The organism is Nocardia sp. NPDC059154 (assembly GCF_042755705.1).
Taxonomy (GTDB): Bacteria; Actinomycetota; Actinomycetes; order Mycobacteriales; family Mycobacteriaceae; genus Nocardia.
The window spans coordinates 1-57,671 of record NZ_JBHZCS010000048.1; the positions used below are offsets into that span (position 1 = coordinate 1).

At 64.3% G+C, this 57,671-nt stretch carries 49 protein-coding genes and 2 pseudogenes (1 of these 51 running past the window's edge); 19 read left to right on the forward strand and 32 right to left on the reverse strand.

What is annotated here, in order from left to right; translation table 11 throughout:
- The first annotated feature begins 219 nt into the window (after positions 1–219).
- The 4 genes from ACFXN1_RS33545 to ACFXN1_RS33560 all read left to right on the forward strand — a co-directional run bounded on the left by ACFXN1_RS33545 (position 220) and on the right by ACFXN1_RS33560 (position 4,830).
- Positions 220–2,031: a nitric oxide reductase activation protein NorD gene (locus tag ACFXN1_RS33545; RefSeq protein WP_379441413.1), complete on the forward strand. Its 1,812-nt coding sequence runs from the start codon at positions 220–222 to the stop codon at positions 2,029–2,031.
- 22 nt (positions 2,032–2,053) lie between these two features.
- Entirely contained in the window at positions 2,054–2,869 is an 816-nt protein-coding gene (locus ACFXN1_RS33550) for a CbbQ/NirQ/NorQ/GpvN family protein (RefSeq protein WP_379441414.1), read from the forward strand.
- Positions 2,870–2,959: 90 nt separating this feature from the next.
- On the forward strand, positions 2,960–4,120 hold the full coding sequence (locus ACFXN1_RS33555) for an acyl-CoA dehydrogenase family protein (protein ID WP_379441416.1): 1,161 nt from the start codon (positions 2,960–2,962) through the stop codon (positions 4,118–4,120).
- Between the two features lie 128 nt (positions 4,121–4,248).
- Complete coding sequence (locus ACFXN1_RS33560) at positions 4,249–4,830, forward strand: TetR family transcriptional regulator (protein WP_379441417.1); 582 nt, start codon at positions 4,249–4,251, stop codon at positions 4,828–4,830.
- On the opposite strand, the gene ACFXN1_RS33565 is transcribed toward ACFXN1_RS33560, so the two are convergent.
- Entirely contained in the window at positions 4,831–5,010 is a 180-nt protein-coding gene (locus ACFXN1_RS33565; RefSeq protein ID WP_379441418.1) for a hypothetical protein, read from the reverse strand.
- A 431-nt stretch (positions 5,011–5,441) separates the two neighbouring features.
- Between ACFXN1_RS33565 and ACFXN1_RS33570 the strand changes: the two genes are divergently transcribed.
- From ACFXN1_RS33570 to ACFXN1_RS33580, 3 genes are all read left to right on the forward strand, one after another.
- Positions 5,442–6,791: a protoporphyrinogen/coproporphyrinogen oxidase gene (locus tag ACFXN1_RS33570; RefSeq protein WP_379441419.1), complete on the forward strand. Its 1,350-nt coding sequence runs from the start codon at positions 5,442–5,444 to the stop codon at positions 6,789–6,791.
- 364 nt (positions 6,792–7,155) lie between these two features.
- Positions 7,156–7,524, forward strand: coding sequence for a hypothetical protein (locus tag ACFXN1_RS33575; RefSeq protein ID WP_379441420.1), 369 nt, complete (start codon positions 7,156–7,158; stop codon positions 7,522–7,524).
- Positions 7,521–8,864 (forward strand): protoporphyrinogen/coproporphyrinogen oxidase, encoded by a 1,344-nt coding sequence (locus ACFXN1_RS33580; RefSeq protein ID WP_379441421.1) that lies wholly within the window; start codon positions 7,521–7,523, stop codon positions 8,862–8,864. Before ACFXN1_RS33575 ends, ACFXN1_RS33580 begins: the two co-directional genes overlap by 4 nt.
- 237 nt (positions 8,865–9,101) lie before the next feature.
- On the opposite strand, the gene ACFXN1_RS33585 is transcribed toward ACFXN1_RS33580, so the two are convergent.
- On the reverse strand, positions 9,102–10,250 hold the full coding sequence (locus ACFXN1_RS33585) for a spirocyclase AveC family protein (RefSeq protein WP_379441422.1): 1,149 nt from the start codon (positions 10,248–10,250) through the stop codon (positions 9,102–9,104).
- A 201-nt stretch (positions 10,251–10,451) separates the two neighbouring features.
- Here ACFXN1_RS33585 and ACFXN1_RS33590 point away from each other — a divergent pair, with 201 nt between their 5' ends.
- Positions 10,452–11,126, forward strand: coding sequence for a TetR/AcrR family transcriptional regulator (locus tag ACFXN1_RS33590; protein ID WP_379441423.1), 675 nt, complete (start codon positions 10,452–10,454; stop codon positions 11,124–11,126).
- 94 nt (positions 11,127–11,220) lie between these two features.
- Here ACFXN1_RS33590 and ACFXN1_RS33595 read toward each other — a convergent pair whose 3' ends face one another.
- The 12 genes from ACFXN1_RS33595 to ACFXN1_RS33650 all read right to left on the reverse strand — a co-directional run bounded on the left by ACFXN1_RS33595 (position 11,221) and on the right by ACFXN1_RS33650 (position 23,592).
- Positions 11,221–11,403, reverse strand: a complete 183-nt coding sequence (locus ACFXN1_RS33595) for a hypothetical protein (protein WP_379441424.1) — start codon at positions 11,401–11,403, stop codon at positions 11,221–11,223.
- A 178-nt stretch (positions 11,404–11,581) separates the two neighbouring features.
- The gene (locus tag ACFXN1_RS33600) at positions 11,582–12,235 is read right to left on the reverse strand and encodes a hypothetical protein (protein WP_379441425.1); all 654 of its coding nucleotides are present in this window, start codon (positions 12,233–12,235) and stop codon (positions 11,582–11,584) included.
- Positions 12,236–12,296: 61 nt separating this feature from the next.
- Positions 12,297–13,259 carry an MlaD family protein gene (locus ACFXN1_RS33605; RefSeq protein ID WP_379441426.1) on the reverse strand — a complete coding sequence of 321 codons (963 nt, stop codon included), beginning with the start codon at positions 13,257–13,259 and terminating at the stop codon, positions 12,297–12,299.
- Positions 13,256–14,260, reverse strand: coding sequence for an MlaD family protein (locus ACFXN1_RS33610; RefSeq protein WP_379441427.1), 1,005 nt, complete (start codon positions 14,258–14,260; stop codon positions 13,256–13,258). The genes ACFXN1_RS33605 and ACFXN1_RS33610 overlap by 4 nt, the downstream gene beginning before the upstream one ends.
- A complete protein-coding gene (locus ACFXN1_RS33615; protein WP_379441428.1) occupies positions 14,261–15,355 on the reverse strand; it encodes an MlaD family protein in 1,095 nt (364 codons plus the stop codon).
- A 1-nt stretch (position 15,356) separates the two neighbouring features.
- Entirely contained in the window at positions 15,357–16,259 is a 903-nt protein-coding gene (locus ACFXN1_RS33620) for an MlaD family protein (RefSeq protein ID WP_379441429.1), read from the reverse strand.
- Between the two features lie 104 nt (positions 16,260–16,363).
- A complete protein-coding gene (locus ACFXN1_RS33625) occupies positions 16,364–17,317 on the reverse strand; it encodes an MlaD family protein (RefSeq protein ID WP_379441460.1) in 954 nt (317 codons plus the stop codon).
- Between the two features lie 59 nt (positions 17,318–17,376).
- Complete coding sequence (locus ACFXN1_RS33630; protein WP_379441431.1) at positions 17,377–18,468, reverse strand: Mce family protein; 1,092 nt, start codon at positions 18,466–18,468, stop codon at positions 17,377–17,379.
- Positions 18,469–18,472: 4 nt separating this feature from the next.
- Positions 18,473–19,300, reverse strand: coding sequence for an MlaE family ABC transporter permease (locus ACFXN1_RS33635; protein ID WP_379441461.1), 828 nt, complete (start codon positions 19,298–19,300; stop codon positions 18,473–18,475).
- Between the two features lie 50 nt (positions 19,301–19,350).
- Entirely contained in the window at positions 19,351–20,247 is an 897-nt protein-coding gene (locus ACFXN1_RS33640; RefSeq protein WP_379441432.1) for an MlaE family ABC transporter permease, read from the reverse strand.
- Between the two features lie 973 nt (positions 20,248–21,220).
- The gene (locus ACFXN1_RS33645) at positions 21,221–21,649 is read right to left on the reverse strand and encodes a nuclear transport factor 2 family protein (protein WP_379441433.1); all 429 of its coding nucleotides are present in this window, start codon (positions 21,647–21,649) and stop codon (positions 21,221–21,223) included.
- Positions 21,646–23,592 (reverse strand): flavin-containing monooxygenase, encoded by a 1,947-nt coding sequence (locus ACFXN1_RS33650; protein WP_379441435.1) that lies wholly within the window; start codon positions 23,590–23,592, stop codon positions 21,646–21,648. Before ACFXN1_RS33650 ends, ACFXN1_RS33645 begins: the two co-directional genes overlap by 4 nt.
- Positions 23,593–23,991: 399 nt before the next feature.
- Between ACFXN1_RS33650 and ACFXN1_RS33655 the strand changes: the two genes are divergently transcribed.
- The 4 genes from ACFXN1_RS33655 to ACFXN1_RS33670 all read left to right on the forward strand — a co-directional run bounded on the left by ACFXN1_RS33655 (position 23,992) and on the right by ACFXN1_RS33670 (position 27,479).
- Complete coding sequence (locus tag ACFXN1_RS33655) at positions 23,992–25,110, forward strand: acyl-CoA dehydrogenase family protein (protein ID WP_379441436.1); 1,119 nt, start codon at positions 23,992–23,994, stop codon at positions 25,108–25,110.
- A complete protein-coding gene (locus ACFXN1_RS33660; RefSeq protein WP_379441437.1) occupies positions 25,107–25,769 on the forward strand; it encodes a TetR/AcrR family transcriptional regulator in 663 nt (220 codons plus the stop codon). Before ACFXN1_RS33655 ends, ACFXN1_RS33660 begins: the two co-directional genes overlap by 4 nt.
- A 439-nt stretch (positions 25,770–26,208) precedes the next feature.
- Positions 26,209–27,222, forward strand: a complete 1,014-nt coding sequence (locus ACFXN1_RS33665) for a lytic transglycosylase (protein ID WP_379441438.1) — start codon at positions 26,209–26,211, stop codon at positions 27,220–27,222.
- A gap of 35 nt (positions 27,223–27,257) precedes the next feature.
- The gene (locus ACFXN1_RS33670) at positions 27,258–27,479 is read left to right on the forward strand and encodes a hypothetical protein (RefSeq protein WP_379441440.1); all 222 of its coding nucleotides are present in this window, start codon (positions 27,258–27,260) and stop codon (positions 27,477–27,479) included.
- Between the two features lie 514 nt (positions 27,480–27,993).
- Here ACFXN1_RS33670 and ACFXN1_RS33675 read toward each other — a convergent pair.
- The gene (locus tag ACFXN1_RS33675; protein WP_379441441.1) at positions 27,994–28,998 is read right to left on the reverse strand and encodes an ABC transporter ATP-binding protein; all 1,005 of its coding nucleotides are present in this window, start codon (positions 28,996–28,998) and stop codon (positions 27,994–27,996) included.
- A gap of 203 nt (positions 28,999–29,201) precedes the next feature.
- Here ACFXN1_RS33675 and ACFXN1_RS33680 point away from each other — a divergent pair, with 203 nt between their 5' ends.
- Both ACFXN1_RS33680 and ACFXN1_RS33685 read left to right on the forward strand, forming a co-directional pair.
- Positions 29,202–30,524 carry a TetR/AcrR family transcriptional regulator gene (locus ACFXN1_RS33680; protein WP_379441443.1) on the forward strand — a complete coding sequence of 441 codons (1,323 nt, stop codon included), beginning with the start codon at positions 29,202–29,204 and terminating at the stop codon, positions 30,522–30,524.
- Positions 30,525–30,772: 248 nt separating this feature from the next.
- Positions 30,773–34,207 (forward strand): protein kinase, encoded by a 3,435-nt coding sequence (locus ACFXN1_RS33685; protein ID WP_379441444.1) that lies wholly within the window; start codon positions 30,773–30,775, stop codon positions 34,205–34,207.
- Between the two features lie 151 nt (positions 34,208–34,358).
- Here the strand turns inward: ACFXN1_RS33685 and ACFXN1_RS33690 are convergent, their stop codons facing one another.
- Positions 34,359–35,024, reverse strand: a complete 666-nt coding sequence (locus tag ACFXN1_RS33690; protein WP_379441445.1) for a TetR family transcriptional regulator — start codon at positions 35,022–35,024, stop codon at positions 34,359–34,361.
- A 311-nt stretch (positions 35,025–35,335) separates the two neighbouring features.
- On the opposite strand from ACFXN1_RS33690, the gene ACFXN1_RS33695 reads away from it, so the two are divergent.
- Positions 35,336–36,085 carry a hypothetical protein gene (locus ACFXN1_RS33695; RefSeq protein WP_379441446.1) on the forward strand — a complete coding sequence of 250 codons (750 nt, stop codon included), beginning with the start codon at positions 35,336–35,338 and terminating at the stop codon, positions 36,083–36,085.
- A 197-nt stretch (positions 36,086–36,282) separates the two neighbouring features.
- On the opposite strand, the gene ACFXN1_RS33700 is transcribed toward ACFXN1_RS33695, so the two are convergent.
- From ACFXN1_RS33700 to ACFXN1_RS33715, 4 genes are all read right to left on the reverse strand, one after another.
- On the reverse strand, positions 36,283–37,044 hold the full coding sequence (locus ACFXN1_RS33700; protein ID WP_379441447.1) for a crotonase/enoyl-CoA hydratase family protein: 762 nt from the start codon (positions 37,042–37,044) through the stop codon (positions 36,283–36,285).
- Positions 37,045–37,270: 226 nt separating this feature from the next.
- On the reverse strand, positions 37,271–37,672 hold the full coding sequence (locus tag ACFXN1_RS33705; RefSeq protein WP_379441449.1) for a nuclear transport factor 2 family protein: 402 nt from the start codon (positions 37,670–37,672) through the stop codon (positions 37,271–37,273).
- On the reverse strand, positions 37,672–38,868 hold the full coding sequence (locus ACFXN1_RS33710) for an acyl-CoA dehydrogenase family protein (protein WP_379463753.1): 1,197 nt from the start codon (positions 38,866–38,868) through the stop codon (positions 37,672–37,674). Before ACFXN1_RS33710 ends, ACFXN1_RS33705 begins: the two co-directional genes overlap by 1 nt.
- 136 nt (positions 38,869–39,004) lie before the next feature.
- Positions 39,005–40,498, reverse strand: coding sequence for a carotenoid oxygenase family protein (locus tag ACFXN1_RS33715; RefSeq protein ID WP_379441451.1), 1,494 nt, complete (start codon positions 40,496–40,498; stop codon positions 39,005–39,007).
- 343 nt (positions 40,499–40,841) lie between these two features.
- On the opposite strand from ACFXN1_RS33715, the pseudogene ACFXN1_RS33720 reads away from it, so the two are divergent.
- Positions 40,842–41,313, forward strand: a pseudogene (locus ACFXN1_RS33720) (IS256 family transposase); the annotation flags it as partial.
- 1 nt (position 41,314) lies between these two features.
- On the opposite strand, the gene ACFXN1_RS33725 reads toward ACFXN1_RS33720, so the two are convergent.
- Positions 41,315–41,890 carry a TetR/AcrR family transcriptional regulator gene (locus tag ACFXN1_RS33725; RefSeq protein WP_379441453.1) on the reverse strand — a complete coding sequence of 192 codons (576 nt, stop codon included), beginning with the start codon at positions 41,888–41,890 and terminating at the stop codon, positions 41,315–41,317.
- A gap of 139 nt (positions 41,891–42,029) precedes the next feature.
- Positions 42,030–42,860, reverse strand: a complete 831-nt coding sequence (locus tag ACFXN1_RS33730) for a tyrosine-protein phosphatase (protein WP_379441463.1) — start codon at positions 42,858–42,860, stop codon at positions 42,030–42,032.
- Between the two features lie 322 nt (positions 42,861–43,182).
- Here ACFXN1_RS33730 and ACFXN1_RS33735 point away from each other — a divergent pair, with 322 nt between their 5' ends.
- Positions 43,183–43,824, forward strand: a complete 642-nt coding sequence (locus tag ACFXN1_RS33735; protein ID WP_379441454.1) for a TetR/AcrR family transcriptional regulator — start codon at positions 43,183–43,185, stop codon at positions 43,822–43,824.
- A 108-nt stretch (positions 43,825–43,932) separates the two neighbouring features.
- On the opposite strand, the gene ACFXN1_RS33740 is transcribed toward ACFXN1_RS33735, so the two are convergent.
- Positions 43,933–45,060 (reverse strand): spirocyclase AveC family protein, encoded by a 1,128-nt coding sequence (locus tag ACFXN1_RS33740; protein ID WP_379441456.1) that lies wholly within the window; start codon positions 45,058–45,060, stop codon positions 43,933–43,935.
- A gap of 124 nt (positions 45,061–45,184) precedes the next feature.
- On the opposite strand from ACFXN1_RS33740, the gene ACFXN1_RS33745 reads away from it, so the two are divergent.
- On the forward strand, positions 45,185–46,762 hold the full coding sequence (locus ACFXN1_RS33745) for a phytoene desaturase family protein (protein WP_379441457.1): 1,578 nt from the start codon (positions 45,185–45,187) through the stop codon (positions 46,760–46,762).
- Positions 46,763–47,030: 268 nt separating this feature from the next.
- On the opposite strand, the pseudogene ACFXN1_RS33750 reads toward ACFXN1_RS33745, so the two are convergent.
- The 6 genes and pseudogenes from ACFXN1_RS33750 to ACFXN1_RS33775 form a co-directional block, all read right to left on the reverse strand.
- Positions 47,031–47,441, reverse strand: a pseudogene (locus ACFXN1_RS33750) (transposase); the annotation flags it as partial.
- Between the two features lie 295 nt (positions 47,442–47,736).
- The gene (locus ACFXN1_RS33755) at positions 47,737–48,909 is read right to left on the reverse strand and encodes an acyl-CoA dehydrogenase family protein (protein WP_379441458.1); all 1,173 of its coding nucleotides are present in this window, start codon (positions 48,907–48,909) and stop codon (positions 47,737–47,739) included.
- A gap of 235 nt (positions 48,910–49,144) precedes the next feature.
- A complete protein-coding gene (locus tag ACFXN1_RS33760) occupies positions 49,145–50,755 on the reverse strand; it encodes an AMP-binding protein (protein WP_379441465.1) in 1,611 nt (536 codons plus the stop codon).
- Between the two features lie 13 nt (positions 50,756–50,768).
- Entirely contained in the window at positions 50,769–52,343 is a 1,575-nt protein-coding gene (locus ACFXN1_RS33765; RefSeq protein ID WP_379444982.1) for a phytoene desaturase family protein, read from the reverse strand.
- Between the two features lie 221 nt (positions 52,344–52,564).
- A complete protein-coding gene (locus ACFXN1_RS33770; RefSeq protein ID WP_379444984.1) occupies positions 52,565–53,755 on the reverse strand; it encodes an acyl-CoA dehydrogenase family protein in 1,191 nt (396 codons plus the stop codon).
- A gap of 254 nt (positions 53,756–54,009) precedes the next feature.
- Positions 54,010–54,174, reverse strand: a complete 165-nt coding sequence (locus ACFXN1_RS33775; protein WP_379444985.1) for a hypothetical protein — start codon at positions 54,172–54,174, stop codon at positions 54,010–54,012.
- 321 nt (positions 54,175–54,495) lie between these two features.
- Here ACFXN1_RS33775 and ACFXN1_RS33780 point away from each other — a divergent pair, with 321 nt between their 5' ends.
- Entirely contained in the window at positions 54,496–55,128 is a 633-nt protein-coding gene (locus tag ACFXN1_RS33780; RefSeq protein WP_379444986.1) for a TetR/AcrR family transcriptional regulator, read from the forward strand.
- A gap of 142 nt (positions 55,129–55,270) precedes the next feature.
- Here the strand turns inward: ACFXN1_RS33780 and ACFXN1_RS33785 are convergent, their stop codons facing one another.
- The 3 genes in view from ACFXN1_RS33785 to ACFXN1_RS33795 are tightly spaced (at most 59 nt apart) and all read right to left on the reverse strand, a layout consistent with a single transcriptional unit that may run on beyond the window.
- Positions 55,271–56,035 carry a hypothetical protein gene (locus ACFXN1_RS33785; RefSeq protein WP_379444988.1) on the reverse strand — a complete coding sequence of 255 codons (765 nt, stop codon included), beginning with the start codon at positions 56,033–56,035 and terminating at the stop codon, positions 55,271–55,273.
- A 59-nt stretch (positions 56,036–56,094) separates the two neighbouring features.
- Complete coding sequence (locus tag ACFXN1_RS33790; RefSeq protein ID WP_379444989.1) at positions 56,095–57,261, reverse strand: spirocyclase AveC family protein; 1,167 nt, start codon at positions 57,259–57,261, stop codon at positions 56,095–56,097.
- A 55-nt stretch (positions 57,262–57,316) separates the two neighbouring features.
- A protein-coding gene (locus ACFXN1_RS33795; protein WP_379444990.1) for a protoporphyrinogen/coproporphyrinogen oxidase crosses the window boundary here: on the reverse strand, positions 57,317–57,671 show its final stretch. It continues 974 nt past the right edge of the window; 355 of the gene's 1,329 nt are visible here — the last part of the coding sequence; its start codon lies beyond the right edge, outside the window; it ends in the stop codon at positions 57,317–57,319.

The following is a 57,671-nucleotide window of genomic DNA, read 5'->3' on the forward strand; positions in this document are numbered from 1 at the left end:
GGCCTGGCCCGGGGCGGCGTCGCATTCAGGACACAGTGCCTCAGCGGCCTTGGCTCGTCGCTGCGGTCTTGACGGCAGTCAACCCTGAACCCCAGAATGTAAAGACTGCCTCTACTTGCTGGGCAGGAGGCGGATGCGATCTGTAGCCGATGATTCGGCGCCGCCGCGGCTTCCGACAGTCGTCATCAAGGGAGACAACCCTTTTCAATGTGGAGCAAGATGAGTGTGCCCGAGGGCGTGTCCAGCACACCGGCACCCGAGGATGCCGGTAGCCGGTCCGCGGATGCGGACGCCGTGGCGAGCTTCGGATTTCTCGCCTCGGCGATCGCGTCTCGTTCACTCACGGTCATTGCGAGTGGGACCGCGACATACACGGACGGACGGACGATCTTCGTCGATCAGGCCGCGGGGGTGGCCGACGTGCGCGACGCCGTGGCCATGCAGGCCGCGCTCTTGGCGGGTGATTCGCTGCGTAAGAGCACAGTCGCCCGGCTGGCGCGCCACCGCAAGGCTGTTGCGGCACGCTACCTCGCGCTCGAATCGGCGCGACTCGCCGTCGAACTGGAACATCTGCTGCCCACCCGGACCGTCGAGCGGATCCGGTCGGGGTGGACCGCGAAGGTGCCCATCAGCGCTGCCGAATCCCTTCGCCGCGCGCTGAGCGGTGAGCGGATCCCCGAGCCGCCCGCATGGCTCGGCGTCGTGAAGACGCTTCGCCTGCTGCGCGCCGATGAGGCCCTGTCGGGAGTCGAACCCACCGAGGACGACCTCTCAGGTCGCACTCTGATCGATGAACAACCCGAGCTCTCCGAAGACGACGCCGAAGATTCCGAAGAAAGTAAGATCTTGAAGTTGTTCTCGGCGCCGGGGGTGAACAATCCCCTCGGGGGGCTCGTCCAGCGCCTGCTGGGTATGGGGCGCCGGGCCGCGGAGGAAAAGAACCAGGGGGGCGGCGAGCTTGCCGTTGCCGGACAACGAATCTCGCCGGTCAGCGGACGCGCCAAGCGAACTCTGATCGAGCGTGTGCTGGCGGTCGTGTTCGAATCGACTCCGGCCGCGGGCCGCCGGTATCCGGAGTGGAACAGCGCCACGAGTTCCTACCGCGAGGATTGGTGCCTCGTGGTCGAACATCACCTCGCCGACGCAGATCTGCCCGAGTCGGCCCCGCTGGGCAGCGGCCCGTCGCTGAGGCGGCCGATTGCCCGCGTGGGTGTCGAATCCCAACGGCACCGCCGGCAGCCGGATGGCGACTCGCTGGACCTGTCGGCTCTCGTCGAGTACGAAACGAGCCGACGACTCGGGGACCACCCCGAGCCGCGGATCTACGAAAACACGCGGCCGACCGGACGCGACCTCTCCGTGCTCGTATTACTGGACGCGTCGGGATCGACCGCGCAAGGGTCGGGCGACGACACCGTCTTCGAACACGAGCGACAATTGGCGGGTGACCTGACGGCGAGTCTGGAATCGCTCGGTGACCGAGTAGCGACCTACGGGTTCTACTCGTACGGAAAGGATTCCGTCAGATTTCTCGGGGTCAAGACCTTCGCCCAGCGATTCGATGCGTCGGCCCGGCGACGACTGCGAGCCGTACAGCCGTTCGGATTCACCCGGCTGGGCGCGGCGATCCGCCACGGCACCACGCTGCTGCGCGAGCAGGCACTGTCGCGGAATATGATCTTGATCGTCATCGGCGACAGCCTTCCCTACGACGACGGTTATGAAGGAAAGTACGCCCGCGACGATACTCGCCAGGCGATCGACGAGGCGATGCGCCACGGGGTCGGCGTGATAGGACTCGGCATCCGGTCGTCCACCGATCCCGCGGTGCTCGAAGAGATCTGGTCCCATGCGCCGTTCCGGGTCGTCGGCGCGGCCCCGGACGCGCGGCGGCATCTGCGTGCAATGTTGCTCGATGCACTCGCCATGACCAGGACCAACGGTCGGCGGCGGGCGTCGTCGAGCACCCAGCACCAGACGCATTTGCGCGCACTCCACGCGGCCAGACGAAACTCCAACGCTTACACGTGAATTCCCGAATCAAGGCGGACCTATGACCGATATTGCGATGGCAGACATCGGATCCCATGCGCGAACTCCCGGTTCCTACGTTCCAGTCGGCGAGGAAGTCGAAATATTCACCGCCGCATGGCAATCCGGGCTCCCGGTAATGCTCAAGGGGCCGACCGGCTGCGGCAAGACCAAGCTGGTCGAGCACATGGCCGAGCGCTTCGGCGTGCCATTGTTCACCGTGTGCTGCCACGAGGACATGACGGCCTCGGACTTGCTGGGCCGCTATGTGCTGCAGGACTCGAGTACCGAGTGGGTGGACGGTCCCTTGACGCAGGCGGTCCGCTTCGGCGGGATCTGCTACCTGGACGAGGTCGTCGAGGCACGGCAGGACGCCATCGTCGCCGTGCACTCGCTGGCCGATCATCGCCGTGAACTCAACATCGAACGCCTCGGCGGACTGAAGCTGCGCGCGGCGGCGGGATTCCAGCTGGTCGTCTCCTACAACCCGGGATATCAGAGCGTTCTCAAAGACCTCAAGATGTCGACCCGCCAGCGCATGGTCGCCATCGATCTCGGTTTTCCGCCGGCGGAGATCGAGCGACAGATCCTCCGGCAGGAGTCCGGACTGGACGACGAGGGCATCGACGCCATCATTCGAATCGGTCAGGCCATCCGCCGTCTCGACGACGCCGGGCTACCCGAGGTCGCTTCGACACGTGCGCTGATCGCCATGGCGCGCCTCGTCCGAGCGGGTCTCCCCCCGCGCGCGGCCGCCGTGTCCGCCATCGCCGACCCATTGTCGGACGACGCCGAGACACGAAGGTCACTGACTGTATTGATCGACTCCTATCTCTGACAGTGCGCCCGGCTCGACCCTGATTGACGGACGGGGCCTACCGGCAATATATTTGAGACAATAAGACTCACAAATAGGAGCGATGCGAACGTGGCCGCAACATCAACCAGATTCACCGAGGAACAGCTCGAATTCGCCGCAGCGGTGCGCGAGTTCTGCCGACGCGAATGCGGCAGCCACGAGCAACTGGACGCCTTGACCGAGGGCGGCAGGGAGGCACACAGCCCCGAGCTGTATGCCAAACTCGCCGCCACGGGATACGTCGGGGTATCGCTTCCCGAGGAGTACGGCGGCAGCGGCGGCGGGATCATCGAGCAGGTGCTGCTGTTCGAGGAGCTGTGGTACGGGCTGGCGCCGGTACACGGCGCCGGTACTTCGCACACGGTGGCCGGAATCTACAAGCGGTTCGCTTCCGAGGAGCAGAAGAAAGCCACACTCGAGGCGATCTCCTCCGGCACGGTGATGTCGATCAGCGTGTCCGAACCGCAAGCGGGTTCGGATGCCGCCAACATTTCGTGTAAAGCCACCCGCGTACCCGGCGGCTACCGAATCAGCGGGCAGAAGACCTGGTGCTCGGACGCACAGTTCGCTGCGGGCATCCTCGTGGTCACCCGCACCGACCGCGGCGACACCCCGCACCAGGGCCTGACCATGCTCCAGGTCCCCGCCGACGCCGAAGGCCTCGCCATCCACCCCATCGACACAATGGGTGGACGCGAGGTCAACAACCTGTTCTTCACCGACGTCTTCGTGCCCGACTCCCAGGTGGTCGGCGAGGTCGGTCAGGGCTGGCGCCAGCTCATGGCCGGGCTCAACGGCGAACGCGTGGTCTGCGCGGCGCAGGGACTCGGGATGATGCAGCGCACCTTCGACGATCTGCTGGCATACCTCAAGGAGCGCAACCAATTCGGTCAGCCGATCGGCTCGTTCCAAGCCGTCCGGCACCGGATCGCGGATCTGGCCCTGGAGATCGAGGCGGCCCGCGCTCTCACCTACGACACCGCCGTGCGCCTCGAACGGTCGCTCGGAACACCGCAGGAGCTCATCAGGCTGACATCCATGGCGAAAGTCAAGGTCACCGAGACCGCCAAGCGGGTCGCGCTGGAGGGCGTGCAGCTCATGGGCGGCTACGGCTACGCCGTCGAGTACGGGATGGAGGCGCACCTGCGTCGTGCCATCCCAGCGACCATCTACGCCGGCACCAACGAGATCCAGCGGGAAATCATCGCGGGGACATACGGTCTCCGATAAGGCCAACCACCGCTTCGATGTGCCATTATTATTGAGATAAGTTGGCGCTAAATATCGAAAGGTGCCGGATGCCTCAGCCGGACCCACCGCGGACCGTCGGGCGCCGTGCGCCCGGACGGCCGCGGCGAGTGATCGACCATCCCGCGATCGCCGATGCCGCCGCCGCGCTGTTCGCCGAGGGCGGCTACGACGCGGTGTCGATCGAGGGTGTTGCGGAGAAACTCGCTGTTTCGCGTGCAACTCTGTACCGCACGGTACCGACCAAACACCACTTGCTCGGTATTCTCTTCGAGCGCAGCACCCATGAACTTCATCGAGCGGCGGTGGACCTGATCGAGCAGGCCACGGATCCTGGTGACCGACTCTTCGGGCTCGTCCGCCTGCAGATCGCCACCGCGGTGAAAATGCGGAACTATATGCCCGTCTTCTTCGGCGGGGCCGGGCTGCCGGCGGATGTCTACGCACGCTGGCAGGAGTGGACGCAACGCTACGAGGTGCTGTGGGCCGACACGGTGGCCGGCGCCATCGAAGCGGGTGCCCTCCCGGCATCGGATCCGATGCTCACGACACGACTGCTGCTCGGAATGTGCATCTGGGTGTCCCGCTGGTACCGCCCCGACGCCAAGCTCTCCCCCGACGATATCTCCGCAGCAGCCACCCGGCTGCTCGCCCTGTACGCCTCACCCGACGCTGCGATCCCCGGAATCTGATCACCGCTCGAACGGAGCCACCGGCTCGCCTCGTGCACCATCGGTCTCGTCATGGCGATGGGCATCCTCGGGGACCCACTGTTCCCGGCCGGCGCCGACCACCCCGGCCGGGAACGCCTGGTCCGCGCGATGTGCAGGTACGCCCTCGCCGGGGTCCAGCAACGACCTGCTGACGATCATCGAGCGCACCCCGCCAAGCAGTGAGTGCGGCAGCGACCGATTTCGAAAATCACGACCACAAGTACGCCCCCGTCGGCCTGCCGCACCGAACCATGCGCCGCCGAACTCGTCGACAACCCACCACCGGCCAGGGCCGAGGAGAGTTGTCGGACGCCCACTCAGCAGCATATCTGTCTGAATACAGACAGAAGTCTGTTCAGCAACAGGTATCTCTGTTACGGTCGTCATGTGTTGAGTGAACGATCGTTCGCGCTCCTATCAGCCAGCCGGACGGCATTGTGGTCCGTCCGGCCAAATGTCTACCGCAGCGGCAAATCGACATAGGTCGTGCAACGAGCACGCTGCGGTCCTAGCCGCATTCAATTGCCCGGCTCGAGTACGCAATTTGCGTCCGGACTCGACCGACCCGAGCTTCTACCTGAAAGGCAGCAATGAACGAGCACGGCACCGCTGCGGTGATCGGCGGCGGGATCGCCGGCATGGCCGCCGCATACCAACTGTACAAAGCCGGTTTCAAGGTGACCGTGTTCGAGTCAGGTGACCGTGTCGGCGGGCGGATCTGGACCATCCGCAAGGGCGACTTCCTGATGGACCTGGGGACCGCGGTCTATCTCGGCACCTATCGCGACGCGATCGCCATGATCCACGAGGTTGGGTTGACCAACGAATTCGTTGATACACCCGCTGTGATGGGTCTACCGCGCAACGGCGTGCTGCACCACCTCGATCTGACCAAGCTGCTCCGCGCAGGCCTTACCACGCGGGCGATCTCGCCGCTGGGCAAGCTCAAGGCGACTCGCCTGATCGCAGATGTCGTGCGCTACCGCAAGGGCCTGGGCTACGACACCTACGACGAACTGGCCAAAATCGACAACGAGACCGTGCGCGAGTACGGCCGGCGCGCACTGAATGAAGAGTTGCTGCAGTACCTGGCGCGTCCGCTGGTCAGTGGCACGTGGGTCGCTGACGACAACGAAACCTCGGTGGCGCTGTTGCACTGGACTGTGCGGAACATGTTGGTCTCGCACGTCTACAACCTCACCTCCGGTGTGGCCAAGCTGCCGCAGCATCTGTCGACATTTGTCGACACACGGCTCGAGCACCGGGTTGTCAACGTCACCAACGGAAACACCTCGGTATCTGTGACGTTTGAGAGCCCGGGCGTGCGTCAACAAACCGAGACCTTCGACACCTGCGTCATTGCTACTACCGCCGAACCGGCGCTGGACATGTACCCGCAGATGGACGACAACCACCGCGGCCTTTACGAGACCAATCGCTACCGCCGTCTGGGCAGCATCGTCATCGGCTTCTCGGAACGGCCACGGGATTCAGCGACGTTTTGCTTGATCCCAGTGCAGGACGATCCTGACACAGTCTCGATAGTTGCTGACCACAACAAGGCACCTGGTAGGGCACCTGACGGGAAGGGCCTGATCACCGTGCTGCTCTCCCACGAATACCTCAATCGCACCGACCACCTGCCCGACGAGGACATCCTCGACCGGGCACTCGAGAGCGTGAAGAAGTACTACGGCGGGTTGCCGGGCGAAGTCGAAGAACACGCCGTGGTGCGCTGGGCCGAATCGGTGCCCACGATCGACAAGGGCAGATTCCGCCGAATCGCCGAGTTCCGCCAGCTTGTCGACCCCACCTCTCGCGTCCAGTTTGCCAGCGACATGGACAGAATCCCCGGGCTCAACGGTGCACTCGTGAGCGGTAAAGAAGCGGCCGCCCGCGTGACCGCGCAATTTTCCCGGCGAGCGAAGACGACTGCCTGATGGCGGATCTTTTCCGGTCAGTCGGGACCGGACCGGGTACGAGCGGACCGGGGAATACCGCCGCCGAGCGGGGAACAGCCGCGATGACCGACGGTGACGGACGGAGGGTGCGGCCGATATGTCGAGGAAAGAGGTCGAACCCTGCGTTCGGCTGCACGTGCAGGACGTTGGGGATGGACCGTGTGTGGTCTTGCTCCACGGCTGGGCGCTGGGCCATGAGATCTGATCGCCACTCGCGTAGCTCAGCCCCAGCGCAGCGCTACCGCATAGGAAGGCCATCCAGTGCTGGTACACGCGCAGTGGCGACGAACTTCCTCGGTCGCGATTGTCAATGACCTGAAAACCTGAACAGAGGAATCCTGTTGTGCCTTTTTCTGCTGTGATCGCTCTGGCTGCGACCCGATCGGCGATCGGTGCCAGCGCTTGGCTGATGCCGACGACTGCCGCGAAGCTGTTCGGGATGGACACGTCGTCCGACGACAGCGCGGACCTGTTCCTCCGTCTGGGCGGGACCCGAGACATCGCGCTGGCCGTCGGTCCGCTCGTCTCCGGTGCCGGTGGCCAGCGGATGCTTCGGGTCGCGGCCGCGTGCGACGTCGCCGACCTCGTCGCGGTCGCCGTCGCACGGCGCCAGGGTCGGATCTCGCTGCTCAGCGCAGTGCTGTTCGGCGCTGGTTCGCTGGTCTGTCTGGGCCTGGGGGCCAAAGCGCTGTCGGAGGCCGACGCGTCATGAGCCGCCCGCGGGTCGTAGTGGTCGGTGCCGGGGTCGCGGGACTGTCGGCCGCCTTCCGGCTGCAGCAGCAGGGATGCATGGTCACGGTGCTGGAGGCCGACGACCATGTCGGTGGTAAAACGGCGTCGATCCGCCGGGACGGGTTCGTGCTCAACACCGGCGCCACAGTGCTCGCCGGCTCCTATGCCGCGATGCGGGCCCTCGCGGAGGAGGCCGGTGTCGGCGACCGGCTCGTGGCCCCGCCGGCGGTGATCGGCGTGGTGCGGGACGAAAGGGTGCACGAGTTGCGTGCCGCAGGCCTCGGCGCGATCGTCGACTTCGTGCGGACACCGCTGTTGTCGCCGCGCAGCAAGCTCCGGCTGCTGAGGACGCTGGTCGACCTGCTCCGGTCGCGCTCCAAGGTCGGCTACGATCGGGTCGACCTGAGCTCGCTGCTGGATACCGAGTCGGTCGGCGCCTACTGCGACCGCAAGCTCGACGCGGAGATCCGTGACCACCTGCTCGGGCCGGTGCTGGGCGGAATCTACGTCGTCGACGGCCCGAGCCTGTCGGTGCTGGCATTGTGGTTCACGATCTGGAAGGTGCTGCTCGGCGGGCTGCTCGGGTACCGCGGCGGGTTGGACTTCTTTGCGCGCGCGCTCGCGGACCGCCTCGACGTGCAGACCTCGTCCCGCGTAACGGCCGTCACCCGTGACGGGCGTGGCGCCGTGGTTGCGTGGGAAGGCCCCGACGGCCCACGGACCGAGCGTGTCGACGGCGTCGTGCTCACGGTTCCGGCGCCGCAGGTCGCGGCAATCTTCCCGGAACTCGACCCTTCGGTGGGCCGGTTGTTGGGGGACGCCCTGGAGCCGGCGAATTACGTCTCGATCCGGTTCGCCCTGAGCCGCCGGCCGACCACCCGGTCGGTGCTGACCGTCGCTGGGACGGGGCAGCTCGGGTCGCTCGCCACGATCAGCTACGAGCACCAGCTGTCGCCCGGATCGGCGCCGGAGGGCAAGGGGCTGATCGGGGTGCTGCTGTACCACGAGTGGGTCACGCCGCGTTGGGACTGGACGGACGAGCAGCTCGTCGCGCAGGCCTTGAAGGATCTGGAGCGGATAGAGCCCGGCATCGGCGGGCACGTCGAATTCACCCAGGTGGACCGCTGGAACCCAGCCGCGCTGAGGGCCGTCCCCGGCAGCCACCGAACGATCGCGGAGCTCGACCGCCTGCTCGACCCGGCCGACCCGGTGCAGCTCGCCGGCGACTATCGGGGCATGCAGTCGGTCAACGGCAGCATCGTGACCGGCGAAACGGCCGCACGAAACCTCGGCAGGTCTCTGTTCCGCGGCCGTACATGATCAGCGGGCGGTGCACCCGGAGGCTTCTGGGCGCGAGGCCGATCGACCAGGCGACAACGAGTAGCGCTGCTGGTCGACTGTGAGCGGCGCGCGCCGAGCTCCAAGCGAGGAGAGGACACCAACTACTCACAAACTGGTTGGTTGGGAGCGATAGATACCGCGTCTCGGGTGCTCAGCAAAGATGGGTTGCCATGGATCGGTGCTCGACCGCCACGACAACCCATCTCCGGGATGCGATTACCGCTCGAACGGCACCACCGGCGGAACCGTCGCATTGCTCGGCGGGACATAGTGTCCGTTCGTGTCCACGTGTCCGGTGGTCGGCTTGTTCAACGGAACCGACGGACCCGGGCAGGCGCGGTCCGTGCCCTCACCACAGATACCGCTGGTGAAGTACGAGCGCTTCTGGACATCCTGCGGCCATTCCGTCGAATGCGTTCCCACGAAATAGTTCGTCACGTTGTAGCCGACGAACATCGCGCCCTGGACGACGACGATCATGGCCAGCACACGAAGCACGAACTTCTTGAACTGCCCGCCACGAACCTCATCGATACCACGCTCGGCGATGCTCTGACCGCGGTCGTTGACGAAAAACCTGATGCACGCCACCGCGGTGAACGTCGCGCCGATGGTGAGACCTTCATGCAAGGGGTATTTATGGTAGGTGTCGGCGAAGATTCCCCAATGGCCGCCGGCGTAGTTGAAGGTCCCCATAGGCATCCAGATCAGGCCCTCGAGGATTACGTCGAACACGAACATGAAGGCGAAACAGCTCGCCACCAGGCCGACATTGCTGATCCGCGGGAACCACCGGCGCATCTTCCGCATGAAGGCGCAGCCGAGCAGCATCACGATCGTGAAAATGTAGACGTAGGCGGGCCAACTGAAGAGCACGGGCTCGGTCAGCATGTGCCCCGGCGCGCCGAACGACTGCCACCCCGGGATGCTGTTCACCCACGAACCACGGTTCCACATCCACGTGTTGTAGGTGAACCAGTGCCCACCATAGGACGACAACGGATCCTGGAACCCCACGGTGCAGAACGCGGCGACCAGGATCCCGTCGACACCGACACGACGCTCACGCAGCCACGGCCGGACGATGAACCAGCCGACCAAGCCCAGGGCCATCGGAATGGAGGCGACCTGCCAGCCGATCAAGCACGCTTTCATCCACCCGGGAGGCTGCGATGGCCCCGGCTCGACACGCACGAAGTACGGGCCGGTAATCCAGCGGATGAGGATCCATGCTTCCAAGGCAATCAGCAACGCGCCCAAGCTCGCCCAGATCAGCACGGGTTTGCTCTTGGCTGGTCCGACGGACCGACGCTCCTCCTCACCGGCGGCTGCCGCCCGGACGCCGGCATGTTTGATCGCATTCACGTGATAGCTCCTAACGGACATGTGCTTTGTCCGGCCGCATGGCTTCCGCTGACCGAATCGCGGGCCGGCACCGATGTAGAGATAGTCTCCACATGATACTCATCACACGGCAGACAAAACAAGACGATGAATCTCAATTTTCACGCCGTACCGGAGGATTGACGGCAGCACGACATGCTGAGCGTCTGCTTCACTGGGACCATGCCCGCCAACGCACAACCGCAGCACCCCCGGGGCGAGGCCCGGAACGCCATACTGGACAGCGCCCGAAGGCTCTTCGGGGCGAAGGGGTACCACGGCACCAGCATGCGCGACGTCGCCCAGGACGCCGCGGTCAGCGAGGGACTGCTCTATCGCTACTTCAGCGCCAAGTCGATGCTGTTCGAAGAGGCCGTGCGAGTGCCGTACCGGGGATTCATCGAGGAATTTCTCGACGACTGGGAGCATCTCGGAGAGCCACTACCCAATGAAGAGATGATCACCCGGTTCGTCACCCGCCTGTACGATTTCGTGCTGGCCCACCGCGACCTGATATTCGCCCTCGCCGCAGCGAACCGGTTCGAGGACGTCGACATCGACGAGGCGAGCGCACTCACCGAAGGCATCCGACGGCTGACCGAGTTCACCGCCATCGAGGCGGAGTCCCGCGGATTCGGCCACGTCGACCTCGAAATGGTCGCATCGTGCACTATCGCGCTCGTCATGGCGATGGGCATCCTCGACGATCTGCTGTTTCCCGCCGGTGCCGAGCACCCCGACAAAGACCGCCTGGTCCGCGAGATGTGCAAGTATGTCATCGCGGGCATCCAGCAACCACGCGAGCGTGAACGTTCAGTTCTGGACAGCCGCGCGGGCAAACGGCAGAGTCTGGCATGAGGTCCTGGCGACAGGCCGGCCGGGATCGAGCGGTGTATGCATCCGCCACCCTGGGACCAGCACGCGGGCTGGGTACAGCCGGCTCGACCGATTGTTACTTCGGCGGGCTCTGCGCTTCCAGCGCCGAATCTATGCCATGGATGTCGGTGATCAACCAGTTGTTACGGCTGGCCAAGGCCACCTGCTCCGCATGCGCCTGATCCGCCGCCGCGCGATGCAGGCGATCCAGGTCGGCGTTCTTCGCGTGCAGCTGGCCACCCCAGCACGCCCACAGCAACTACGACGACAGCCGTGCCCGAGGGCCGGCGCTGACGACCGCTGATGGTGCCGAACAGAGGAAAGTGGCACCTTGGGACCGGCGGGTGTGATCGCCATGGAGTCCGGTCCCAAGGTGCTCGGCCTTGCCGCGACGATGCGAGAGGATCGCAGCAAGGAGATTCGGTTGTCCGATCAAATCATTTGGGCGCATTCTTGGGCGCGAGAGCCGAGTCGATACCGCCGATATCGGTGATCATCGAGTTGTTTCGGCTGTCGACGGTCAGCTTGTAGGTAGCGGTGGATTGGATGCCGTCGGGTGCCTGGCTGTTCTTGGTCAGCACGCTGACGAAGCATTCGACCGAGTAGGCGCCGTTGGTTTCCGAGGTGACCTTGGCTGCGACCGGTGTGGCTGTCGAAACCCACTGCAGTGGCGAGATGATCTGTTCCATCGACGACGCGGCCTGGGTGAGTCTGTTCGACAGCTCGGGGCTGGTGCCCTTGGTCAGACGGGCCCGCCAGGCCGCCAGATCGTGGAAGTCCATCTGGGCGGCGGCGGTGGCGTAGTCGAGGGCGACCTGCTCGGCGTGTGCCTCGCTGGCCAGGTGGGCGTGCAGTTGATCGAGGTCGTTCGATTTCGTGTGCAGCTGCCACCCGAGCACGCCCCCGGCGAGGACCACCGCTGCTATCAGTACCGCGGACACGATCGTCTTCAGCCTGATTGCGGAATCGCCGATGTGGCGGCCGCGGCGGGCGGCAGCGCCGAGGACCGCGGATCGGCTGTTGTCGCGGCGCGCTTCGGTGCCGTCAGCGGTATCGGTGTCTTCTTCCAATACTGCGGTCTTTTGAGTCATTTCTTTCCTGCCTTACTACTGACGGGGCCGATCGATATCCCACAGGTGATCCGACGTCGGTTTACTTTCCTGGGAGGTGGAGGTGCACGGCGACGCTGTCGCCGGAATCCGTGGCGGCCAACGCGTTGTCGAGGAGCTGGCCCACATTCACCGTCGCCATTGCCGCGGCGCCGGCTCGAACCCCGGGCAGTAGATCGACGCCCAGGGTGTGCAGGTCGTCCGCGTTCTTGTCCAGGAAGCCCTGCAGACTCTTGAGGAACGGGCTCACGCCGTCTGTAATACCGACGGTCAAAGGCCCTTTGAACTGGGCCCACCGCATCTCGTTGATGAAATCGTGGAGCACGGTGCCGAACGGGCCGAGAGAGGGGGTCGTGTTCGCCAGATCTGCGGGCACCGCCGAACTCTGCAGCAGCAGCGGCTGCAGGGTGTTGAACAGTGTGGTGAGGTTGTCGGACTGGTTGGTGATCATGGTGGCCAGCAATTCGCCGGCGTGGTTCAGGTTTCCGAGGACTCGGGTGTCGTCGGGGAGGGCGAGGTCCATCTCGTGGAAGATGTCCTTGATTTTGTCCGGATCGATCTGCTCGAGCATCCGGGTCAGCCGCTCCGAGAGTTCCTTGAAGGTGGTGGGCACGACCACGTGCGCGGGCGCGATGGTGGCATTCTCACCCAGGTAGGGGCCCGACTCGGAGGCCGGTGACACCGCCACGTACGCCTCACCCAATGCCGAGAGGTTGTCCACCCGGAAGCGGCTGTCGACCGGGATCTGGTAGCCGTTGTCGTACTTCATGGAGATCGATACGTGATCGGCGGAGGAGGAGATGCCGGTGACCTGACCGACCGGTACACCGCGCAGCAGCACTCGGGATCCGACGACCAGACCGTTGGTGTCGGTTACCGCCATGCTGGCTGTGCGGACGTGTTCGGCCACGCCGGTCTGCAGGCCGAGGTGGTCCATGTAGAGGAACGATGCCACGGCCAGGGCCGCCATACCGGCCACGGACAGACGTGTTCGGGTGAAGATCATTTCACGGCTCCCAGCATGCGCAGGACATTCTCGACATCGCCGATCACCTGGTCACCATTGGCCGATTCGACAGAGCGAATATTGACCGAGGGGTGCTGGATGTAGGGCAGCAGCGTGTCGCGTAGGAAGCTGGTGAGCTTGTCGGAGGAGGCGACGTCGTAGATGTCCCTGATGTCACCACCGGTATCGGCGAGTGAATTCAGCATCGGAACCATCCAGATGCCGCCCTCGAAGACGCTGCCGACCGCGGGCAGCAGCACCGACACATGGCCGAGCATCTTGCCTGCAAGTTGCCGCCAGTAGCTGGCGGCGGGCTCGGAAAACATTGTGGACAGGACACTGCCCTTGTCGTCGACCGCGACCGCTGTGGCGTTGAATCCATCGAGGATACGGTCGATTTCACCGGTGTTGCTGGACAGGTCGTGCAGATCGCCGGCCACCACCGACGCCATGTTCCGCACGTCGGGCAAGTCGGGCATCACCCGGTTGATCTTGCTCATCGCGTCTTCGACCTTCTGGATGCTGCCGCCGTTGACGAAGTAGGCCAGCACCGCCATGGTGTCCTCGAGCTGCGGCGGGGAGGTCGTCCGGCTCACCGGGACGGTCCCTCCCGGCTGGAGATAGCCGGTGACGGCGGTATTCGGGTCGTGTTCCAAGGCGAGATAGGTGTCGCCGAGCAGGGTGTCCTGGCGGATGACCGCCCGGATATCGGCGGGCACCTTGGTGCCCGCCTTCAGCCGGACTCCGACCGCGACAGTCTGTTTCGACGCATCGACGTCGTGTACCTCGCCCACCCGCAGGCCGTCCATCATGACGTCGGCACCGGTGGGCAGGTTCATCACGCTGGCGAACTGCACCGTGACGCTGTACGCGTCACCGATGCCACCGCGCACCGACGGCAGATCGTTGGGCCCCAGCGAACACGCGCTCGTCACCCCGACACTGCAGCACAGCGCCAGTGCGCCCACACCCGCCCTCAGCCTGGTCGACAGTTTCATCATCTACTTCCCCTTCGCGAGAACCAGGTCCAGCAGCTGCGTCGCCGGCACGCGAACGTGCCCATCGGCCGACGCGCAGCTGTCGGCGCTCATGCGATTGAGCACGTCACACACCTGCGTTGCGTCGGGCGAATCGAGCTCGACGGTCGGCGGCTGATAGCTCACCGCGAGTCCGCCCGGGCTCTGTGACTGCTGCCGAAGGACGGCGGCGACCGACGGAATGGACTCCAGCAGACTCGCGATGTCCTTCGACCGCGTCGCGGCCAAATGAATGACGTCGGAGACGCCGCCATTCATCAACGGCCAGAGCAGGTCTCCATAGTTGGTCTGGATGTCGTACAGGACCGCGGTCAGCCAGCCGACGCCATGGGCCACCTGGGTGGTTTCGGGCCACAGCTGGGTACCGGCGGCCACGACCGACGGCGCCTGGTCGAGAATCGACTTTATGGTCGACCACTTCTGGAGGGCCTCATCGGACAGTGGCGCCATATTCGTGATGATCGAGCCGATATCGGCGACGAACTGATTCGGGCTGGACATTGCCTCGGAGGCGTGCTGCATCATTTGGTCGGACAATTCTCCGTTGCCGTGCATCGCCGCGTCGAAGCCCGCTATGGCCTGCTGGAAACTGTTTTTACCGTCACGCGGAGACAACGCGTCGATGAAATCAGCGGCCGATCCGGCGATCTCGGAAATACTCTTGGGTGTAAAGGCTCGCGACACCGGAATGCACTGGCCCGCGGTCAATTGCGGACCCTCCTTGTAGTTACCGACGAGCTCCAGGCTGCGGTCGGCCAGCAGGGATTTCGATCGCGTCACCACCTTCACGTCTGCCGGATACGAACGACCCGAGTCGAGGGCGAAGCTGACCTGCACATGGTCGCCCTTCGGCTCGATGTGCTCGACGCGCCCCACCTGGAATCCCATTTGGGTGACCGGGTTGCCCGCGTACACACCCACTGCGTCGGGCATATCCGCGCAGAAGCCCGATCCCCCGCCCGAACCGCCGTCACCGGTCGCGGCGAATCCCACGGCCGCGGTGGCTGCGACGCCGACCACGACAGCAGTCGCGAGAATTACTTTGCGATTCTTCTTCATCTCAGCACGCCCGCCCTGGAATGGGAACACAGATTCCCGAGGCCAATACCGATCCTCCGGCGATGGTCGCCAGCCCGTCGGGCCCCAGCCACGTCTGCAGTCGATCCCGCAGCCCTGCCAACTTGTCCAGGGCCGGACCCAGCGTCGTCTGGAAGTCACCGATGGCGGCCCGCAACTTATCGACGGCGCCCTTCACGAGATCCTTGTGCTCGAGATAGAAATCCCCGATGGGCCCGACGCGGTACAGAACATCGCCGAGCAGTCGATAGGCCTCGTTGAACCCGACATGCGTGTTGTTGTAGGTGGACATCACCGTCTCGACCTTCTGGAGCAGCTCGAATACCCACTCGCGGCTACCGTTGAAGGACTGCAGATATTCCGAAGCCAAATCCGTGATCGTGCGGATCTGCTCCCGCTGCTGATCCATCACGGTCGCGATGCTGTTCATTCCGGCGATAATCGAGCCGACCGAAGACGAATTGCGCTGCAGGGCCTGGGCGACCTGATCGACATTCGCGTCGACGGTACTGCCGTCGACCTTGTCGGTCACATGGGGCGCGGCCTGCAGCACGTCGCCGATCGAGTAGGGAACGCTGACGTGGTCGACCGGAATAATCTTATCGCCGAGGGAGGCGTTACCTGCCGGAGTCACGGTGACGGCATAACCGCCGACCGGGGTCAGCATGCGCACCTCCACGCTGGAGTTCTCCCCGATGAAGGTGTCGTTGGAGACCTCGGCCTCCACCTGGACCGTGGCCGGCCGGATCGACACCTTCGTCACCTTGCCGACGGAGATACCCGCAACCCGCACGCCCTCACCGACGGCGATCGAGGAGGCATCGGTCGTTTCGAACCTGATCGTCTTCTGACCGAGCGGATGCGTGTACAGCAGCCCCGCCGCCACCAATGCGATCACCGCGACCAGGACGACTGCCGATCCGACCAGTACCTGGCTGTGCCGGATGTGGCCCAGCATCCTCATCACACCACCGGCGGCCGGTCGCTTCCTCAATTTGCGGTGCATACCACAACCTCACTGCCGTTGAGCAAAACCTTGACATCCGTCGGGAGCTTCGCGACACCTTTGCTGCACCCCGCGGCACCTTGTCCCGGCGCCGACATCTGGGGCAGCTGCAATCCGGCGAATGTCACCGGCAGCAGCCGCAATGCGTCGGCCGCGGCCGGCATCGAGGAGAACGCGTGCTGAAGCAGATCGTCGACATTGAACTCGCCGTTGAGGCCGAGTTCTTTGATCAATCGGTCGACCGGGGCCATGAATTCCGGACCGAACACTGCGGTGCCCTGGAATTTGTCCAGGATCGTCATCGCCTGGTCGATCGGAATCTCCAGCGAGTGCATGAACTCCATGACCTGCGGCGACCTGCCACCCATCGAGTCCGAGATCCGCGACAGGTTGGCCGTCAACGTCGAGATCACCTGCTGGCGATCGCGCGCCAGATCCGCGAGTTTCTGGGTACTGTCCAACATCGGCGCAAGTCCGCCGCCATCACCCTGCAGCAACGAGATCGCATTCTGGGTGAAGGCGTTGACCTCGTCGGTGCTCATGGTGCTCAGCACCGGCTGCAGCCCGTTGAACAGCTGCGTGATATCGAACGAAGCCCGGGTCTGCGCCGTACTCAAGCGGTCGACCGGCTTGCCGGGCTGAGCCGGCGCCGCGAGGTCGACATACCGGATGCCGGTCAGGTTCTGGTACTTGACCGCGAGGACCGTGTCGTCGGTGAGCTGGTACGGCTGCTGCAGCGAGAAGCCGACCTCGGCGATGCTGCGTCCGTCCCGGCGGATCAGGTCGATCGACTTCACTTTGCCGATCTGCACGCCCTTGGTGCGGATATCACCGTCGACATGCAGTCCCGACACATCCGTGAATTCCGCGGTAAATGTACGCTTCGCGTCCTTCACCGGATTCGTGATCGCATTGAAGACGATCACGAACAGCAACACCGCTACCACGGCGGCGCCACCCAGCTTGATCACTGTGGCAATGAACTTCACTCTCGGGCTCATCGCGTGCCCTCCTGCCCCGGAACCTGCGGCAAACCGGTCAGCGCCAGCGGCGCTTGCAGCATCGGCAGATCATCCAGCACGATCCGCAGGTTCAGGGTCTTCGTACCGTCGGGCCCGGCGCTGAAGGCCTGGTTGTAGCGATCGACCAGCGTCGAGAGCTTGCCCGCCATCGCACCACCGTCGAGCATGTGCGGAACGGCGTCGGTGAGCGCTTGGACCAGCTGGGTCACCGGTGTGAGTTCGGTGCCGTGCGAAGCGAGCAGATGTCCCACAGCCGAGAACAGATCGCTCGCCACCAGCTGCATCGCCTTGTCCATGTCGGTGAACGTTGCGTCGTCCGCTCCGAGGGAGCCGTCGGGCCGCTTGTTGTAGTCGGTGGTGAAAGTGCTGTACAACATGTCGATCGTCTGCTGGCTGAATGCCGGCATTACCTCGAGGATGTCGTTGGCCCGACCCATCAATTCGGTCGGCATGGCCTTTTGCGTTTTCGCTACCCGGTCGGCGAACACGACACCGGTCCGGATCATCGGAGTCAGGCCGTCGGTATAGCGGATGATCTTGTCCAGCGCCGTGATCATGGACTGGGTCAGGGTGCCGTCGACAGCGATCGACCCCTTCTCCAGCATCGTCGACATGGTGAAGTCCCCGGCCGGCATCCGGTTCAAGACCTCCCCCGCCGCCAGGCGGTTACCACCGGCACGGGTGACCAGGTTGACCGCGGTGATACCGAAATAGTTCGCCGGGCGGAAGTCGACATCGAAGGAGTCGGTCACCCCCTGCAACTGGCCCGGATCCAGGCGCAAGCTCATGTGCACCGATCCGCTACCCGTCTTCACCAGATCGCTGATCTCACCGACCTCGGCACCGTGCAGGATCACCTTCGTGCCCTTGCCGACTCCCGGTGCGACAAACGGGACATCCAGGCTCAGCGGCAGCCCGGCCGGCTTCTCGACGCGGGGGCGAACCCACACCATTCCCGCGACCACCGCGGCCACGAGCACGATGACGACGATCGCAGCAATGCCGACAACGCGGGCCTGCTGTTCATCCGTGCCCCGCAGAAAATCTTGATTTCTTGGTTTACTCATCGCCTCATCCCTTGAAGACCAGTACCGGGCTCAAGCCCCAGATCGCGACTGTCATAGCGAAATTCAGCACCACGATCGCGACCAGGCTCGCTCGGATCGCCCGTCCGGACGCCGCACCGACTCCGGCCGGCCCACCGCTGGCGAAATATCCGTAATAGCAGTGAATAACGGTCACCACCGCGCAGAAAACGAGGACCTTGAGCACCGACGCCATCAGATCGGGAATCGTCAGGAACTGACTGAAATAGTGGTCATACGTACCCGATGGCTGGCCGTGGAAGACCTTGACGATAAGGCCGCCGGTAAAGAAACTGACCACCAACGCCATCAGATACCCGGGCAGCACGATCAGCATGCCGCCGATCAACCGGGTACCGACCACGAACGGAATCGCTTGCAGGCCCATGGATTCGGTGGCGTCGATCTCCTCGGAGATCCGCATCGCGCCGATCTCCGCCGTCATACGGCAGCCCGCCTGCGCCGCGAACCCGATACCGGTGATGATCGGAGCGATCACGCGGATATTTCCGAACGACCCGATGATCCCGGTCAAAGGACCGAAGCCGAGCAGATCCAACGCCATGAACGCCTCGATCGCCACGACCGCACCGACGGCGACACCCAGGAACAGCATCAGGCTCACGACACCGCCGTCGACGATCACCGACCCACTACCCCAGGCCATGCTGTTCATGGTCTTCCACGTCGCCTGCCGGTAATGCCGGATCGTCTTCGGCAGCAGGTAGAACGTCTTGCCGGTGAAGATCGCTACCTGCCCGATTTCACCCAGTGCCCCCGTGACCCCGCGGCCGATCGACCGCAGGGGTCGCATCAACACGGCTGGGACGGGTGCCGGAACATGTTTCGAGGGAGTTGTCATTGTCACGCCAATCCGGCCGGGAAGAACATCATCTGCAGCTGGCTGATGAGCAAGTTCGTCATGAAGATGCAGAACACACTGAGCACCACCGACGCATTCACCGCATTGGCGACACCCTTCGGTCCGCCCTTCGCCTCCAGTCCGCGCAGACTGGCGATCAGCACGACGATTGCCGCGAACACCAATGCCTTCAATACCGAGAACGCCAGGTCCGTCGGCGTTGCGAAGGCACCGAACGACTGCCAGAAACTGCCGGGGACCACATGGTTGACATTGGCGGAAATGGTCAACCCGGCAAAAACACCCGCCGCGACGATGATGATGCACAGAATGGGAGCAATGGCGATCATCGCGATGAACCGCGGCATGATCAGCCGCTCTACCGGGTCGACGCCCATCACCCGCATGGCATCGATCTCCTCGCGGATCGAGCGGGCGCCGATATCAGAGGCGATCGCCGAGGCGGCAGCGCCACTCATCAGTAGACCCGCGGCCATCGGCGCGCCCTGACCGACGACACCCAAACCGCTGGCCGCGCCCGCTAGTGAATTGGCCCCGACCTGGTTCATGATGCCGCCGACCTGCACCGATACCTCGGCGCCGATGGGCACTGCCATCAGCAGCGCGGGCAGCGCCGTAACCTTCAGCAGGTTCCACATCTGGTCCACGATTTCGTACATCGGCAGGCGCATGCGCACCAAATCCACCAGGGCATAGCGAACAACTGCCAGCGCGAGCTCGGCCGATCGACCGATCGTGGCGAGCGAGCGCGTCGGCCGCTCCTTCAGCTGGATGGCCACCCGCGCGAGCAACGCCGGTCCGCGCGACTTCTGTTCATGCACGGGAGCCTGCCCCTGCACCACTGTCGGCGTGACCGGAGGCTGCAGTGTGGTCGTCATCGTGCACGATCCTTCCCCGCATCGCGAGTTGGCACCGCGGCGTGTTGCCGCGGCGACTCTGGGCGAACGCCCTGGTTGATCAGTCGCCGGCGCGGCGACTTCGATATTGCGATTTCGATTCCCATGATTACTCCTGCCCTGCACAGGAATTCGGCGCAGGCTTAGCGTCGAGCCGATACGGGTGTGCTGAACCAGAACGGCAGCGGCGATCGACGGCGATTGCCGTCCCACCCTGCCGTCCAATAGTCCGGGAGATTACAGACCGATTCGACCGCTGCAACAATGCAAGCCGGGTGATTTCGACTTCGATCCTCGGCACCGCGAGGCGACTGCCACTTTCGGTGACGAACCGCTCCCATGCGGGTTCACCGAAATTATTTGGTTCAGACTTGAATCATTATCTCCAGCGCATTCTTGTCAAATATCTGAGCCAATTGCACGGTACCGAACAGGCCACTCGGATGTACCGCATATGTGACCTGCGACTGAACCTCGAGCCGGTGTGCTCGGGATCACTGGGATAGCATAGCCATAACAACGCCGACAGGCAAGGCAATTCGAGATTTGTTGTATCAAATCGTCGGATTATTTAAATTGAGATTGATACTATAAATTATTTTGGCCCGCTACCAGCGAAAACTCGCGACTCAGCTCCATCCGAACCGCGCGAGCGGCAGCATCCTCAGCAATACCCGCGCCGATCCGAGGTCACGAGCCGAGCGGCATCACCCACCTAAAGCGACGGACTGTCTCTAAAGTTGCCTTGGTCGACGTCGCCGACCGCCTCAGCGCGAGCGCGCCTCGAGGCGGCGCTCTGGGCGGCGACCTCGGCGAGCGCCACGCGCCAGACTCCAGGTTGCGCGGTGCGGCGTCCGAGGCGCTGGCGCGGGCCGGCCCGCGTCCTCCTCCGCAACCAAGGCGATTGAAAGACGAAGGCCCGCACCCTGGCAGGGTGCGGGCCTTCGTCCAATCGTCAGTCCCGGGCGGCCGTGGCCAGGCAGGCCGCAGTGTCCCAGTAGTAGGCGCGTATCGAGCGAACCTTGCCGTCGGCGAAGGTCCACAACTCCAGCGCTCCGGACGGCACAGCCCGATCCGATCCTGGTGCGTACCAGTCGAATTCGAGTTGTGCCGCAATCCGGTCACCGTCGGCGACCAGGTCGGCGACGGTCATCCCCGCAGGCCCCACCGGCGTCGGCGCGGACAGTAGCCCGCCGAACATCTTGGCGAGCTTTGCCGCTCCCTTGACGACGCCGCCATAGGGCAGCGATTCCGGCCAGATCACCTCCGTGTCGGAGGTGAATCGGGTGTTGAGGAGCTCGCCCAGGGCATCACCGTCCCGCTCAGCGATGGCCCGGTAGAACTCCCGCACAACGTCGGCGTTGCCGTCGGTCGTATTCGTCATTTCGCCATTTCCTTCTCGGTGGCAGCTACCCGGTGCACGTAATCCTCCGGCTCGAATGTCAAGGTGCGCTTCCAATAGTCGATGTACGTCCACGGGCTGCTGATGACGACCCGGCCCGCCCCGTTGCGGTAGTAGGTTGTCATCCCCGGGTGTACCCAGATGCAGCGCGACAGCGCGTCGTCGAGTTCCTTGTTGTATTCCCAGAAGACATCCGCTCGGACCTCGCTGCTGACCGCATCTCCGGAGATCAGATGTCCGATCACCTGCATGATGTACCGCATCTGGAACTCGGTCGCGATGACCGCACTCCCGCCGTGACCGGCATTGGTGTTGGGGCCGTTGAGGATGAAGAAGTTCGGGAAGTCCGGAACCGTGACGCCGAGGTAGGCGCGCGCGTCCTCCGCACCCCACTGTTCGCGCAGTGTGGCACCCGATTTTCCGCGAATCTCCATGGGCCACAAGAACTGCAGGGTCTTGAAGCCGGTCGCCAGCACGATGACATCGGCCTCGTGCTCGATACCGGACGCGCCGACCAGGCCACCATCCCGCACCTCGGCCACCGAGTCGGTGATCAGCTCGACATCGTCGCGGCAGACCGTGGCGAACCATCCGTTGTCCAGCAGCGGCCGCTTGCCGTAAGGGGGGTAGTCCGGAAGGCATGCGTCCAGCAGATCGGGTCGCTCGGCCAGCTGCTCGGTGATGTACTCGGTCAGGAAGACGCGATGGCGTTCGTTGACCGCATTGATCGACCGCTCGGGATGCGGCCATTCCGGGTCGATCTGCAGCGACGGGTGCAGCCGATCGCTGAAATTCCAGAACATCCGGAGCCGGTACCACGCCGCGTAGAAGGGCACGTGCTCCAACAAATAACGCACATTGTCGGTGACGTTGCGCTGGTAATTGGGGTGCGGCACGGCCCATTGCTTGGAGCGTTGGAAGATCATCACCCGTTCGGCCGCGTCCACGATGGACGGCACGACCTGCATCGCGCTGGCGCCGGTTCCGACGATCGCGACCCGCTTGCCCGTCACGTCGACATCGGGCTGCCACTCGGCGGTGTGCATGACCGGCCCAGCGAAGCTGTCCAGTCCAGGGATCGGCGGAACCGAAGGGCGATTGACCATGCCGACGGCAGAGATGAGGACGTTGGCGGTGTATGTCTGCGTCGCACCATCCGCACCACGAGCCTCGACTCGCCACAGCGCCGCGGCATCGTCGTAATCGGCACGAATCACCTCGGTACGGAACCGGACGCTGTCGCGGACTCCCCCCTCGTCGGCCAGGCCGGAGAGGTAGGAGAACACTTCGTCACGTTTGGCGAAGTAGCGCGACCACTGGGTATTCGGTGCGAAGGCGAAAGAGTACAGGTGGCTCGGAGTATCGACACCACACCCCGGATAGGTGTTCTCCCACCAGGTTCCACCCACCTCGGAGTCCTTCTCGAGCACCGTGAAGGCGACACCGGCCTGCCGTAGCTTGATCGCCGCGCACAGCCCGGACATGCCGGCCCCGATGATCAGGACATGAAAACCCTCCGGAGCCGGGGGCACCTCGACATCGCGTGAGATCAGGCCCATCTCCTCGGCCAGCAGCGGCCCGTATTCGCGCGGCACCGCCTCGGCCAGCGCGACCTCCAGCATCTCCGCAACTCGCTCCGGGGTGAGTTCGACCGGAGTGATCCGACCGGCCCGGTAATCCGTGATCGCCTGCAGCGCTGCCTGCCGGATCTCATCCTGGATCTCTTCCGGCAGACCGCCCGTGTCGTTGTCGTCCAGGGGACGGCCGCGCCGCGGCCGGTACGGTTCGCCGAGCCAGCGCTCCTCGCCTGTCAATTGAGCGAGCACCGTCAGCAGGGTGGGCAGATTCGCTTCGTACAGTGCCGCGTTCAGTCGGTGGTCGACGAACGCCGCGCCGGCGTCCGGCTTCGGAACGGTGTCGGACACGATGTTCCCTCCATGGTCACCCGCCGCTGCGCCATTGCGGACGATTCGTTCCGCGACGGTAGAGACATCACGCAGCGGCTCCGTTCACGGGAGCCGGACAGCGTACAGTCACTGATATTTATGAGTTAGTATGTCTCAAATATAGGGCGAAGAGGATTCATCCGTCAAACACCGCCTTACCGCGAGCGGAAACCCGTTGGCACACCGCCGATCACGGTGTGTCGAACGAGCATGGGTACGACCGAACGTCGGACCGGAACCCGCCCGTTCGCCACCCGACCACGATCGAATCGGCGCCGGCCGGCACCGCCCCACCCGGTGTAGAGTTAACGATCGTTTTCATGATGACCGAATCACTGCTACGTTGGGCACACTGCCGACGCGGGCAAGGAGGACCGGATGCACCGGACAGTTTTCACAGAGGATCACGAGGACTTCCGGGTCCTGGTGCGGAAGTTCGTGGCCGATGACATCCTGCCGGAGTATGCCGACTGGGAGGTCGACGGCAAACCGAGCCGTCGATTCTGGCGGCGAGCGGGCGAACTCGGCATTCTCGGGATCGGCGTGCCCGTCGAGTACGGCGGGCTCCCCGGCTCCTCGTTCCGCCACAGCGTCGTGCTGACCGAGGAAATCCAGAAGGAGTTTGTCGCGCTCGGCGGTCTGCGCGTGCAGACCGACATCTGCATGCCGTACTTCTTGCACTACGCGAACGACGAACAGAAGCAGCGGTGGCTGCCGAAACTCACCACCGGCACGGCGGTCGCCGCTCTGGCCATGTCCGAACCCGGGGCGGGCTCGGACGTCAAGGCAATGGGCACGAAGGCCGTCCGCGACGGTGACCACTACGTCGTGAACGGCGCGAAGACCTTCATCTCGAACGGCGCGGCCGCCGACCTGGTGATACTCGCGGTGAAAACCGATCCGGAGGCCGGGCGTCGCGGCATCAGCCTGCTGGTCGTCGAGGATGGCATGCCCGGCTTCGAGCGGGGCCGCAGCCTGGACAAACTCGGGCTGAAGGCCCAAGATCTGGCCGAACTGTCATTCACCGACGTGCGGGTGCCCGCCGACAATCTGCTCGGCGAGGAGAACCGGGGCTTCGAATATCTCACCGCGAATCTGGCACAGGAGCGGCTGTCGATCGCGGTGAACTCGCAAGCTGCGGCCAAAGCCGTCCTCATGGCAGCGCTCGCCGCTCTGCCCGATGACGTCGGCCAGCACACCAAGTTCGAACTGGCCGCCTGCGCCACGGACATCGAGGCCGGACAAAGCCTCGTCGATCGGTGCCTCGTCGAACTCGAACGCAAGATGCTGACGCCGGCCGACGCTGCGATGGCCAAGCTGTACTGCACCGAACTACAGGGCCGGGTGGCCGACCGCTGCCTGCAGTTGCTCGGCACGAACGGGTATGTCGAAGACAGCAAACTCCGGCGCGCCGTGCTCGACGGCCGGGTGAGCCGGATCTACGGTGGTTCGAGCGAGATCATGAAGGTGATCATCAGCCAGGACCTCGGACTATGACCCCCCGCCCGCTCACCGGCCGGCACGGCGAACGCTCAGCCGGTACGCCGCCGGCGGTGAGCCGGGAGCAGAGGATCCTGGAGGCCGCCGAGAAATTGTTCTCCGAGCGCAGCTTCGATGGTGTCGGCGTGGACGCGATCGGCAAGGAAGCGGGCGTCACCGGCTCGGCAATCTACCGCCACTTCTCGAACAAGGAAGAAATCCTCGCGGTGCTCTTCGATCGGGTCACCGACGCGCTGATGGTACGGCTCGGCGAACCGTCGCACGACCCCCGCGACGAACTGGCGCGCCTCGTCGGCGCGCATGTCGAATTCGTGGTGACCCATCAGCGCCTGGCCGCGATCTGGGCTCGCGAGCAGCGCACTCTCACCCAGGCCAACCAGCGGAACCTACTGCGCCGCCAGCGCCAATACACCGACCGATGGATCACGGCGCTGGACAAGTGCTACCCGGGCCATCACCGCGCCGACCTTGCATCCACAATGCGGGCACTGCATGCGCTCATCACCTCCGACGCGACCCGGCCACCGGGCGGCAACCGCTCCCCTGAACTACAGGGCTTGCTCGCCAATCTCGCACTGGCGGCTCTCGAGGGGCTGTCTCAGCCCCCGGCCGGGCGAGCCACTGAGACAGAACCATTTTTGAGACAATCAGGCTAGTACTTCGGGTTGCATCGAGGGCGCGACGGCCACCAGTAGCCCGCCCACACCGCTCGAGTGCGGGCCGTGCGGCTGGACAGCCCACGCATGCCCCGGAGCCGCGGCTGCGCTACAAATATTAGCCACCTAGTCTCATAAATGACAGGGCCGGCGGGGACCCCCCGACGCCGCCTACCGTAACCCGCCGACGTGGTCACCAACCGGCCGATCGACCACGAGCGCATCTCATCGCCCATGCTCGAGCCCCTTACCGCAGCATTCCTTGCCGCTAAACATTATGTTCATATATGGTGTTCATCACAAAGTCTGAACAGCCTGTATGGCCAAGTCGGCCGTTGCAGCTCAGAGAAGAAGCCGCGGCGCGACCGCCCTGATGGATCGCACGCAACAGAATCCGAAGTCGGTGAGTGCGATGTCGTTTCGTCCAACAACCGTTTCAATGCTCGCCCTGGCCGGGCTGCTGGTAGCGGGTTCGTCTGCCGTGGGCTCGTCGAAGAGCACCGACATCACCACCCTGCCTGCCGCAGTGGCGCAGCCCGCGGCGGCGGCCCCGATCCCCGTATCCGACCCGTCGGTCGGGCTCGTGCCCGCCGCGGTGCCAGAGCCGCTGCGGCCGCACACTGCCCAGGTCGCACCCGCCTCTCCGGCACATATCGACTTCACCGCGCTGGCCGCCGGGCAGCCATCCGTTCCAGATCTCCCCGCCGTGCGAGGGATCCCCGAGATAGCACTGGCCGCCTACCGCAATGCCGAGCTGCGTCTCGCCGAATCCCAGCCGAATTGCGGCCTGACCTGGGACTTGCTGGCCGGCATCGGCCGTATCGAATCGAATCACGCCAACGGTGGCGCGACTGATGCCTCAGGCACCACCTTGTCCCCGATTTTCGGGCCGGCCTTGGATGGAACCCTGCCGGGTAACGAGATCATCGGAAACGCCGCCGGCGGCTATGTCCGTGCCGAGGGACCGATGCAGTTTCTGCCGAGCACATGGCGGGCGTATGCGGACAGGTCCGCGGATCCCAACAACGTGTTCGACGCCGCGCTGGCCGCCGGCAGGTACCTGTGCTCCGGCGGGTTGGATCTACGTGATCCGGCGCAGAAGCTGCGCGCCGTTCTGCGATACAACAATTCGACGGCCTACGCGTCCAACGTGCTGAGCTGGGCGTCGATTTACCGCACCGGCGGGGCCGATGCCGGCGCATTCGCCGGCCTGGTGCCCAGCCCTGAGCCGGCGGACTCGGTTACCCCCGCGTCGCCGACTCCCGCGCCGACCGAGTCGGCGCCGACCGATTCACCCGAGGCCACGCCGACGCCAGAGGCCACACCGGTGCCGCAGCCATCCCAGCCGATGATCACCATCCCTGGTCTTCCCCCAATTCCGTGCGGCATCTTCTGCCCACCGCCTGCAGCCCCGGATCAGGAGCCGGCACCGGCTCCTGATCCGGCTTCCTGAGGGCCGCATTCAGCTGTCCGAGGAGGCGATAGGCCATGACTGCCGAAGAATTGTTCCCACCCGAAGGTGATGTGCACCTGCGGATCTGGCTGTCCGGCGTGGTCTTCGACTACACGGCCACCGCGGCGGCGGTACGCAATTTCATTCACGATTGGAAGCGAAAGCATTGGTGCACAATCGAATTGATCAGGGACACCGACGAGGATTGTTGGTCGCGGCAGCGCCTGCCGTACGAACGATTGTTCCTCGGGCCGTGACCAGCTGCACCAAGCTGCCGGCAGGCCAGGTTGATCAGCGAGTTGCGATCGTGCTCGGACTGCACCGACAGTCGGCTCCGAGTCGATCGACCAACGTCCCGGGCCACAGCGACGCATGCGTCCGCCCGCCGGGTGCCGGGATCGGCGTCATGGCGGCGGCGTCGTAGCAGAAGGTGTAGCTCCATACTTTTCGGTTGCCGGATCAACCGCTCCGGACGAGGAACACCCAGGACCCGTCGCCGCGCCGAGGACCCACTCGGCGCGGCATTGCTGTCCAACGAGCTTTGGAAGCGAAATACGCTCTAGTGCACCAAATTTCGAGCTCAGATGCCGTGCCGCAGCATCCGCGCGGCCTGACTGTGTCCGACGTAGATCCCGGGCGTGGTGCACCGGATCTCGGCACGCGGTGGCGCCGACCGACTCCCCTCTGTCGCCCTCGACCCGTCGGCCGGGCGAATGTCGGTCGACGCGCGGTCGCCGAAAAAGCACCGATCGAGATCTCCTCGATCGGGATTCAGCGCGCGAACACCTCGGTCGGCTGATTCTCGTCCATGCTCTCCCTGATCGCGTCCTGAGCTGCCTGCGGCAGGGTGTGCATGATCTCGCGGACCCGCTCGCGGCGGCGATGCACGCCCTGACGCACCGGCATACCTGGCGTGGCCTTCATCTGCGGGACGATGCCCTCGATCTCCTCCGCGCCACCGTGATGATGACCCGCGTCGACCAGCGCCTGCTCGCGCGCCATCTGCGCCTCGTCCTTCTCCTCCGACATACCGATCGGACCGACCATGCGGCCGTTGAGGAATTGCTTGACCACCGGCTCATCCGACGTCAACAACACCTCACGGGGGCCGAACATCACCAACCGGCGACGGAACAGCATGCCGATGTTGTCCGGCACCGTACGGGCCAGGTTGATGTTGTGCGTCACGATCAGGATCGTCGCGTCGATCTGCGCGTTGATGTCGATCAACGACTGCGCCAGATACGACGTACGCACCGGATCCAGACCCGAGTCCGGCTCGTCGACCAGGATGATCTGCGGATCCAGCACCAGCGCCCGCGCCAGACCCGCACGCTTGCGCATACCACCGGAGATCTCACCCGGCAGCTTGCCCTCCGCGCCCAGCAGACCGGTCAGCTCGAGCTTCTCCATCACGATCTTGCGGATCTCGGACTCGTTCTTCTTGGTGTGCTCACGAAGCGGGAACGCGACGTTGTCGAAGAGGTTCATGGAGCCGAACAGCGCGCCGTCCTGGAACAGCACACCGAACAGCTTGCGGATCTCGTAGAGCTCCTTGTTCGAACACGTGGTGATGTCGGTGCCGTCGATGAAGATCGAACCCTGCTCCGGACGCAGCAGACCGATCAGCGACTTCAGGAACACGGACTTACCGGTGCCCGAGGGGCCGAGCAGCGCACTGACTTCCCCCGGTGGCAGTGTCAGGCTGACATCCTGCCAAATGTTCTGCGAACCAAAGCTTTTGGTCAGTCCGACGGTGCGCACTTCGATGCCCATTGTGGTCCTCCTCGAGGATCGAGATCTTGACTCCGCAGCGCAGCACGAAAACCCAGCCCTATGTGGCGCGCGTTACATTGCACTGTAGGTGGCACTGAACACTTTGTCCACACGTCCTATATGAACTTGCTGTCAGGCATGGACCAGTTCCCCGATACACACCGACCAGTCAGCGTGTCCGGACATCAGCTAAAGTAGCGACGATGGAGCACGACTCGATTGCGCGCCGACGCCCCCGGCAGCACGATGGCCGCAGCACAGCCGAGCTCGCGGTCTTCGCGGCCACCGAGCAGCTGCTACAGGAGTCGTCCCTGCGGGACATCACGGTCGCCAAGATCCTCTCCCGCGCCAAGCTGTCGCGGGCGAACTTCTACCATTACTTCGCATCCAAGTACGACGTGATCGCAGCCATGGTCGCGCGCATGGTCGAGGGCATCGACGCCGGCGAAGGGCCACTGCGCGCCGAACTGAGCGCCACCCGTAAGCCAGTCATGGAGGCCGATCTCCGGCACGCGATCGACATCTGGTCCGAGCACAGCGCGCTGATCTGTGCCGTGATCGAGCACATCCATGTAGTGCCGCAATTGGCAGCTGCCTGGAATCTGATGCTGGACCGATTCGTGTCCACGCTCGTCGAGCAGATCAACCGCGAACGCGAAGCCGATGCCGCACCGGGCGGCGCTGCCGCAGAAATGATCGCCACCGTGCTGGTCTGCGGATACGAGCGCTGCTTCTACGTCGGGGCCCGGTCATACGACAGTCGGCTACCGGATCCCGATGCGGCAGTCGATTCGATCATCGAATTGACCTTCGCGGCCATCTATGGCGATCGCAGCCAAGTCAGTCGGGCGCCGCGCCGCCGGAAACGGCTACCGCAAAGCCGACAGTCCGCCGGATCCGAAACCCGGACAGCAGGCACGGGATCCCCCGCACCCACCCACGGTGGCGGTGATCCCGACACCATGGCGGCGATTCTGCGGGCGACGAGCGAACTGCTCGGCAAGCATTCGATGGATCAGCTGAGTGTCGCCAATATCCTCGAACGCGCCGACATCTCCCGAGCGACGTTCTACTTCTACTTCGGCAGTAAAGACGACGTCTTCCTCGCACTCTTCCACGCGATCGTCGACGGTGTCGTCAGTCGATTCTCGCGACTGGCCGATATCGACCGGGCCGATCCAGAACAGATCAAATCGGTCGTGACCCACACCCTGGATCTCGATCCCGAGAGCTTCGGAGTGCTGCGCAACGCCGTCCACGAGTGGCCGCACCGCCCCCAGCTGCGCCAGGCATACCTGGCCACAATGTCCCAGGTGATCGGCAGCCTCGAGACGGCGATCGAATCCGACCGAGCAGCCGGACTGGCCCTCGAAGGCCCTCCGGCACCGCAGCTGGCGGCCGCGATCATGTGGACCGTGGAGCGCACGATCGCGGGATCCCTGGCGGGCGAAGCGCATTTGGAGGACACCGCAGCCATTGCAGGCTTCCTCGGCGACCTTCTGATTGCCACGGTGTACACGCGCTGACTCCGCGACGGTCCCGTGCTGCTGTCTCCGACAGGGTCCGAAGTAGGCCCCGACGAGCCGACCACGCCGGGTCGCAGCCCTCGGCAGCCACTACGGCAATAGCTATGATCGAGTGGTTGGGGCAAAGGTGCCGCCGTGTGAGGTGATCGTATGGTTTGCTGCCTCTACAGCCGGGTGGCGTCGTGTCGCGGGGAGATTTGGCGAGGTCGTGTCAGCCGGATCCGGCGTAGTGACTGCGAAGTCATGACATGACGGAGATCGACCCCACCGCAACACAGCGCGACATGCAGGTCGGTTCGGCGGCGGAACTGGCTGCGGCCGGGTTCTTCGACGCGGAGGAGATCGGGCGTGGGGGATTCGGTGTCGTGTACCGCTGCCTCGAAGCGTCACTCGACCGCATGGTAGCGATCAAACTTCTCACCTCCGAACTGGGCGGTGAGGAAACCGAACGATTCGTCCGCGAACAGCATGCGCTGGGCCGCCTGTCCGGACATCCCAACATCGTGCAGGTCCTGCAGACCGACATCACGGCCACCGGCCGACCCTACATTGTCATGCCGTTCCACTCGCGCGGGTCACTGGAAAACCGGCTACGCGCCCACGGACCGGTCCCCTGGGACGAGGTGCTGTCGATAGGGGAACGCATCGCGGGCGCTTTGGCTGCCGCCCATGCCGCGGGGACCATTCACCGCGACGTGAAGCCCGCCAACATCCTCATCACCGACTACGACGAACCGCAACTGGCCGACTTCGGCATCGCCCACATCGGCGGCGGTTTCGAGACCACGACCGGCCACATCACCGGCACTCCGGCGTTCACCGCACCCGAGGTGCTCGGTGGCGCCCCACCGAGCCCGGCCTCCGACATCTACAGTCTCGGGGCGACGCTGTTCTGCCTGTTGACCGGGCATGCGGCCTACGAACGCCGGTCCGGCGAAAGTGTCATGGCGCAATTCCTGCGGATAACGACCGAACCGATTCCGGACCTGGTCGAAACCGGGATTCCGCGTGATGCTGTTGCCGCCATCGAAGCCGCCATGGCACTCGACCCGCAGGCACGCCCGGAAACCGCCGCCGCCTACCAACGCCGGCTTCGGGACGCGCTGCGCCGCTGTGCCCCGGTCACCGAACCCGGCCAGTCGGGCCAGGTCGAGCGGGCGACGCCGCAGCCATACGTTCCGCCGCAGCCGAGCCGACCTCGCGAGCACACGGCTCCGCCGGCGGCGCTGACCAAGTTCCGGCCGCCGACCGCCCCCCGCGCCCTCGTGGACCGGCCGCGATTACTGCGAATCCTGCGGGACGGGCAGCAACGTCGGCTGACGGTCATCCACGCCCCGGCCGGTTTCGGAAAGAGCACCTTGGCCGCCCAGTGGGCGAGCACGCTGGCAGCCGAACAGGTTCAGGTCGCCTGGCTCACCATCGATTCCGACGACAACAACGCCGTCTGGTTTCTGGCGCACCTGATCGAGGCGATCCGCCGCGCCCGGCCGACGCTCGGCAACGAACTCGAACAAATTCTGGAGGAACGAGCAACCGATGCCACTCGTTATGTCGTCACCACTCTCATCAACGAAATCAATTCCAGCGGAGACACATTCGCGGTCATCATCGACGACTGGCAGCGGGTGACGAATCCGGATACCCGCGCGGTGATGGGCTTCCTGCTCGACAACGCCTGCGAGCACCTGCACATCATCGTCACCAGCAGAAGCCCCGCCGGACTCCCCCTCAGCCAGATGGGCGTTCGCGATGAACTCGTCGAAATCGATTCCGAAGACCTGCGATTCGACGAGGCGGAGACCAATTCCTTCCTTGTCGATGCCAATCGGCTGCAGCTGACCCCCGGTGACATCGCAGGTCTGCGGGAATCGACCGAAGGCTGGGCGGCAGCCCTGCAGCTCGCGTCGCTCTCGCTGCGCGGCAAGGACAATCCGGCCGATTTCATCGGGCGAATTTCCCGGCACAACTACGCCATCGGCGAATACGTCGCATCCAACGTGCTCGATACGCTGAACCCCGCACTGCTCGACTTCCTGCTGGCGACGTCGGTGACCGAGACCGTGCGCGGTGACCTCGCCGATGCCCTCGCGGGGGTGTCCTGCGGTCAGGAGATGCTGGAGGAAGCCGAGCATCTCGAGCTGTTCCTGCGTCGCGTCGACGATTCGGAATGGTTCCGATACGACCGGCTCTTCGCCGATTTGCTGCGACACCGGCTCGCTCGGCTGGACCCCGACCGGCTCCGGCAGTTACACCGCACCGCGTCCAGCTGGTTCGCCGACCGCAAGATGCTCAACGAGGCGGTCGATCACGCCCTGGCCGCCAACGAGGTGCGAACAGCGGTCGAACTCATCGAGAAACGCGGGCGAGAGCTGCTGGAACGGTCGAAAATGGCGACACTACTCGGCCTCGTCGCCAAGCTCCCACCGGCTTACGCAACGAACAACCCGCGACTGCAGCTACTGGTGGCCTGGGCGAACATCGGGCTGCAGCGGCTGCTGCCGGCCCGCACCGCGCTCGATCTGGTCGATGCCATGCTGGATTCGGGCGTCGTGGCCGAGGCTGACACCGACACCATGCGGACGGAGGTCGCTCTGCTCCGCGCCATCGCAGGGTACTTCGCAGATAGCTACGTCGGCCTCCCGGAGATCGTCGAGCGGCGGCTGCACGACCAGAGTGCGGAAGGCCGGCTCGACTCTTTCTTCGCCACGGTTGCCGCCGACACCGCGTCCATCAGCGCGCTGTACCGCTTCGACTTCGACGAAGCACGCCGCTGGCAGCATTGGGCCGCTCCGTATCACCCGCGCCGCGAAGGACCCTTCGCCGTCGTGTACGGGTACTGCCTGGCCGCAATGGCCGCCTACGAAAAGCTCGATGTCGCGACCGCCGAATCCGAACTGCGTACAGCCCTTGCGCTGGCGCAGACCATCGGGACTCACACCCACGGCGCCCGGCTGGCGTCGGCGTTGCTCGGTGCACTGCGGTATCACCTCGGCGACCTCGCCGAGGCCGAAGCGCTGCTCGACGAAAGCGCCGAGCTGGGACCCGAAGCCGCCCTCGTCGAAATCATGATGGCCGCCTACGCCATCGGGTCCCGGGTCAAGGCGCTACGCGGCGACCTGGAGGCCGCCGTGGCACGGCTGGCGGAGGGAGCCGAGATCGCAACGAACCTCTCCCTGCCCCGGCTGGCCGCACGCATGGTGAACGAACGCGTGCGTCTCGGACTGCCGATCGATCGGCAAGACCATGACGCGCTCGTCCCGCTCCCCCGCTACCGCCGCAAACCGGACAGATTTCACACGCTCGCTGCGGAACTGCAGCAGGAGACGGCGATCCGGCTCCTGCTCGACGAGCATTCCCCCGCCGCGGCCGAGGATGCCTGCGCACGCGCCGAACGTCTGGTGCGTGATATCGCCCTCGCCGACCGCCCCCGGGCAGTGACGGCAGCCCAACTCCTCTGGGCGGCAGCCCTTTCCACAGCCGGACGACTGGATGAAGCGATCACCGTCGCAGTCCCGGCACTCACGCTCTGCGCGGAGCAGGGACTGATCCGCTTCGTAGCCGACGAGGGCCGCGCGCTGCACCCGATCCTGGCCGCCCTCGACGCGGACCCTGCGCTGGCCCCCGAGCTACCACGGCCCTTCCTGCGCGAGACCCTGGCCGCGCCCCGCTTCGACCGGACGTAACGACTGAACCAGTTCGTCGGTCCACAGCCACGATCCGATAGGAACGCGGGACCCGGACACGAGCAGCGACGCCGCACCCTGAGGATCATCCTCCCCAGGTCAGGTGCGCGGACCAAACAATTCATCCTCATCCATCAACGGCCTGATCGGATCAGCGCTCGACGCTCTCCGCTGTGGGCTGCTGCAGTGTCGCCGCGTATCCCGCTATGAGATTGCGCAGCGCCTTGGAGTACGAACCTGGCCTTTCGCGGGCCGGCAGGTAGGGTGCGACAGCTGCGATCCCGGGATACTTCTTCGCTGCGACCACGACGACGAGATCGTCGCCGGCGGTGCCGTCCTGTTGCGCCGCTGCGGCGGCCTCCAATACGGCGGCCCCGATGCTGCAGCTTGCACAGGCCATGAACAGCGAGACGGCGGTCTGCGCGTCGAAGCCGGCCTCGATCAATATCGTGAAGACCGGGTCGGCGACTGCATACACGGTGTCGCTCAAGAATGCTTGGCCTCCGAACAGGCGGGCAACACCGGGGTGGTCGAGCAGGCGGTCGTGGAAGCTCTCGAAGAACGTCTGCAGGGCGTCCTGCCATGGAGTGCCAGGTACCGGGATGGTGATGTCGTCGACCAATGCGGCGGCGGCAACCTGGAGCAGTTCCTCTTTGCTGGCGACATGCCGGTAGGGAGCCATCGGGCTGGTGTTGAGTTCAGCGGCCAGGCGTCGCATCGTGACCGCCTCGATGCCCTCGGTGTCGATGATGCGCAGCGTTGTCGCGATCAGGGTGTCACGATCGATCGCCGCGGGGCGGCCGCGTGGTCTCGGCATGACTCGAATCTAACTGTTGACCTCCGCATGTCAATACAATTACATTGTATCTGACATCGTATCAAAATCATTGAGCGGCACGGACTCAGGGACGCTCGGTAGCCGTCATCGGCGCCGGAATCGGCGCCTGGTCGCCGCCCATGATCTATGCCGGGCCGGGTACACACCCACCGTGTTCAAAGAGCGCGATCGCGTGGGAGAGCACATCTGGACGGAACGCAGGGGCCGACTTCCTCACGCGCATCTCCGTCGCCGGGCCGAGCGGGATCCGGAAAGCCACGGGTACAGCCACAAAGGGCAGGAGAAGGGACATGACAGAACGACAGCAGCGCTTCTGCGTATGGGCCGGGTTCGGTTTCGCGCCGCTCTTTCTTATCGGATTCTGGATAGTCGCCGGATTCATCCCACCCCCCTCGCCGAATTGGGATGCGACCACCGTCGCACATATGTTCGCGGGGAAGCGGAATCGGATCCGCATCGGCATCTGGATTGCGACCGCGGCTGCGCCATTGCTGGCCTTCTACGTCGCTGCGCTCACGCATCAGATCCGTCGCATCGCCGGGAGTGATTCGCCGTTGGCCACTGCACAGACGGTCGCCGGTTCGTGCCTGCTGCTTGAGTTCATCTTCCCGCAACTGGCCTGGCAAACGGCGGCGTATCGCAGTGGACGGAGCGCCGAGATGGTTCAGCTGCTCAACGACCTCGCTTGGCTCCCGTACGTCGGGATCGTCGGTACCGCAATGGTGCAGATGGCGATTATGGCAATCGTGGTCTTGCTGGACCGCCGCAGCGAGCCCTTGTTGCCACGGTGGTCGGCTTACCTATGCATCTGGAGTGCAATCGGCGTTGCCTCGGGCAGCCTCGTGGTATTCACGAAAACGGGACCGTTCGCCTGGAACGGGCTTATCGCGTGGTATCTGCTCTGCGTCTCGTTCTTTGCGTGGATGGTGACCATGACCTGGGGAATGTTGCGTGCGAGCCGTCGGGTGGAAAGTGTTGGGGGCGAAGCGGTTTCAGTAACGATGCAATCGTCGGCGGCGAGGACGTCGTCGGCGCAGTAAGCGAATCATCCACGCAGCACCTGCGCCGGTTGTCCTGCCCCGCATTCTCGCTCGGCAGGACAACCGTGTCCGGGCCGGCCGCCCGTCGCTGGGCTACCCGATCTGCGTCAATTGTGAAGCACACCATCGCCATAGAGCGTGTCCATGCACTCCCGGATCTCGGAGCCTGGCCAGCGGAGCGGTGGGACCGACGACTGTCAGGCACCGGTCCAGACGGGGCGGCGACGTTCGACAAACGCACGAGCCCCCTCGGTCGCATCGTGGCCGTTGAGCACTGGATCCGCCAGTACCGCTTGGCGCGCGAATGCCTCCTCGCGCGACCAGTCCGCCGACTCGTCGAACAGTTGCTTGCCGACCCGCACCGACAAGGGTGCGTTGCCTGCGATCGAACGAGCCAGTACCAGCGCAGCGTCCAGCCCGTCGCCGACCGACACCAGGCGGTTGACCAGACCTAATTCGGCGGCTCGTTCAGCGTCGATCCCCTCACCGGTCAGAATCATCTCCAGTGCGAGGGCGCGCGGAATACGCCGCGGTAGCCGCAATATGCCCCCGCCCACCGGCAGCAGACCGAACTTGACCTCGGGAAGAGCGAATCGGGCACCCGACTCTGCCACTATGAGGTCACATGCCAGGGCCAGCTCGAAACCGCCGCCCAACGCTTGCCCTTGGACGGCGGCCACCATCGGCTTGGTGGGTGGTCGCTCGAGGATGCCGTAGCCACCCCGCCGTTGCGTCACAGGCAACCGACCTGTGGAGTGATACGCCTTCAGGTCGGTCCCGGCGCAGAATGTCTTTCCCACGCCGCTGAGGACTCCGACCACGACCTCGTCGTTGCGGTCGATCTCGTCCACCGCGTCGGCCAGCGCTTCCGCGGTCGGAACGTCGATCGCGTTGTGCACGTCGGGTCGGTTCAGCATGACAATCGCTACCCCGTCCACTATTTCGAACTGGACAGTCATCGGGTCGTCCCTTCTGCGCCTCGGCGGGCGGCAATTGGCGCCGAGGTCATGACACCGGCTGGCACAACCGCTTCAGATCCTCGCCTCGTGCAGTTATGCCAGCCTTTGCTGGTACTCGATGATGGTTCGATCCCTCGAGCGCGAGTGGTTGTCCTGCCAGGTTTTCTCCCTCGGCAGGACAACCGCGTCCATGTCGGCCGCCCGTCACAGGACAACCCGAGCCGCGTTATTTGTGAAGCACGCCATCGGCGTACAGCGAGTCCATGTACTCGCGGATCTCGAGCACTTTGCCCTCGCGAAACACGAACACCAAGCAGTAACTGTTCACATAGTCTCGATGCTTCGACGTTCGCGCGCGGCCGATGAACTCGATCGCAACCGTCGGCTCATCGACGTGCACCGCATGGATGTCGACCTCGAGCCCCTCAGGGAACCCGGCAGGGAAGACACGGCGCATGAAGCCCTCGATGGCAGTCCTGTCCTTGACGCCGGAGATCCGCGGCCAGGATCCAGGGATAGTCCATCGGGCATCCTCGTCGAGGTGATCGAGAAACTCGTCTACGCGCTCGACATCCACGAGTGATTCGAGCACCGCGATCGCGGACGCCCTCAAATCGCCGCCCTGCATCACGAATTCCGTGTCTGCGAGAATCGGCGATCCGGGAACAGCATCGATGCCACGCTGTTACGGAGCACCGCCGGCGCCCCACCGGCGACCACACTGCTGATTGCATCACGGTGGATCCGCTGAATCGGATAGTCGAGAGTCACCCCGTATCCACCGTGCAACTCCAAACTGCTCATCGTGACTTCTGTCATGATCTTGCTGCCGTGCAACTTCGCCACCGTAACGTCGTGCGCATCCGGGAACCGGCCTTCCCGAGCCGTAGCACCCGCTCGATACGCCAGCAGACGTTGCGCCTCGATCTTGACCCACATGTCCGCGATGCTGTGATACACCGACTGGAACTCGATGATGGGGCGGCCGAAGGACTGTCGGGTCTGCGCGAACGTCACCGCTTCGTCGTAGGCCGCTTCCGAGATGCCCAGACACAGCGCCGAGTTGTGCAGCCGCTCCATATTGAAGGCCGACATCAGCCAGCCGAATTGCCCGGCACCCACGATCAGGTTCTCCGCCGGCACCCGAACGTTCTCGAACCGGACGTCACCGTGCGGAATGCCGCGGTCACCGACGAACTCCGGACCGGGCGTCGAGGTCACCCCCGCGCGATCGGCCTCGATGACAAGCGCGCCAACACCTTTCGCTCCGGGGATGCCGTCGAAGCGCACGAAAGTCGCGTAGAGCTCATTGACCCCGGAGCCGGTGATGAAGGCCTTGGAACCGTTGACGACGTACTCGTCGCCGTCCAGAACCGCGGTCGCCTCGAGATGGGTGAGATCGGAGCCGTGCTCAGGCTCGGTCAACGCGATCGCACAGCCGAGGTCCCCGCGGACAACCTGCGGCAGATACTTCTTGCGGACGCCCTCATGACCCAACAGGATCATCGAAGCGCCGGGGCCCGTAGTGCAGAACAGCGGCTCCGGACCGATCCAGGTTTGGCCGGCACGGAGAATCGACGACACGGCAATGACATAGTCCAGGGCGCTACCACCTTGCCCGCCGTACTCGGTCGGCATCGTCAGGCCGAGCAGTCCCGCCTCGCGCATGCGGGCACACACCTCACGGTAGGGCGCGTAATTGTCCTTGTCCCACCGAGCGCCATCCTCACGCAACTCGCGCCCGACTGCGAGCGCCTTCTCCCGCAACGCCTCCTGATCGGCGTTCAGAGTGAACATCGCACCCCACTCATCGACAGAGGTCACGAGACACCTGCCTCGGTGTTGGTACCTGACGGCTGCCAGTACTCGGTTGCCTTCATGATTTGTCGAGACCTTTCTTATGGATGGCTTCTGGATACCGGCCTTGCCGGCCGGCGCTGAGTGAGCGGCGTCCGCAGGCTCAGCGGAAGTCTTTCCAGTGACCGTGCGGCGTCCAACCGAGCGCGAAAGGAAGCTCGATGCGACAGATCGGCCCCTTGGTGATGTCATAGGTATCGAAGATCTGGAATTCCCCGCGATTCTCAGCCCACCACGACACCGGAACGATGACGTATCCGTCGCCCTCGGCCGAGTCCTTTTCCCGGGGAACGAAGGTCGACTCCAACACGGCCGCCGGCTGGTCGTGCCGGATCTCGTACACCTGTTCGCTCAGGCTGTGCATGTCGGTGACCACCAGGCTGTTCATCGACATGGCGCCGCGTTTGATCCGGCCGCCCACCTGGAAGCCCCACCGATAACCCTTGCCGTAGAACCGTTCGTCGACCTTGGGGAGTTCGGACGGGCGGTCGGAGAGCTGTTCGGAACGCGAGGCCCCGGTCTCGAGGTCGATCGTCCAGCGGCCCAGGTGGCTCTTGGAAATGCTGAAGAACAGGGCAACGTCGTCGCCCTCGGCGAAATCGTGCTCGAACGGGAACGGCGGCCGGTTGAAGATCGGCCCGTCCAGGGTCAGGGTATTGCCTTGTACGTTCGCGCTCATCGTGTGCATGATGTACTGCGGTTCGAGATCGGTTGTGATCCAGCGGATCTCGCCCTGCAGGTTGTGGCGCGGGATGAGCGCCAGCACAATCGGCAGGTTGGTCTCCCAGCCGAAGACGCCCAGTCCCTTCTCGATGCGCTTGGGGCTCGCGGTGAACGGCTGGAACGGCATGACGACCCATTCCGGTGTCAGCCAGATGTCGTGGGCGACAGAGTTGTACGGGCCATCCCAGATATCCCGCGACTCGACCAGGCCGGACGGATGCACGAAGTGCATCGTCAGGTAGGGCTGTTCGTCGCGATAGGTCCAGCCGTACAGGACACCGGTGTCGGGATCCCACTTCGGGTGCGCCGTGAAACTCGCATCACCGAAGGCGGACTTGCCATGGAAACCCCCACTGAGCTGTGGTGACCAATTCACGACGCCCTTCGTCTCCAGGGTGATGGGATCCAGCGCGATCGGCGGGCCACCCTGCTCCCCCGCGGCGACCATGTCACCCGCGAACGGGAACACGTTCACGTTGTTGGTCCCCTGCGGAACTCCCTGGTTGTACTGATCACGACGCACACAGCCCCACCCGAAGTCGCGCCAGTCGCCGAAGTCGCCGTCGCTCAATTCGAACATCCCGCGCCGGTACTTCTCTTCGAGCAGGTATTTGGGGGTGCGGACCCAGCGGTTCCGGAAGTCGGCCCGGCCGTTGTCGAACACCAGGCCCTGGATCATGCCGTCCATGCCGAGCACCGGATTGTTGCCTTGACGCGTCGGCCGCTTCCAGGTCGGCCCGGCCCGGTAGAAGCCGCCGGCGAGATCCTTCGGTATCTCCCCGTGCGTGACGATGCACTCCTCGATCGTGGCCTCGAAACGCATCGGACGGAACGGGCCACGAAGCGAAGTCTCGTCAGGAATCGGATAACCCATCGCAATCTCCTTCTCGGGTCAGGGTGGCGGGACACCGGAACGCATCCGGTCGAATCAGGGCACTGCAGGGCGCCTCCCGACCTCAGCGTAGCAAGAGAATCGATGATTTGTGAATGATCGTTTCCATAGAGTTGAAATATATGTCTTGAGCTGGCTATTTGCCTAAATCAAGTTACGTATGCGAGCGAATGATCACTCTCACTGGGAGCTCGCTGGCGGATCTGGCGCCACTGAATCCGCGGCGACACGGCCGCTGGCGCAACCCCGGCTTCACGTAGACCGACGGTCATGCCAGCGCGGCGAGTCGGTTGCAGTCCTCGGTCAAGGTGCACCGATGGCCGCAGGGTTGTCGACGAGCGGGACCGCCGCCTCCACATCGGGCCTCTCGCCCACGTCGATCCCTCGGCCCACCCGCCAGTGGCAGGACCAAGCGAAAACGTTTGCAGCCCGGGATCTTTCGAAAATGGACGATGTCCTACCCGTGGATGAACGGTATCCACCCGAAGGTCCGGTTGGAGCACGAGAAAATGCCCGCGCTGGTGATGATCGGCGTCCGCCCACGGCGACTGCAAAGAACTGGTCGCGGGCATGAGCGGCGGCTACCGCGAATCAGCCGAGCCGCGGACCGATCTGCCGCCGCAACGGCATGATCGCTCGTATTCTGGCCGCCGGTGACGGCGCGCTGGGATACTCGACCGCGCTGCGGGAGATGCTCCGCACGCGCGGGAGCAGCGCTACTTGCGCCACAAGCAGGCCGGTGTGTTTGCCGCGCCGCCGAATCGGCGCATCCGGGCGTGCTCGTGCCAATGCCGGACTTCAGCCGGGGACATGCGCCGAGTTGGCGACACGCAGTGTGGCCAAGCCGGCGAGAGCGATACCGGCGAGGATCGCCTCGACGTCAGGCGATACCGCCCCCGTGCGCGGCCGCCAGCTGTCGGACATGAGCAGCGCCCATACACCTCTGATGGCCGTGATCAGATCTTCCCGCGTGTGTCCTGGGTAGCACCGATCGAGGCAGCTGACCCATCGGTCGGTATAGAGATGTTGCCTTCTCTGGAAGCTCCGCAGATAAGTACCCGAAAGTGCACGCACATCGAGCGCCCAGATGGCCGCGAGCCGGTAGTTCTCGGCTGCGAACCGAACATGCGCCCGGACCAGAACCTCCAGGTCCTGCTGTGGATCATCCAGCGGTTGACCGACCGTCATCAGGAGCAGGTCCGCCACCTGATCGAACAGCATTCCGAGGATCTCGTCCTTGCTTCCGAAATGGCGGTAGATGGCCGATCCCGTAACGCCTGCGCGCTTACCGATCTCCGCCACTCCGACACCGTGGAACCCCCGCTCGTAGAACAGGCCCTCGGCAGCCTTCAGAATCTGCTCGTCCCGCTTCATTCTGTGATCATATGTTCACAAGTCCAGGTCAGGCGTGTCGCACCGAACACCCGCCTGACCTGCAGATGATGTCACTCTTGCGACCATGAAGAACGCTGGTTCACATGAGACCACCGTGCCGAGTCCGGCATCGCAATCGTCAGACCGTCAGTTTGCTCTTCAGCAGGTCGAGCGTCGTCTGACCGAGGCCGAGCCCATCCTTCAGATACCCGTCCATGCCGCCGAACTGCCGTGTCGCCTGATCGAACCCGGCCTGCAGAGCTTCCGGGAAGACGCCCATCGCGATTCGCATACCTTCACCGCGCACAGTGCCGTATCTGTCGGCGGTGGCACGGGCTGTCGCGTCTATCGAGGCAGCGGAGTATTGGTTGGTCAGCAGATAGTTGCTCATGATGTCCTGCTGCGAGACGCCCGCCACCGTCAGCAATAACGCCGATGCCCAGCCGGTGCGGTCCTTGCCCGACGTGCAATGCACCACCACCGGCCCGTCGGCCTCAGCGATGTCGGTGAGCAGTGTGGCGAATTCGCGCCGCTGGCTCTCGTTCGCCACGAAGTCACGGTTTGCATCGCTCAACATCGCCCGTGCCGAATCGGAGGTGATCGTGGTCAGGTCGACCGAGGCCGCCGAGGAGGCATCGCCGAGGATGTCGACCCTCACGTATTTCGCACCCAACGGAACCTTGTCCGGCTTGGCCTCGACCTCCTTGGTCGTTCTGAGGTCGTACACCGCACGGATGCCGAGCGTACTCAGGGTGGCGAGATCGGAGGCGTTGGGAGACAACGCGTTCGAGCGGTAGACAACACCGAGCCGGGCACTTCTACCGCTGCCGGTCCGGTAACCGCGCGCCGGGCCGGCGAGGTCACGAAAATTGTCGACCGACATCAGTTTCGGCGTCGACGCAACAGCCGTCGCCGACTCCGAGGTAGCCGTTGCGCCGACGACGTGATTCGCGCCATCGGTCGACACCATCACCACACCCAGTTGTTTCCTTCAGCGGACAGGAAGCTGCGCACCCCGACCTGCACCACCGAATCCGACTGCTGCAGAACCAACGCGGGCCACAGGCAATCGTTCCAAGCCGAGATGAACACCACTGCTGGTTGCGACCACCGCGAAGGTGTTGAGCACCATCTTCCCGTTACCCGGGGAGCAGCGATGGCGGGCACAGCGATCGGTCTGTCCCCGTCGGGATCGATCGGGACGAGATTTCAGCAATCGTGGCGCGTCCATTGCCTTCGTTCGCCGACCTGCGTTGACGCCCACGACCTGAGCACGACCCGGGTGGCATAGCATGTCCGCCGTGGAACCGAGTCCCTCACGGCGTGAGCGTAAGCGCCAGCGCGTTCGAGAGGATCTGCTGAGATCGGCACGAACCTTGATCGCGGACCTGGGCGAGGCCAACATCAGGGTCACCGATGTCACGGAGATGAGTGACGTGGGGCAGGGATCGTTCTACTCCCATTTCGAGAGCAAGCAGGCACTGATCGCCGCTGTGATCGACGAGGCGGGCACCTCGATCGCGACGGCCATCGGAGACGTCGTGGACGGCATCGAGGATCCGGCCGCGGCGTTGGTCGAATGGGCGGAGCGCCTCGTCGGAGTGTGTTTCAGCGACCCCGACCTGGCATCGTTGCTGGTTCAGCTCGATGATGCGGATGCTCGTTTCGAGCGACTGGTGCGCCCACGCCTGGAACCCCTGGTGGACCGTGGGATCGAGAACGGGCGCTTCGACTGCCCCGATCGCGACACGTGGGTGCACACCCTGGTTGCCATCATCCTTGCCACCGTCCGATCCCTCGTGGAGGGCAATGCCGGCCCGAACGCTGCGTCGCTGTGTGCGGAAGCGGTTCTTCGCCTCGTCGGGATCCCGCGAGACCAGGCACGGGACTTGGTCCGGTCGGGGATGCGTCCTGATGCATCCCCGACCGTCTGACGGAGCCCAGCTCGGCGGACGGCACATCGCTCGGCCGTCTGAGCCATGGCCCGTCCCTGTCGAGTCGGGGCGGGTTGTTGCTAGTGGAGGGAACGCGCGCATACCGCCTCAGCGATCGAACGGAACCTGTTTGGGAATCGTGGCTCCCTCGGGGAGGACAACCCTCCCGTCGGGGGTGACGTACGCGCCACCGTTGCGAATGTTCGGCACGCCTGGACCTGGGCAGGCGCGGTCGGTCCCGTCGCCGCACAGACCGTTGGTGAAGTAGGAACGGCTCACGAAATCCTTGTTCCACTCGGTCGAATGCAGGCCGACCCACGTGTGCGGAAGGTTGTAGCAGACGAAGAAGATCGCGTTGACGGCACCGACCGTGCTCAGTGCGCGGACCAGGAGCCGGGAGCGCTCGCCGAGGCGCAGGCGATCGGCGCCACGTTCGGTCACCAGCTGCCCTCGGTCGTCGGTGAAGAACCGCAACGCCGCCACCAGGGTGAATGCTGCGCTCGCGCAGAGCGCCTCGTGGATCGGAAACGCGAAGTAGCGGTCTCCGAAGATCTTCCAGTGCCCGCCGGCGTACTCCCAGACACCGAACGGCATGAACACCATTCCTTCGATCACGATGTCGACGAAGAACATGACCACGAAACAGACCGCAAGCATGCCCAGCTTGCCTATGCCCGGCCATCGCGTCGATAGCCGTCGAAGCAGCGCGCAGCCCACGGCGGTCGAGATCGCGAAGACGTAAACGTACGCGCCGCAGACGATGAGGAACGGCTCCACGAGCATGCGGCTCGGTTCGCCGAAGGACAGCCAACCCGGCACCGAGTTCACCCAAGACCCTCGGTTGAAGGCCCAGCTGTTGTAGGTGAACCAATGCCCTCCGTACGCCGACATCGGATCCTGGAACCACATCGTGCAGGTCGCGAGGATGATGAGCCCGTCGGCAGCCACGCGTCGCTCGCGCCGCCATGGGCGGATCACCGTCCGGTAGACGAGCAGCAGCGCCACCGGGATCGAACAGATCTGAAACGCCATGATCGCGACCTTCATGTAGGTCGGGACCGGCGTCGGTCCGGTAGGTACCAGTTCGAAGTACGGTCCCGTGACCCACCGGATGATGACGAAGGCGGTGACGGCGAGGTACACGGCGCCGAGCACGGCCCACCACACGACAGGTCTAGCCGTTCGCGAAGGGGGGGCAACGGTGGCGGATCCGGATCCCGGCACAACTGCAGTCATGGAAGTCCTCCTCGGCTGGGCCGCGCGCGGGATGCGCCGGCCCGCTGGATTTCTCAGTGAGAGTTATGGAAAACTCGAATGGTCAGTCGAAATTGAATCATCATTCTGGTTTGGAGGCTAGCGAATGCCCGAGCAGGTGTGGGACTACATCGTGATCGGCGGCGGCCACAATGGCCTCAGCGCCGCGTGCACCCTGGCCGCCAGCGGCGCGTCGGTGGTGGTCGTTGAGCAGCGGCCGATTCTCGGCGGTCTGGCCAACAGTCACCCCTACCTGCCCGACGCGCCCGAACATCTGCTGAGTCTCGGTGCCATGGATGACCTGTTCATGTCGAGCACCAGCCTCAGCAGCGACCTCGGGTTGGCCCGGTATGGCCACATGACTTCGGCGCCGGACGCCCCCTACGGATGGATCGGCGACGATGGCGCCACCTTGCTGCTGTTCCGAAACTTCCAGCGGACCCTCTCCGAAGTGGCGCGGTACTCGGCCAAGGACGCCCGGACCTACGCCGACCTGCGTCCCGCTCTCGACTGGCTCATCGACGTTCAGAACATGCTGATGGTGCGTCCGCCTTCCGAGCTACCGAAACTCGCGCTGGCCCGGCAGCTGCTGCGGCTGGCGCCGAGCCGGCAAACACGACGCTGGCTGGGCCGGATGTTCTCCTCCACCCTGGTGGAGTTCATCGCCGACACCTTCGAGGGTGACGAACTGCGATCGCTGTTGACGTACTGGGCCAGCATGATCGGCCCCATCGACATGGACGGCGGTGGCTATTTCTGCGTCGGCCTGGCGGCAGTGCACCGCGAACCCGGAATTCAACGTCCCCGCGGCGGTATGGGGAGCGTGGTCAAGGCATTCGCCGCCCACCTGACCGACCATGGGGGCCGCATCATCACCGACATGCCTGTGCAGCGGGTCATCGTCGGTCCCGCCGGGGCCGAAGGCGTGACGTTGGCCGACGGCTCGGAGCTCACCGCGCGCAAGGGCGTCCTTGCAGCCGTACCGCCGCAGATCGCCTACGGACGGCTCCTCGACGACTCTGTGCTGGACTCGGCGACGAAGGCGAAGGTCTCGATGCTGCCCGCCAGCGCCAACAACGTGGCCTTCTTCAAGATCGACATCGCCACGTCGTCACGCGTGGAGTTCACGGCCGCCAACCAGGCCCGCCGCGCCGTCGACGGGTTCGACGTGGGATCGACCTCGCTGATGACCGGGACCTTCGACGACCAGATTCGGCAGCTGCAGGCGATGCGTGTCGGTGACAGCCTGGACGTGCCACCGATCTACATGTCGATCCTCTCGCGCCATGACCCCTCTCAGGCACCAGCCGGCCAGGATGTGGTGTATCTGTGTGCCGACGTGCCCTCAGAGACCCGACACGGGTGGGCCGACTCCAAGAAGTGGTACGAGAAGGCGGTCTCGTCCGCGGCCGAGCACCACCTGACGGGTCTCGACAGCGAGATCGGCCGAATCGTCACCAGCCCAGCGGATTTCGAGGCCGACTACGGAACACCCGGCGGCCAGTACTTCCACGTCGACATGACCCCGCTGCGGTTCGGGGTCAACCGGCCGGCTCGCGGCCTCGGCGGCCACACCAGTCCAGTGCCGCGATACTTCCTCGCCGCCGCCGGAGCCCACCCCGGCGGCGGAGTCAGCGGATGGGCCGGCCGCCTCGCCGCGCAGACCGCACTCACCCATGCATGAAGGGCGCCAGAAGTCGGATCTCACCCTGGGACGTCGCAACCGGCGGTCAACTGCTCCCTGGCGACCCAAAGTACGACGTCCTCGCACTGACGCGAGAAGGTGTGTCGCACGAGCGCCTTCGAAACTCTGCACCCTGTCGAACCCGGTCAGCGGGCGCACCATCGGCGATGCACGACAACGGCCCGCGAGGGTCCGAGTGCCTGCACGATTCGCATCCCGTTGACCCACCCGGCTATCGACGCAAACCACCTGAACAAGGTATTCCGTAAGGTTCCCAGCGGCGGGCGGGATGCTCGGCGTAGCCGAGCATCCCCATCAAAGCGGTGAGTTCGCATGCGCGGCAGACGATTTCGATCCAAAGCTGATTCTGGTCGAAGCGGCGCAGGGGCAGGTTGGTCAAACCTGTGTCCTTGGCGGCGCGGATTCGGTCCTCGCAGCGGGCGCGACGGCGATGACGTGGTTCCAGGTCGGGCAGCTGCCCGTGCGGGTGTTGGTGGCGAATGCGGTCACGGTCGGTGAATCACAACTGAGCGCCCGGGTGTGGACGTTCCTTTCTGACGATGACGCGCATCCCGGCGGGCCGGCCGGACAACTCGATCAGCCCGGTCAGCTCGGCCACCCATGCGCCCTCACGAACTCTCCCGTCGGCGTCGTAGGCCGCAGTCCAGGCGCTATCGGGACGAGATCGACTGCGGCGGCGCTGGTTTCGGACAGGCCGAACCCATCGGACCCAGCCGGGCATAGTTCCGTCATCGCGGACGGCCGCCGACTGCTCACCGGCCTTGCCACGCGTTCAAGGCCCAGCGCCCAGCGCTGGGCCTTGGCCCGACTATTGCCTCGCTCAGTGACGTAGCGGTGATGACCCGAACCGCGGTGATCGGCGACCCGCATGTCTGGTTGACCGCTGCGGCGGCCCAGCGGCTCGCCCTGCACCCGGCGCGCCCGGATCCAATGATCAATGACCGCGCAGATAATCAGCTCGGCCGGGTTTGGGGGAACCGTCGCCCGGGAAACAAGCCTGCCGCAATCGTGTTGCGCAACACTGCAGGCGAGCCCCCCGCGACCACGTTGCTGACGGCGTCACGGTGGATGCGCTGAATCGGATAATCCAGAGTGGCGCCGTAGCCACCGTGCAGTTCGAGGCTTTGCAGCGTCACCTGCGGTCCCATCGTTGCTCCGAACAGTTTGGCGATCGTCACCGCCTGCGCATCCGGGTAGCGGCCGTCGACCGCCGACGCGGCAGCCCGGTAGGACAGCAATCGGTGGGCCTCGATGTTTGTCCACATATTCGCCAACGTGTGGTAGACGGACTGGAACTCGATGACGGGTCGTCCGAACGCCTCCCGCTGCTGCACGAAAGCAGCGGCTTCGTCGTAGGCGGCCTCGGCCGAGCCGAGCCAGAACGCGCAGTTGTGCATCCGCTCCATATTGAAGGCCGACATCAGGCGGGAGAATTGTCCGGGACCGAAGAGGAGATTCTCCACGGGCACGCGGGCATCGTCGAAATGCACATCGCCGTGCGGGATTCCGCGGTCGCCGACGAACCGGGGCCCACGTTCCACCCGAACACCCGGATGGCCGTCTTCGACGAGCACGGCGCCGATGCCCTTGGCACCCGGTATGCCATCGAATCGGACGAAGACCGCGTGCAGATCGTTCACCACCGCACCGGTCACAAAGTTTTTGCTTCCCCGCAGCACGAACTCGTCGCCGACCCGGGTCGCGCTCGTCTCGAGATGGGTCAGATCGGAACCGTGCAGGGGCTCGGTCAGGGCAATATTGCAGCCGCGGCGGCCGGTGACGACGGACTCCAGATACTTCTGCCGAGCCGTCTCCTCACCGAGCAGCAGCATCGACGGCCCCGGACCGCTGGTGCAGAACAGCGCCTCACAGCACAGCCAGTTCCGGGAGGCGCGGAAGATCGCCGCGGCACTGATGAAGTAGTCCAGCGCGGTCAATCCCTGGCCACCGAACTCGGTCGGCATGCTGATGCCGAAGAAACCGAGTTCGCCCATTCGGTCCACGATCTTGCGGTACGGTGCCGCGTCGTCGAGGTCCCACCGCACCCCTTCCTCACGGAACTCCAGGCCGGCCTGGAAGGCGCGCTCTTGCAACGCTTCCTGTTCGGGTGTGAGTGTCAGGTCCATAGTGGTGTTGCTCCCGCTTCTACTCGGTTTTCCAGCGCCAACGTCAGGCGGTGCCGCATGCGTCGGCGATACATTGCGCCCGGCCCAAGCCGGCTGACGCGGGCACCGGCGGCAGGCTCGGGATATCTGCCCCCAATACCACCGCGCCTGCCGCAGCTCTGGTCAAGACTTCCTTTTTGAGTTTCGCCGCCGAACATTCGCCGACGCCGACGTCATCGGCAGTCGCGCCTCGCGGTCACCGCCGGTCGGCCGCGGCGACAGTCAGGCCGAGCTTTGTGAAGTCCCAGACGCCGTCTCCGTTGGGCCGCTCGCGCAGCTGGTGCTTCATTACGCGATTCATGGCGTTCACGGGAAGACTGTCCAGGATTTCGATATAGCGTGGGATCGCGAAATACGGCAGCTCCGTCCGGAAGAATTCGAACAGACCCTCAGGTGTCATCGACGTGTCCGGCTTCAGCACAATGCACGCCTTGATCTCGTCCTCGGTGGTCTCCGCCGGAACCCCGTGCACAGCCACGTCCGCCACCTCGGGAATGCGCCGGCTGGCATTCTCCAATTCCAGACTGGAAACGTTCTCGCCCTTGCGACGCAAGGCATCCGACTTGCGATCGACGAAAGCGATCTGGCCGCTCGGCAGGCGCCGGGCGAAGTCGCCGGTGTGATACCAGAGACCCTGGAACGACTTCAGCGTGGCGGTCGCATTGTCCCAATACCCGTCGAATATGGCGAATCTCGCCCTGGGGCGCAGGCAGATTTCGCCGACCTCGCCGTCCGGGGCGAACGTGAGATCGTCGCGCAGCAGCGCAACTTCCAAGTCGGGAGCCGCCACCCCGCAGCCGGCCCGGTCGCGCGGCGCTGAGATCGGGTTCACCGTGACCGGCATGCATTCGGTCTGACCGTATACCTCGGTCCACGGCTCGATCCCGAACCGTTCCCGGAAGCGCTCCTGGTCTGCCGGAGCCAGCGGGGCGACCATCATCGCGCGAATCCGGTGCGCCCGGTCCCCCGGCCCCGGGGGCGTGCTGAGCAGTGCGAGACTCATCGCGCCGACCCCCAGCACGACGGTGGCGCCCGCTGCTGTGGCGTCGGACAGAAACGTCTTGACACTGAACGAAGGGGCGTAGTGCACCGGGATACCCATGATCAAGGCGCTGATCAGCATGAAGATGCCGCCACTGAGATGAAACATCGGCAACGGCGCGAACAGCGAGTCGTCCTCGGTCAACTCGAGGCCATGGATCGCGACCCGGCCGACCCTGGCGTAATAGCCGTGTGGCAAGACGCAACCCTTGGGGTAGCCGGTGGTGCCCGACGTGTACAGAATCGACATCGGGTCATCAGGGGAGACATGCATTTCCGGCGGCGTCCCGGCACCGGACGCGACAACATCGTACGGAAGCACCTCGACGCCGGAGAGCGGGCCATCCGATGGCAACGAATCCAGCGCCACGATCAGCCGGAGGTCGGGCAGGAGCTCGAGCAGCGGCTCGACCGCGGAGTATCCTGCGCTGTCCAGGACCACCACAGCAGCGCGGGAATCCGCGAGCTGATGGCGCAGGAAATCGCCTTTGAGGAATGCGTTGAGCGGGACTTGGATCGCCCCGAGTTTCGCCAGACCGAAATACGCCTCGATGAACTCGATGCGATTGGGCATCAGCAGGGCCACCCGATCGCCTTTACCGACGCCGTGTGCGGCGAATCCGGCGGCCACCTCGTCCGTCCGTCGATCCAACTCCGCGAAGGTGTATCCCTTCCCGGCAACATAGCAATACGGCCGATCCGGATACGCGCTCGCCCGGTGGCGGAGCAGCTGACCGATAACCTGCTCCTGGCCTGCTGATGACATCGATTCTCCTGAATTAGTTCTCGTGCTTCACTGCTTCGAAGGCGGCAAGCCGCCCGCACCACCCGTTGACCGTCCCGCCGGGGTGCGAACCCGCACCCGCGAGATAGAGCCCGGCAACCGGTGTGACGTAACCGCCCAGCCCACGCGCCGGGCGATTGACACCCAGGCGCAGCGGGGTCATGTCGACGTGGAAATAGCAGCCCTTCGGCGTGCTGAACCGGTCCTCGAAATCCTTCGGCGTGTGGACCACGCGGCCGATCTCGGCATCGAGCCCGTCGAGGAAACGCTGCGCCGACTTGACGATCGTCTGCGTGTAGACGTCCCTGTTGGCTTCCCAACCGCCGACCGGGTCGGCCGGCACGTTGGCATGCAGGTACAGCACGTCCTGTCCGGGCGGAGCAATCGTCGGGTCGGCGGCCGACAGCACCGCCATGTACACCGGCGGATTGTCGACGGCGACACCGAGTTTCGTGGCCTTCAGCGAGGCCATGTGCTCCTCCAGCGTGCCGGTCATCAACGTGGTGCGGCGCACGTCGACCTTGTCCGGTCGTTTGGCCGCCGCGGTGGGAAAGTCGACTCGGCCGCGAACCGCGAAGTCGATCTTGAAGGAGGCGACATTGACCGAATTCGCCGGAATCATCGCGACCTTGTTACGCGTCTCGCGATCCAGGACGCCGTCGGGCAGCAGCGGGCCCAGCGCGACCTGCGGAGCGCAGTTGGCCAGCACTCCATGTCGCGATCGCAACTCCGAGCCGTCGACCAGCCGAACACCGACGGCCCGGCCGCCCTCGACCAGAATCTGCTCGACCTTGGAGTCGAGCCGAATCTCCCCGCCATGGCTGCGCACCTTCGATGCGAACGCGTTCATCAGCCCGGTCATGCCACCGCGCGGACGCAGCACCCCCTGCTTGCGATGCAGGGCGTGATACGCCATGAGGAACATCCCAGTGCTGTCGAGATCGGCCGGTCCGATCATCGACGTCCAATACGCCCACAGCCCACGCATCGCATCACTGTCGAAAGTCTCCGAGATCATCTCGAAAACCGACAGCGTCAGCATCTTGCCCAGCATCGAGCGGGCTTTGCGGTCGGGCGCGAGTTTCAATGCCAGCTTGGCGAGATCGCGCTTGCCCAGCGCCGACGGGTGCCGCGGGCTCAACTGGTCGACCAGATCCATGATCAGGTCCAGGACCGGCCGCAGCTCGGCGTAGGTCTGCGCGTCCTTGCGCGAGAACCGGCGAATCTCACTCAGCGTCCGGTCGAAGTCGCGGAACAGCAGCAACGTGTCGCCGTCCTCGTTGATCCAGCCGTAGGGTGCCTCCAGTGGAATCGGCTCGTAGCCGTGGCGTTCCAGTCCGAGCTCGCGAGCCAACGGCGTCTGCGCCATGAACATGTCGTCCATTGCGCCGACACTGAGCAGATGATCCGGGGCCTCCGGCACCCACGGCACACTCGCCGAGAGGCCGCCCAGGAACGGCAACTGGTCCACGACCAGCACCGAACGGCCCTGCTCGCCCAGCGTGCAAGCGGCGCTGAGGCCGTTGTGGCCGGCACCCACCACGATGTAATCCCACTCGATGGCGGTCATACTTCAACTCCTGTCGATGCGTTCGCGCCAGCGGCGCGCTGAAACCAATTCGTTTGTGACAGTCCGCAACTCACGCCATTTGATCGAAGGTCACAGCTCTCGAACCGTGGTACGAAACCCGGCCTGCTGCAGGCGATAGGCAGCTGTGGTGCCGGCGATACGGCCGCCGATCACCGCGGCAGTGCGGTGCTGCAGGAAGGCCATGCGACGGTCGGTCTCACTCAGCGGGCACGCAGGCCCAGAGTTCCGGAAATGATCTCGCGCTGGATCTCGTTCGTTCCCGCCCAGATCGGTGTCACCAGGGCTCGCCGTACATGGCCCTCCATGTCGAATTCCGTCGCGTATCCGTAGCCGCCCATCATCTGCATGCCTTCCAGCGCCACACGCTTGGCGGTTTCGGAGGTCTTCACCTTCGCCATCGACGTCAGACGAGCGAGTTCGGTGCTGGTGCCACGGCCGGCGTCGACGCTCGCCGCGACGTTATAGGTGATCAACCGGGAGCACTCGACCTCGATCGCGAGGTCGGCAATGCGGTGCGTCAATGCCTGGAAGGTGCCGATTGCTCGTCCGAACTGCTTGCGCTGCTTGACGTAGTCCACCAGATCGGCGAGTGCGCGCTGCGCAATGCCGAGTGCATGGGCCGCTCCGATCAAGCGTTCACCATTCAGACCGGCCATCACCTGCGGCCACGCCCTGCCGACCTCTCCGACGACCTTGCCTTCGGGAACGAAGACATCGCGGAAGAACAGATCGTTCACTTCACGCCCGGCCATCGTGTCGATTCCTCGGATGTCGAGACCGTCCGCGTCCGCCGGAACCTCGAGCATCGTGAGTCCTGCGTGCGGCGACTCCTCCCGACTGGTGCGAGCGACGAGCAGGATGCGATCGGCGAGATGCGCGCCGGTGCACCACGTCTTCTGCCCGTTGATCAGGAACCCACCGTCCTGCGCCTTGGCCGAGCATGAAATGTTCCCGACATCGGAGCCGGCCTCCGGTTCCGAGATCGAAATCGACATCACGCGGCCCCGCGAGATCGCTCCCAGGACATCGCGCTTCTGCGCCTCCGAACCGTAGCGCTCGTAGCAACCGGCAACTGTGCCGCTGGCTCCGGCTGCGAAGACCGGCGCCATTCCGCGCTGGATCTCTTCATGGAAGATGCACTGATCGACGAGCGTCCCGCCGGATCCACCGTATTCCTCGGGGATCGAAACGCCGACCCAGCCGAGCTGTGCCATCTTCTCGTATAGGGCTTGATTGTGGTTCTCGGTGCCACCCCCGGTCAGCGCCTCACGCTGTTCATGGGTGCCGCACTCACGCCGACAGAAGTCGCGAATCACATCCTGGAATGCACGCTGATCGTCGGTGAAGGAAAATCCCTGACCAAAGGCACTCGTAGGGATGGTGGCGGACATTTACTCTCCGATCGGTTGAATGATGAACGGTCGACGCACCCCACGTCGATCCTGCGCCGAGCGTTACTGAGATATTTTATCTCAAAAGTCAACGATCGTTAACCCCTTGATAGTTTGGACCCTGGTCCGATAAGCTATCCTGCCCGAGCAGGGGTACAACTCATGCGAAAACGCGTATTATCGGCAGCGCCGGCCCGAAAGTCCCCTCACTCATGCACCGATTGCTTCCCGCGGGCGTTTTGCGTGCAAGCAATTCAGTGAGAGCTTCCCACGCCGGAAATTAATCGCGGCATAGTCACGGCACTCATGCGCACGGTGAGAAATTCGACCATGAAGTCGACCAGCACCTTCACACCGAAGGTCTGCAGGATGAGACGTACGGCCCCGCGAGCAGGATGCTTGCGGCGCTGTCGCGCCATGCATCGCAACCCGGCCCAGCCACCGAGACCCACCGAGCCCGATACCGACCATGACCTCGACACAAAGGACGAGGGTCCGATACCACTCGGGGTCCAGTTCGCGGCCGAACTTCGGCTCGAAATCTCCGCTCATGATCCGGTCGGTCCAGGTATACGCGATCAGGGCAGGCCAGGTCGCACCGTGAACAATCCAGATCCTCGCGATGGTCGCCTGATTGCCCCGGGGAGCAGGGGGATCGCGGATAAGCAGAGGGTGACGTCACGGCCATGACAGGACCATAACATGTCTGCGAACAGACAAGTAGTGCTTAGGATGGAAGAATGACTGCGAATGCCGCCCAGGCCTCCCGCCGCACCCAGGCCGAACGCGTCGCCGAGTCGTCGCGCCGACTCATCGATGCTGCGATCGAGCTGATTTCCGAGCAGGGCTTCGAGCGGACCACTGCGGCCGAGATCGGCGAGCGCGCGGGCTACAGCCGCAATATGGTGCGCGACCGCTACGGCAGCAAAGAGGCCGTGCTCAAGATTCTGCTCGAGAACGAGATCGCGGAGCGCCTTCTGCCCAGGCTACGCCGCGAGCGACCGGGCACCGGATTGGACTTGACCCTCGGTCATCTCGACGATCTCCTCCACGGGGTGGAGACAGCACCGGACAATATGCGAGCCATGGTGGTGCTGAGCTTCGAGGCCACTGCGGGGCCGATCGCGAGCATCCGAGACTGGTATGCAGAGCTGATTCCCAGGTTTCAAGCCGAGATGGCCGAGCACATAGCCCTCGGGCAACGTGATGGCTCCATCCGTACCGACCTCGATCCGCAGCGGGAAGCGGAAGTCTACGTGTCCTACGGCATCGGACTCTGCTTCCGCTGGGTCATGTTCCGCGACGCGTTCGATTTCCCGGCGGAGATCAACGCCTGGCGCGCCCGCCTGGCACGCGACTACGCAGCAGAGTAGGTGCGACGCCGAGGTGGTCGCTGCGCCGAGGGCACCTCGCGATCGAGCCCAGCTCGGTCGCGAGGTTCCGACTTTCGCGCTGACAGCTCGGAGATCGATACGTCGAGTCGTTTCAGCGATAAGTCCGCCCGACGGCCGGGGCCTAACTCAGCTCGGCGAGTCTGCGCTCCAAAATAATCAACCTTCGAGCGATATCATCCTCGGCAGACTCGACTTCCGCGTCGGCAGCCTGGCGCTTTATCGCCTCGGCCGTGAAGACCGTGGTCACAATGAGCCAGATGAATGCCGTGGATGCGGGGATCCAGAACCCCAAAATACCGTTCCACGCGAGCGGGCCATGTTTGAAGAAAATTATCAGATCTGCCGGGATGAGCAAGAAGCCGGCACTGAGCTGAAAGTAGCCGAACCAGCGCGGATAGATGGGTTCGGGACGCTTGTCCAGCAAAGTGAGTATCCCGAGCGCAAATGCCTGAAATGCCCCCGTCGAGATTATTCCCAGCCACGGAAGCCACGCAAGGTCGTTGAACTGCCGAATAAGTTCCGGCGCGCTGTCCGGACGGAAAGCCGCAACAGCCCAGAACATCGACGGATAAATGAACTCTATGACGATACAGCCTTGCGCAGCAAACCAAGAATAGGTCAGCGGCGAAAAGCGGCCCTCAATTCTCTTCATTTGCACCGTGACAGCCCCACCCCACGGTAGCAGGAGAGCAGCGGACAGCATGCACAGCAACATGCCCAGCCGAATCCCCAGGGTGTTCGCCCGGAACATCTCGGCGATCTCGTCCGGCCCGGCAGCCGGACTCGGTGGCGGTACAAATCCGGCGAGAAATACAAAGCCGATCATGAACACAACAATGAACACATAGAGTGAATATACGCAGGCCAACTGTAGTCTGATATTCATTGCACCATCCTTGGGATATAGCTGCTGAGCAGAATCGCACACCTGCCGTCCCGCATTTCTCACCGCTGATATGGGAACGACGGTCCCACGTGTGTCCCGGGCGGGACAACGAGATTTCCGTTCGCGTCCAGATACGCGGAGCCACCGTCTCGATTGCTGTTGTCGTTGCGCGGGATCGGAATGCCGGGACCGGGACACGCCCGATTGACGCTCGCACCGCAGAGGTGGTCGGTGAGATAGGAGCGTTCTTGAACATCCTTCGGCCATTCACTGGAGTGAAGGCCCATCCATGTATTGGGCAGATTATAGGTACAGAAGAAGATGACGTGCGCGATGCCGGCCGTCGCCAGTGCGCGAAGCAAGGTCTTCTTCACTTGCGATCCGCCGATTTCTTCGATACCCCGCTCGGACACCATTTGCCCATGGTCATTCGTAAAGTATCTGAGAGCGGCCCACCCCGTGAAAAGAAGGCCGGTCGTCAGCGCTTCACTGAGCGGGAAGGCGTGGTAGGTACCTTCGAACAGTGCAAGATGTGCGCCGGGGTAGGACCAAGCCCCCATCGGCTCGAACACAATTCCCTCGAATACGACATCGAAGAGCACCATCACGGGATAAGTAATTACCAGCAGTCCGAAAGTTCCGATTCGCGGCATGCGAGACCGCGCTGTTCGCATGACCCAGCCGCCGAGCGCGACCGTGAGCATGAAGATGCACACATATGCACCGGGAATCACAAGCAAAGGATAAGCCTGCTCCTGCCCAGGCTTTCCGAACGCCAGCGAACCGGGGACGCTGTGCAGCCAGGAGCCTTTGTTGAACAGCCAGGAGTTATATGTGAACCAATGTCCTGCGTAGGATGAGATCGGATCCCAGAAGAACAGCGTGGCAAATGCGATGACCAGTATGCCGTCCGCACCGATGCGCCGGTCCTGCAGCCAGGGTCGGACCACGAACCAGCAAATCAACCCCAGCTCGCCGAGCGGCAGGATGATCTGCATTGCTACCAAGCAGATTTTCATCCACGCCGGAGGGTCACTCGGCCCACTCGGCGTGGTTGTGAAATACGGGCTGGTCATCCATCTGATGAACACGAATCCGACAGCGGCGAGGATGAGCGCCCCGACTGTCGCCCATGCCTTCACCGGCACGATCTGACGCGGTCGTGGATCGTCGTTCCGAGGCGAGATCGATGGTCGGTCGACGGGACTGGACATGGTTTCTTTCACGGTAATTCACCACAATTCCGCTGGCTGCGAGCTATGATCCGGTTTTGCAGCTTCCTCAGCACCCATCGAGGGTCACCTTCCCGACCTTTTTCTGGGCGGCCAGCCGTCGGCCCGCCATGGTCCCGCTCACCAGCGCACCATTTACTCCCGGAATCGGGCCCAAGTCGCCGGCGAGTTGGACCCGTGCGTCGGGATCGACCGACTTCATAAAGCGGTCGACCGCCTTGAACCGGCCCTTCTTCATAATCGGCACAACCTCCCGCCACCGGCCGATCTCCACATGCTCGACTGCATCGGAGAGGTCACCGTAGTAGGGCGCCACGAAGCGAAGGACCTGCTCGAGAATCTCCTCCTCGGGCGCCTCTAGATACTCCAGGCACCATTCGTGGCGGCAGAAGACAGTAATCATG

Excerpts from the sequence above, each read along its gene's own strand:
- ACFXN1_RS33545 (WP_379441413.1), top strand. The coding sequence starts at position 220 with ATGAGTGTGCCCGAGGGCGTGTCCAGCACACCGGCACCCGAGGATGCC.
- ACFXN1_RS33550 (WP_379441414.1), top strand. The coding sequence starts at position 2,054 with ATGACCGATATTGCGATGGCAGACATCGGATCCCATGCGCGAACTCCC.
- ACFXN1_RS33565 (WP_379441418.1), bottom strand. The coding sequence starts at position 5,010 with ATGATCGTCAGCAGGTCGTTGCTGGACCCCGGCGAGGGCGTACCTGCA.
- ACFXN1_RS33570 (WP_379441419.1), top strand. The coding sequence starts at position 5,442 with ATGAACGAGCACGGCACCGCTGCGGTGATCGGCGGCGGGATCGCCGGC.
- ACFXN1_RS33580 (WP_379441421.1), top strand. The coding sequence starts at position 7,521 with ATGAGCCGCCCGCGGGTCGTAGTGGTCGGTGCCGGGGTCGCGGGACTG.
- ACFXN1_RS33590 (WP_379441423.1), top strand. The coding sequence starts at position 10,452 with ATGCCCGCCAACGCACAACCGCAGCACCCCCGGGGCGAGGCCCGGAAC.
- ACFXN1_RS33600 (WP_379441425.1), bottom strand. The coding sequence starts at position 12,235 with ATGACTCAAAAGACCGCAGTATTGGAAGAAGACACCGATACCGCTGAC.
- ACFXN1_RS33605 (WP_379441426.1), bottom strand. The coding sequence starts at position 13,259 with ATGATCTTCACCCGAACACGTCTGTCCGTGGCCGGTATGGCGGCCCTG.
- ACFXN1_RS33610 (WP_379441427.1), bottom strand. The coding sequence starts at position 14,260 with ATGATGAAACTGTCGACCAGGCTGAGGGCGGGTGTGGGCGCACTGGCG.
- ACFXN1_RS33615 (WP_379441428.1), bottom strand. The coding sequence starts at position 15,355 with ATGAAGAAGAATCGCAAAGTAATTCTCGCGACTGCTGTCGTGGTCGGC.
- ACFXN1_RS33630 (WP_379441431.1), bottom strand. The coding sequence starts at position 18,468 with ATGAGTAAACCAAGAAATCAAGATTTTCTGCGGGGCACGGATGAACAG.
- ACFXN1_RS33635 (WP_379441461.1), bottom strand. The coding sequence starts at position 19,300 with ATGCGACCCCTGCGGTCGATCGGCCGCGGGGTCACGGGGGCACTGGGT.
- ACFXN1_RS33640 (WP_379441432.1), bottom strand. The coding sequence starts at position 20,247 with ATGACGACCACACTGCAGCCTCCGGTCACGCCGACAGTGGTGCAGGGG.
- ACFXN1_RS33645 (WP_379441433.1), bottom strand. The coding sequence starts at position 21,649 with ATGACGAATACGACCGACGGCAACGCCGACGTTGTGCGGGAGTTCTAC.
- ACFXN1_RS33655 (WP_379441436.1), top strand. The coding sequence starts at position 23,992 with ATGCACCGGACAGTTTTCACAGAGGATCACGAGGACTTCCGGGTCCTG.
- ACFXN1_RS33660 (WP_379441437.1), top strand. The coding sequence starts at position 25,107 with ATGACCCCCCGCCCGCTCACCGGCCGGCACGGCGAACGCTCAGCCGGT.
- ACFXN1_RS33665 (WP_379441438.1), top strand. The coding sequence starts at position 26,209 with ATGCTCGCCCTGGCCGGGCTGCTGGTAGCGGGTTCGTCTGCCGTGGGC.
- ACFXN1_RS33670 (WP_379441440.1), top strand. The coding sequence starts at position 27,258 with ATGACTGCCGAAGAATTGTTCCCACCCGAAGGTGATGTGCACCTGCGG.
- ACFXN1_RS33675 (WP_379441441.1), bottom strand. The coding sequence starts at position 28,998 with ATGGGCATCGAAGTGCGCACCGTCGGACTGACCAAAAGCTTTGGTTCG.
- ACFXN1_RS33680 (WP_379441443.1), top strand. The coding sequence starts at position 29,202 with ATGGAGCACGACTCGATTGCGCGCCGACGCCCCCGGCAGCACGATGGC.
- ACFXN1_RS33685 (WP_379441444.1), top strand. The coding sequence starts at position 30,773 with ATGACGGAGATCGACCCCACCGCAACACAGCGCGACATGCAGGTCGGT.
- ACFXN1_RS33690 (WP_379441445.1), bottom strand. The coding sequence starts at position 35,024 with ATGCCGAGACCACGCGGCCGCCCCGCGGCGATCGATCGTGACACCCTG.
- ACFXN1_RS33695 (WP_379441446.1), top strand. The coding sequence starts at position 35,336 with ATGACAGAACGACAGCAGCGCTTCTGCGTATGGGCCGGGTTCGGTTTC.
- ACFXN1_RS33700 (WP_379441447.1), bottom strand. The coding sequence starts at position 37,044 with ATGACTGTCCAGTTCGAAATAGTGGACGGGGTAGCGATTGTCATGCTG.
- ACFXN1_RS33705 (WP_379441449.1), bottom strand. The coding sequence starts at position 37,672 with ATGCAGGGCGGCGATTTGAGGGCGTCCGCGATCGCGGTGCTCGAATCA.
- ACFXN1_RS33715 (WP_379441451.1), bottom strand. The coding sequence starts at position 40,498 with ATGGGTTATCCGATTCCTGACGAGACTTCGCTTCGTGGCCCGTTCCGT.
- ACFXN1_RS33725 (WP_379441453.1), bottom strand. The coding sequence starts at position 41,890 with ATGAAGCGGGACGAGCAGATTCTGAAGGCTGCCGAGGGCCTGTTCTAC.
- ACFXN1_RS33730 (WP_379441463.1), bottom strand. The coding sequence starts at position 42,860 with ATGGTGTCGACCGATGGCGCGAATCACGTCGTCGGCGCAACGGCTACC.
- ACFXN1_RS33735 (WP_379441454.1), top strand. The coding sequence starts at position 43,183 with ATGTCCGCCGTGGAACCGAGTCCCTCACGGCGTGAGCGTAAGCGCCAG.
- ACFXN1_RS33740 (WP_379441456.1), bottom strand. The coding sequence starts at position 45,060 with ATGACTGCAGTTGTGCCGGGATCCGGATCCGCCACCGTTGCCCCCCCT.
- ACFXN1_RS33745 (WP_379441457.1), top strand. The coding sequence starts at position 45,185 with ATGCCCGAGCAGGTGTGGGACTACATCGTGATCGGCGGCGGCCACAAT.
- ACFXN1_RS33755 (WP_379441458.1), bottom strand. The coding sequence starts at position 48,909 with ATGGACCTGACACTCACACCCGAACAGGAAGCGTTGCAAGAGCGCGCC.
- ACFXN1_RS33760 (WP_379441465.1), bottom strand. The coding sequence starts at position 50,755 with ATGTCATCAGCAGGCCAGGAGCAGGTTATCGGTCAGCTGCTCCGCCAC.
- ACFXN1_RS33765 (WP_379444982.1), bottom strand. The coding sequence starts at position 52,343 with ATGACCGCCATCGAGTGGGATTACATCGTGGTGGGTGCCGGCCACAAC.
- ACFXN1_RS33770 (WP_379444984.1), bottom strand. The coding sequence starts at position 53,755 with ATGTCCGCCACCATCCCTACGAGTGCCTTTGGTCAGGGATTTTCCTTC.
- ACFXN1_RS33775 (WP_379444985.1), bottom strand. The coding sequence starts at position 54,174 with ATGGCGCGACAGCGCCGCAAGCATCCTGCTCGCGGGGCCGTACGTCTC.
- ACFXN1_RS33780 (WP_379444986.1), top strand. The coding sequence starts at position 54,496 with ATGACTGCGAATGCCGCCCAGGCCTCCCGCCGCACCCAGGCCGAACGC.
- ACFXN1_RS33785 (WP_379444988.1), bottom strand. The coding sequence starts at position 56,035 with ATGAATATCAGACTACAGTTGGCCTGCGTATATTCACTCTATGTGTTC.